50 protein-coding genes, 4 tRNA genes and 1 other RNA gene (2 of these 55 running past the window's edge) are annotated in these 57,671 nt (G+C 36.0%); 38 read left to right on the top strand and 17 right to left on the bottom strand.

What is annotated here, in order from left to right; all coding sequences use genetic code 11:
• Positions 1-456, bottom strand: the 5' end (the start) of a protein-coding gene (locus AC5YGD_RS07220; protein ID WP_496141281.1) for an MBL fold metallo-hydrolase. It extends 690 nt beyond the left edge of the window; the window shows 456 of its 1,146 coding nt (coding positions 1-456); it begins with the start codon at positions 454-456; its stop codon lies off the left edge, out of view.
• 176 nt (positions 457-632) lie between these two features.
• Between AC5YGD_RS07220 and AC5YGD_RS07215 the strand changes: the two genes are divergently transcribed.
• From AC5YGD_RS07215 to AC5YGD_RS07180, 8 genes are all read left to right on the top strand, one after another.
• On the top strand, positions 633-2,540 hold the full coding sequence (locus tag AC5YGD_RS07215) for a heme lyase CcmF/NrfE family subunit (RefSeq protein WP_496141280.1): 1,908 nt from the start codon (positions 633-635) through the stop codon (positions 2,538-2,540).
• Positions 2,537-3,349 (top strand): c-type cytochrome biogenesis protein CcmI, encoded by an 813-nt coding sequence (gene ccmI, locus AC5YGD_RS07210; RefSeq protein ID WP_496141279.1) that lies wholly within the window; start codon positions 2,537-2,539, stop codon positions 3,347-3,349. Before AC5YGD_RS07215 ends, ccmI begins: the two co-directional genes overlap by 4 nt.
• A gap of 5 nt (positions 3,350-3,354) precedes the next feature.
• On the top strand, positions 3,355-4,482 hold the full coding sequence (dapE, locus tag AC5YGD_RS07205) for a succinyl-diaminopimelate desuccinylase (RefSeq protein ID WP_496141278.1): 1,128 nt from the start codon (positions 3,355-3,357) through the stop codon (positions 4,480-4,482).
• A 31-nt stretch (positions 4,483-4,513) separates the two neighbouring features.
• On the top strand, positions 4,514-5,188 hold the full coding sequence (gene trmD / locus AC5YGD_RS07200) for a tRNA (guanosine(37)-N1)-methyltransferase TrmD (RefSeq protein WP_496141277.1): 675 nt from the start codon (positions 4,514-4,516) through the stop codon (positions 5,186-5,188).
• Positions 5,189-5,273: 85 nt separating this feature from the next.
• Positions 5,274-6,164 carry a 4-hydroxy-tetrahydrodipicolinate synthase gene (dapA, locus tag AC5YGD_RS07195; protein WP_496141276.1) on the top strand — a complete coding sequence of 297 codons (891 nt, stop codon included), beginning with the start codon at positions 5,274-5,276 and terminating at the stop codon, positions 6,162-6,164.
• Positions 6,161-7,222, top strand: a complete 1,062-nt coding sequence (bamC, locus tag AC5YGD_RS07190) for an NlpB/DapX family lipoprotein (RefSeq protein ID WP_496141275.1) — start codon at positions 6,161-6,163, stop codon at positions 7,220-7,222. The genes dapA and bamC overlap by 4 nt, the downstream gene beginning before the upstream one ends.
• Positions 7,223-7,256: 34 nt before the next feature.
• Positions 7,257-9,155, top strand: coding sequence for a BRCT domain-containing protein (locus AC5YGD_RS07185; protein WP_496141274.1), 1,899 nt, complete (start codon positions 7,257-7,259; stop codon positions 9,153-9,155).
• Between the two features lie 65 nt (positions 9,156-9,220).
• Positions 9,221-9,808 carry an ANTAR domain-containing response regulator gene (locus AC5YGD_RS07180; RefSeq protein WP_416677561.1) on the top strand — a complete coding sequence of 196 codons (588 nt, stop codon included), beginning with the start codon at positions 9,221-9,223 and terminating at the stop codon, positions 9,806-9,808.
• Position 9,809: 1 nt separating this feature from the next.
• On the opposite strand, the gene AC5YGD_RS07175 is transcribed toward AC5YGD_RS07180, so the two are convergent.
• The 5 genes from AC5YGD_RS07175 to lpxL all read right to left on the bottom strand — a co-directional run bounded on the left by AC5YGD_RS07175 (position 9,810) and on the right by lpxL (position 12,979).
• Entirely contained in the window at positions 9,810-10,127 is a 318-nt protein-coding gene (locus AC5YGD_RS07175) for a phosphoribosyl-ATP diphosphatase (RefSeq protein WP_496141273.1), read from the bottom strand.
• Positions 10,120-10,500, bottom strand: coding sequence for a phosphoribosyl-AMP cyclohydrolase (hisI, locus tag AC5YGD_RS07170; protein ID WP_496141272.1), 381 nt, complete (start codon positions 10,498-10,500; stop codon positions 10,120-10,122). Before hisI ends, AC5YGD_RS07175 begins: the two co-directional genes overlap by 8 nt.
• 65 nt (positions 10,501-10,565) lie before the next feature.
• Positions 10,566-11,660, bottom strand: coding sequence for a peptide chain release factor 2 (prfB, locus tag AC5YGD_RS07165; protein WP_496141271.1), 1,095 nt, complete (start codon positions 11,658-11,660; stop codon positions 10,566-10,568).
• Positions 11,661-11,731: 71 nt separating this feature from the next.
• Positions 11,732-11,992, bottom strand: a complete 261-nt coding sequence (gene rpsO, locus AC5YGD_RS07160) for a 30S ribosomal protein S15 (RefSeq protein WP_416688460.1) — start codon at positions 11,990-11,992, stop codon at positions 11,732-11,734.
• Positions 11,993-12,082: 90 nt separating this feature from the next.
• Positions 12,083-12,979 carry an LpxL/LpxP family Kdo(2)-lipid IV(A) lauroyl/palmitoleoyl acyltransferase gene (gene lpxL, locus AC5YGD_RS07155; protein WP_496141270.1) on the bottom strand — a complete coding sequence of 299 codons (897 nt, stop codon included), beginning with the start codon at positions 12,977-12,979 and terminating at the stop codon, positions 12,083-12,085.
• 42 nt (positions 12,980-13,021) lie between these two features.
• On the opposite strand from lpxL, the gene dnaG reads away from it, so the two are divergent.
• Complete coding sequence (gene dnaG / locus AC5YGD_RS07150; protein ID WP_496141269.1) at positions 13,022-14,848, top strand: DNA primase; 1,827 nt, start codon at positions 13,022-13,024, stop codon at positions 14,846-14,848.
• Here dnaG and AC5YGD_RS07145 read toward each other — a convergent pair.
• The 4 genes from AC5YGD_RS07145 to mraZ all read right to left on the bottom strand — a co-directional run bounded on the left by AC5YGD_RS07145 (position 14,845) and on the right by mraZ (position 18,370).
• Positions 14,845-16,695, bottom strand: coding sequence for a penicillin-binding transpeptidase domain-containing protein (locus tag AC5YGD_RS07145; RefSeq protein WP_496141268.1), 1,851 nt, complete (start codon positions 16,693-16,695; stop codon positions 14,845-14,847). The genes dnaG and AC5YGD_RS07145 overlap by 4 nt on opposite strands.
• Positions 16,692-16,871 (bottom strand): hypothetical protein, encoded by a 180-nt coding sequence (locus AC5YGD_RS07140; RefSeq protein WP_496141267.1) that lies wholly within the window; start codon positions 16,869-16,871, stop codon positions 16,692-16,694. Before AC5YGD_RS07140 ends, AC5YGD_RS07145 begins: the two co-directional genes overlap by 4 nt.
• An 89-nt stretch (positions 16,872-16,960) precedes the next feature.
• The gene (gene rsmH, locus AC5YGD_RS07135) at positions 16,961-17,887 is read right to left on the bottom strand and encodes a 16S rRNA (cytosine(1402)-N(4))-methyltransferase RsmH (RefSeq protein ID WP_496141266.1); all 927 of its coding nucleotides are present in this window, start codon (positions 17,885-17,887) and stop codon (positions 16,961-16,963) included.
• 30 nt (positions 17,888-17,917) lie between these two features.
• Positions 17,918-18,370 (bottom strand): division/cell wall cluster transcriptional repressor MraZ, encoded by a 453-nt coding sequence (gene mraZ / locus AC5YGD_RS07130; RefSeq protein ID WP_496141265.1) that lies wholly within the window; start codon positions 18,368-18,370, stop codon positions 17,918-17,920.
• A 133-nt stretch (positions 18,371-18,503) separates the two neighbouring features.
• On the opposite strand from mraZ, the gene AC5YGD_RS07125 reads away from it, so the two are divergent.
• The 21 genes from AC5YGD_RS07125 to dnaE all read left to right on the top strand — a co-directional run bounded on the left by AC5YGD_RS07125 (position 18,504) and on the right by dnaE (position 43,992).
• Complete coding sequence (locus AC5YGD_RS07125) at positions 18,504-19,844, top strand: trimethylamine monooxygenase (protein ID WP_496141264.1); 1,341 nt, start codon at positions 18,504-18,506, stop codon at positions 19,842-19,844.
• A 163-nt stretch (positions 19,845-20,007) separates the two neighbouring features.
• Positions 20,008-20,613, top strand: coding sequence for a succinate dehydrogenase/fumarate reductase transmembrane subunit (locus AC5YGD_RS07120; RefSeq protein WP_496141263.1), 606 nt, complete (start codon positions 20,008-20,010; stop codon positions 20,611-20,613).
• A complete protein-coding gene (locus AC5YGD_RS07115; protein WP_496141262.1) occupies positions 20,600-22,528 on the top strand; it encodes a fumarate reductase/succinate dehydrogenase flavoprotein subunit in 1,929 nt (642 codons plus the stop codon). The genes AC5YGD_RS07120 and AC5YGD_RS07115 overlap by 14 nt, the downstream gene beginning before the upstream one ends.
• Positions 22,525-23,253: a succinate dehydrogenase/fumarate reductase iron-sulfur subunit gene (locus tag AC5YGD_RS07110; protein ID WP_496141261.1), complete on the top strand. Its 729-nt coding sequence runs from the start codon at positions 22,525-22,527 to the stop codon at positions 23,251-23,253. Before AC5YGD_RS07115 ends, AC5YGD_RS07110 begins: the two co-directional genes overlap by 4 nt.
• A gap of 35 nt (positions 23,254-23,288) precedes the next feature.
• Complete coding sequence (gene mdh / locus AC5YGD_RS07105; RefSeq protein ID WP_496141260.1) at positions 23,289-24,227, top strand: malate dehydrogenase; 939 nt, start codon at positions 23,289-23,291, stop codon at positions 24,225-24,227.
• Between the two features lie 21 nt (positions 24,228-24,248).
• Positions 24,249-25,472, top strand: a complete 1,224-nt coding sequence (locus tag AC5YGD_RS07100) for a malic enzyme-like NAD(P)-binding protein (RefSeq protein ID WP_416686451.1) — start codon at positions 24,249-24,251, stop codon at positions 25,470-25,472.
• 80 nt (positions 25,473-25,552) lie between these two features.
• Positions 25,553-25,637, top strand: a tRNA-Tyr gene (locus AC5YGD_RS07095).
• A gap of 23 nt (positions 25,638-25,660) precedes the next feature.
• Positions 25,661-25,734, top strand: a tRNA-Gly gene (locus tag AC5YGD_RS07090).
• Positions 25,735-25,749: 15 nt separating this feature from the next.
• Positions 25,750-25,825, top strand: a tRNA-Thr gene (locus tag AC5YGD_RS07085).
• Positions 25,826-25,855: 30 nt separating this feature from the next.
• Complete coding sequence (gene tuf / locus AC5YGD_RS07080) at positions 25,856-27,046, top strand: elongation factor Tu (RefSeq protein WP_271537460.1); 1,191 nt, start codon at positions 25,856-25,858, stop codon at positions 27,044-27,046.
• Positions 27,047-27,106: 60 nt separating this feature from the next.
• Positions 27,107-27,182 (top strand) — tRNA-Trp (locus AC5YGD_RS07075).
• Positions 27,183-27,197: 15 nt separating this feature from the next.
• Positions 27,198-27,581 (top strand): preprotein translocase subunit SecE, encoded by a 384-nt coding sequence (gene secE, locus AC5YGD_RS07070; protein ID WP_416686449.1) that lies wholly within the window; start codon positions 27,198-27,200, stop codon positions 27,579-27,581.
• A 13-nt stretch (positions 27,582-27,594) separates the two neighbouring features.
• Positions 27,595-28,128, top strand: coding sequence for a transcription termination/antitermination protein NusG (gene nusG / locus AC5YGD_RS07065; protein WP_496141259.1), 534 nt, complete (start codon positions 27,595-27,597; stop codon positions 28,126-28,128).
• A 67-nt stretch (positions 28,129-28,195) separates the two neighbouring features.
• Positions 28,196-28,624, top strand: coding sequence for a 50S ribosomal protein L11 (rplK, locus tag AC5YGD_RS07060; protein ID WP_416686447.1), 429 nt, complete (start codon positions 28,196-28,198; stop codon positions 28,622-28,624).
• 2 nt (positions 28,625-28,626) lie between these two features.
• Positions 28,627-29,322, top strand: a complete 696-nt coding sequence (rplA, locus tag AC5YGD_RS07055) for a 50S ribosomal protein L1 (protein ID WP_496141258.1) — start codon at positions 28,627-28,629, stop codon at positions 29,320-29,322.
• A gap of 221 nt (positions 29,323-29,543) precedes the next feature.
• Positions 29,544-30,065, top strand: coding sequence for a 50S ribosomal protein L10 (gene rplJ / locus AC5YGD_RS07050; protein WP_496141257.1), 522 nt, complete (start codon positions 29,544-29,546; stop codon positions 30,063-30,065).
• A 24-nt stretch (positions 30,066-30,089) separates the two neighbouring features.
• Positions 30,090-30,470, top strand: a complete 381-nt coding sequence (gene rplL, locus AC5YGD_RS07045) for a 50S ribosomal protein L7/L12 (RefSeq protein WP_496141256.1) — start codon at positions 30,090-30,092, stop codon at positions 30,468-30,470.
• A gap of 95 nt (positions 30,471-30,565) precedes the next feature.
• Positions 30,566-34,648, top strand: a complete 4,083-nt coding sequence (gene rpoB / locus AC5YGD_RS07040; RefSeq protein ID WP_496141255.1) for a DNA-directed RNA polymerase subunit beta — start codon at positions 30,566-30,568, stop codon at positions 34,646-34,648.
• Positions 34,649-34,662: 14 nt separating this feature from the next.
• The gene (rpoC, locus tag AC5YGD_RS07035; protein ID WP_496141254.1) at positions 34,663-38,850 is read left to right on the top strand and encodes a DNA-directed RNA polymerase subunit beta'; all 4,188 of its coding nucleotides are present in this window, start codon (positions 34,663-34,665) and stop codon (positions 38,848-38,850) included.
• 158 nt (positions 38,851-39,008) lie between these two features.
• Complete coding sequence (gene trpE, locus AC5YGD_RS07030; RefSeq protein WP_496141253.1) at positions 39,009-40,463, top strand: anthranilate synthase component I; 1,455 nt, start codon at positions 39,009-39,011, stop codon at positions 40,461-40,463.
• A gap of 118 nt (positions 40,464-40,581) precedes the next feature.
• Entirely contained in the window at positions 40,582-43,992 is a 3,411-nt protein-coding gene (dnaE, locus tag AC5YGD_RS07025) for a DNA polymerase III subunit alpha (RefSeq protein WP_496141252.1), read from the top strand.
• A 442-nt stretch (positions 43,993-44,434) separates the two neighbouring features.
• On the opposite strand, the gene coaBC is transcribed toward dnaE, so the two are convergent.
• The gene (coaBC, locus tag AC5YGD_RS07020) at positions 44,435-45,628 is read right to left on the bottom strand and encodes a bifunctional phosphopantothenoylcysteine decarboxylase/phosphopantothenate--cysteine ligase CoaBC (RefSeq protein WP_496141251.1); all 1,194 of its coding nucleotides are present in this window, start codon (positions 45,626-45,628) and stop codon (positions 44,435-44,437) included.
• Positions 45,625-46,698: a bifunctional diaminohydroxyphosphoribosylaminopyrimidine deaminase/5-amino-6-(5-phosphoribosylamino)uracil reductase RibD gene (ribD, locus tag AC5YGD_RS07015; RefSeq protein WP_496141250.1), complete on the bottom strand. Its 1,074-nt coding sequence runs from the start codon at positions 46,696-46,698 to the stop codon at positions 45,625-45,627. Before ribD ends, coaBC begins: the two co-directional genes overlap by 4 nt.
• Before the next feature lie 18 nt (positions 46,699-46,716).
• Here ribD and recA point away from each other — a divergent pair, with 18 nt between their 5' ends.
• From recA to tgt, 3 genes are read left to right on the top strand one after another with little or no spacing between them, the layout of a single operon-like run.
• The gene (recA, locus tag AC5YGD_RS07010) at positions 46,717-47,766 is read left to right on the top strand and encodes a recombinase RecA (RefSeq protein WP_496141249.1); all 1,050 of its coding nucleotides are present in this window, start codon (positions 46,717-46,719) and stop codon (positions 47,764-47,766) included.
• Complete coding sequence (locus AC5YGD_RS07005) at positions 47,741-48,169, top strand: RecX family transcriptional regulator (RefSeq protein ID WP_496141248.1); 429 nt, start codon at positions 47,741-47,743, stop codon at positions 48,167-48,169. Before recA ends, AC5YGD_RS07005 begins: the two co-directional genes overlap by 26 nt.
• A gap of 33 nt (positions 48,170-48,202) precedes the next feature.
• Positions 48,203-49,303, top strand: coding sequence for a tRNA guanosine(34) transglycosylase Tgt (gene tgt / locus AC5YGD_RS07000; protein ID WP_496141247.1), 1,101 nt, complete (start codon positions 48,203-48,205; stop codon positions 49,301-49,303).
• 11 nt (positions 49,304-49,314) lie between these two features.
• Here the strand turns inward: tgt and mrdA are convergent, their stop codons facing one another.
• Genes mrdA through AC5YGD_RS06980 form a run of 4 tightly spaced genes read right to left on the bottom strand, consistent with a single transcriptional unit; the run spans position 49,315 to position 53,501 of the window.
• Positions 49,315-51,168 (bottom strand): penicillin-binding protein 2, encoded by a 1,854-nt coding sequence (gene mrdA / locus AC5YGD_RS06995; RefSeq protein ID WP_496141246.1) that lies wholly within the window; start codon positions 51,166-51,168, stop codon positions 49,315-49,317.
• Between the two features lie 12 nt (positions 51,169-51,180).
• Positions 51,181-51,648: a rod shape-determining protein MreD gene (gene mreD, locus AC5YGD_RS06990; RefSeq protein ID WP_496141245.1), complete on the bottom strand. Its 468-nt coding sequence runs from the start codon at positions 51,646-51,648 to the stop codon at positions 51,181-51,183.
• The gene (gene mreC / locus AC5YGD_RS06985; protein ID WP_496141244.1) at positions 51,641-52,444 is read right to left on the bottom strand and encodes a rod shape-determining protein MreC; all 804 of its coding nucleotides are present in this window, start codon (positions 52,442-52,444) and stop codon (positions 51,641-51,643) included. Before mreC ends, mreD begins: the two co-directional genes overlap by 8 nt.
• Positions 52,445-52,469: 25 nt before the next feature.
• Complete coding sequence (locus AC5YGD_RS06980; RefSeq protein ID WP_496141243.1) at positions 52,470-53,501, bottom strand: rod shape-determining protein MreB; 1,032 nt, start codon at positions 53,499-53,501, stop codon at positions 52,470-52,472.
• Positions 53,502-53,593: 92 nt separating this feature from the next.
• Between AC5YGD_RS06980 and AC5YGD_RS06975 the strand changes: the two genes are divergently transcribed.
• From AC5YGD_RS06975 to AC5YGD_RS06955, 5 genes are all read left to right on the top strand, one after another.
• Positions 53,594-55,090, top strand: a complete 1,497-nt coding sequence (locus tag AC5YGD_RS06975; RefSeq protein WP_496141242.1) for a FumA C-terminus/TtdB family hydratase beta subunit — start codon at positions 53,594-53,596, stop codon at positions 55,088-55,090.
• 65 nt (positions 55,091-55,155) lie between these two features.
• An RNA gene (rnpB, locus tag AC5YGD_RS06970) (RNase P RNA component class A) lies at positions 55,156-55,507 on the top strand.
• Positions 55,508-55,577: 70 nt separating this feature from the next.
• Positions 55,578-55,907 (top strand): DMT family transporter, encoded by a 330-nt coding sequence (locus AC5YGD_RS06965; protein WP_416694719.1) that lies wholly within the window; start codon positions 55,578-55,580, stop codon positions 55,905-55,907.
• Positions 55,908-55,913: 6 nt separating this feature from the next.
• Positions 55,914-56,645, top strand: a complete 732-nt coding sequence (locus AC5YGD_RS06960; RefSeq protein WP_496141241.1) for an aspartate racemase/maleate isomerase family protein — start codon at positions 55,914-55,916, stop codon at positions 56,643-56,645.
• Positions 56,646-56,754: 109 nt separating this feature from the next.
• Complete coding sequence (locus AC5YGD_RS06955; RefSeq protein ID WP_271558748.1) at positions 56,755-57,258, top strand: Lrp/AsnC family transcriptional regulator; 504 nt, start codon at positions 56,755-56,757, stop codon at positions 57,256-57,258.
• On the opposite strand, the gene AC5YGD_RS06950 is transcribed toward AC5YGD_RS06955, so the two are convergent.
• Positions 57,251-57,671, bottom strand: partial view of a M24 family metallopeptidase gene (locus tag AC5YGD_RS06950; RefSeq protein ID WP_496141240.1) — the 3' end only. The gene runs 758 nt beyond the window's last position; 421 of the gene's 1,179 nt are visible here — the last part of the coding sequence; the start codon falls outside the window, past its right edge; its stop codon occupies positions 57,251-57,253. The two genes, AC5YGD_RS06955 and AC5YGD_RS06950, sit on opposite strands and share 8 nt — an antisense overlap.

Genomic DNA, 57,671 nt, shown 5'->3' with positions numbered 1-57,671 from the left:
TTTCCCATTAAAAAAACTACTTTTACTTTTTGAGCTGAACGACGGTAATGGTGATGCTCTATTAAAGACTGGATCAGTCATAACAACCAAATCTTCAGTTTTCATAAGAAGCGTGGAGTGACCAAACCAAACAAATTTACCCTCTGTTAAATCTTGACCTTGAAATTTTATTGTTGGAAGAGGGCCCAAAGGGTTTTTATCTTTTGGCGGAAAGAACCATTCCTTTAGGGTCGACTTTCTTTCTAAAGTTCGAAAGTTTGTGTATGTTGTTTTAATGTTGCGAAATTTACCCTCAAAAAAGTTTTCTGAATTAACAATTATTTCCTTGGTATTTTTGTCAGGAGAGGCGCCAAAGACAGGGGAGACATTAAGAAAAATAAAAATAACAAAAGCAATGATAAGTAGCGCATAGATTAAATATTTGATTACATTTAATATATTAAAAAGAATTTCCATAATTAAGTGTCTGTATTTTTTCAAAAAATAAATTATATACTACTAAATGAGTGACTAGTCAGTCATTATGTAATCTTATTTCTTAGTTACTTTAATTTAAGTGATGTCTATTAAGAATAAACATAAGAAATACTGTAAAATATTAGCTCTTAAAAACATAATAAAAACTTGGACTTATGTTGATTGAAATTGGACACTTTTCCCTCGTTCTTGCATTGATATTTTCTGTGTTATTGATGGTATTGCCATCAATAGGCCTTTATCAGAATAAATCTAGTCTTGCGCAACTTGCAAAGCCATTGGTTTGGGCGCAAGGTTTTTGGATTTTTATTGCTTTTATTATTCTAATGAGTGCATTTCTAACGAATGACTTTTCAGTGAAGTATGTAGCTGATAATTCAAATACTCAGCTCCCAGTTTTATTCAAGGCATCTGCAGTCTGGGGAGCTCATGAAGGCTCATTACTTTTATGGGTCTTTGTGCTTTCAATATGGACTATCTCGGTTAGTATTTTTTCTAAGCGTATTCCATCGGATTTATTAAATCAAATTCTCATAATTCTAGGCGCTATAAGTTTTGGATTTCTACTTTTTCTACTTTTTACATCGAATCCATTTGAGCGTTTACTAGTTCCTCCATTAGAAGGCCGAGAGCTAAATCCGCTCCTCCAGGATTTTGGTTTGGCAGTTCATCCGCCAATGTTATATATGGGGTATGTTGGATTAGCAGTTCCGTTTGCCTTTGTATTGGCCGCATTAATAAGAGGCCAGTTAGACAGTACTTGGCTAAGATGGACAAGGCCTTGGGCATTAATTTCATGGGCTTTTTTAACGGTTGGAATAACGCTTGGAAGTTGGTGGGCGTATTACGAGCTCGGCTGGGGAGGATGGTGGTTCTGGGATCCTGTAGAGAATGCATCGTTTATGCCATGGCTTGTTGCGACCGCGCTTGTGCACTCATTAAGTGTTAGTGAAAAACGCGGCGCATTTAGGCAGTGGACAGTTCTTTTAGCTATTGGCGGCTTCTCATTAAGTTTGTTAGGAACCTTTTTAGTTCGCTCTGGAGTTTTAACTTCTGTTCATGCTTTTGCAACAGACCCAACAAGAGGGCTGTTTATTTTGCTATTTTTATTTATTGTTATTGGTGGCTCTTTGGTTTTATTTACATGGCGCTCTCATTTACTACAAAAAAGTAATCAATTTGCACTACTTTCAAGAGAAACTGGACTGTTAATAAATAATATACTACTTATTACGGCAATGTTTACAGTTCTTTTGGGGACGCTTTATCCATTAATTCTTGATACATTAAATCTTGGAAAAATATCAGTGGGTGCCCCTTATTTCAATGCAGTTTTTGTGCCAATTATGCTCCCAGGAGTTTTAGCATTAGCTGTCTTCCCTTTTGTACGCTGGAAGAAAGATAGCATATCTAGATTAACTTCATTACTGCGCCTAAACTGGATTGGCATCGCTTTATTAATCTTGCTTGCAAGGGTTGTAATTACCGACAATATTTATGTGTTAATTGCAATTGGCCTGTTTATCTGGGTGACTTTTCATGTCATTATCTTATTAACGAAAAGAATAAGGACAAAATCAAAATTTTCATTTGCATTTATAGGGATGATAATTGCCCATCTTGGAATTGCAGTATTTGTTCTTGGGGCTACAGTAACAACACAACTAGGAATTGAAAAAGATATAAAAATGAATGTTGGAGAGTCTCAAAATATTGCAGGATATGACTTTGTCTTTAATGGGGTAAGTCCTCATACGAAAGATAATTATTCAGGCTTTATTGGTGATATTAGTGTTTATAGTGAAGGAGAAAAAATTGCACAGCTTGCTCCTGAGAAAAGATATTACCAAAGCGGGATGCCGATGACGGAAGCATCAATTGATCCATCAATTACTAGAGATCTTTATGTAGCTTTAGGTGAAGGTTTGCAAGGCGGCGCCTGGAGCGTAAGAATTTATTATAAGCCACTGGTGAGGTGGATATGGTTAGGCGGACTGATGATTGCGCTTGGAGCTCTCTTTGCAGCAATTGACCGGCGGTATTTTGTGAGAGCTAAGTCATGATATTAAGCTGGCAATTTATTTTGATGATTGTTTTATCTAGCTTATTTTTAGCATGGTTTCTGTATCGGCCAGTGAAGTTAAGCCTTAGTGATGATGATTCAAATATAGCTATTAATAAACAGAGGCAGGCAGAGCTTGAAATAGATTTTAACCAAGGACATATTGAGAGCGCTCAATATCAACAAGCTGAGTCAGAAATTATTAGCACTTTAGCATCAGAGCTAAAAACCAGTCCTACAAAAAATATAACCATTGAGCCATTAAAATGGCTAGCTCTGATAGTTTTATCCATTGGAATTTTATCTTTATTAGTTTATTCTCAGCTGGCTCCAAAAATAATTCCAAATTCTGATGCTGCTTTAACTGAGCCTTTGACTATGAGTGAAAGTATTGAAAAATTACAGGATTATTTAATTGAAAATCCAAATGATTTTCAAGCATTAAAAATGCTAGGTCTGGCGCAAGTTGGTATTGGTAATGTCGATGATTCAATTGAGACGTTTGAGAGTGCATTTGAATTGAATCCAAATGATATTGATTTACTTCTTCAGTATGCTAGTGCTATAGCTACCAATCAAGACGGCATGTTTTATGGCAAGTCTAAAACTTTAATTGAAAAGGCTTTAAGTCTTGATCCTCAATCAATTCAGGTACTGTATTTTTCTGGCATTGTTTCAGCTCATCAATCTGACCTAGATGGGGCAATAGGTTACTGGCAAAAAGCTTTATATATTATGCCAGACAATCATCCTGACAGAAATATTATCGAAGAGGCTCTTAATACGGTATTAAATTTACAAGTAAAATAGCTATCATGAGTCAAACATTAGAATTAGCAAAATCACTTATAAGTAGGCCTTCTGTAACTCCTGATGATAAGGGCTGTCAAGCCATTATGATTGATCGTCTTGAAAAAATTGGATTTAAGATTCACCCTCTTAAATTTGGAGATGTTGATAATTTTTGGGCTACTCATGGAAATGCTAGTCCAATCTTTTCTTTTGCGGGCCATACTGATGTCGTTCCTGCTGGAGATGATGAGGCATGGAAAACACCTCCTTTCGAGCCAACAGTAAAAGATGGACTCTTATTTGGTAGGGGCGCAGCTGACATGAAAGGGGGTTTGGCTTCGATGCTTGTGGCAACAGAAAACTTTATTGAAAAAAACCCTAATCACAAAGGGACTCTTGCATTTTTAATTACCTCTGATGAGGAGGGAGTGGCTGTTAATGGAACGGTTAAAGTGATGGATTATCTTAAAAGCCTTGATCAGAAGATAGATTATTGTTTGCTTGGTGAGCCATCATCTACTTCAGTGCTTGGAGATGTTATAAAAAATGGAAGAAGGGGATCGTTAAATGGCCTTTTAACTATAAAAGGAAAGCAAGGGCATATTGCATATCCACATCTTGCAGAGAATCCTAATCATCTTATGACTTCAGCGCTGAATGATTTATGTCAGCAGCAATGGGACAATGGTAATGATTACTTCCCAGCCACTTCATTTCAAATTTCAAATATCCATTCTGGCTCGAGAGTAACAAATGTTATACCCGGTGAAGTAGAAATAATGTTTAACTTTAGGTATTCAACAGAAACTACAAAAGAAGAGCTTCAGAAAAAAGTAAATGATATTTTAGATAGTCATAAACTTAATTATTCTATTGATTGGTCACATTCAGGCTATCCATTTTTAACTCCACAAGGAGTCTTAGTCTCTGCATGTATCGATGCAATTGAAAAAATAAAGTTAATTAAGCCAGAACTTTCAACATCTGGCGGTACTTCTGATGGTCGTTTTATTGCACAAGAAGGAACGCAGGTGGTTGAACTTGGTCCTATTAACGCAACAATTCATCAGATTAATGAATCAGTTTTGGTCCAAGATTTAGATGATCTGACTAAAATTTACTCACAAATTTTAACTAATCTATTGGTCTAGGCTTGTTATTAATAACGCTACAGGTTAATAAATGAAATTCGAAATTATCACTCTTTTCCCTGAAATGTTTTCTGCGATTACAGAGGAGGGCGTTGTTGCAAGAGCAATAAAGAAGTCGATTATCTCAATTAGAGAATGGCAACTTAGAGACTTCAGCTCTAATAAATACAAAAATATTGATGATAAGCCTTATGGCGGTGGTGGTGGAATGGTAATGCAAGTAAAACCAATCAGGGATTGTATTGCAAAGATTAAAGAGCAGACTCCAGAAACCAAAGTTATTTACCTGTCACCTCAAGGCCAAGCATTAAACCAGAGTTTAGTAGAAAAACTAGCATCCTTTGATTCATTAACTTTGCTTTGTGGTCGTTATGAAGGTGTGGATGAGAGAATTATAGAAAATGATATTGACTATGAGGTTTCTATTGGAGACTACGTTATTAGTGGCGGTGAATTAGCGGCTATGGTGTTAATTGATTCAGTGAGTCGTCGCTTACCCAATGTTTTGGGAAATGAGGATTCTTTAAAAGACTCATTTACTAATAATTTACTTGATTATCCTCACTATACTAGGCCAGAGACTATTGACGGCCAAACTGTTCCAGAGGTTTTATTAAGTGGAAATCAAGCTAAAATAGATTCGTGGCGTAATGAGCAATCAATTGAAAAAACTAATCAAAAAAGACCCGACCTTATAACCAAGTAAATCTATTATGATAAAGTCTCTAGTAGAATTGTTATTACTAGGCCAATCGTATATAATTTCAGCTATATTTTGAATCAATCTCTAAATGAATACAAATCACTCTTTTATAGGCTCAAATGTTGCATTAATTACCCCAATGTTTATTGATGGAGCTGTTGACTATGAGGCACTTAATCATTTAATTGATTTCCATATTGATTCAGGAACAAGTTCAATTGTCGCTGTCGGAACTACTGGTGAGTCTGCGACTGTAGGAATAAAGGAGCATCTAAAAATAATAGACCATACAGTAAAGTATGCTGCGAAAAGAATTCCAATTATTGCAGGTACAGGTGCTAATTCAACATCTGAAGCTATTGAGCTTACTCAAGAAGCAAAAAACCTAGGTGCTGATGCTTGTTTATTAGTTACTCCATATTATAATAAGCCAACTCAAGAAGGATTATTTCAGCACTTTAAATTAATAGCAGAAAGTGTTAATATCGATCAAATTCTTTACAATGTCCCTGGCAGAACTGCAGTTGATATGTCTGTGGATGTAACTTGTAGGTTATCTGAAATTCCTAATATTATTGGAATTAAAGATGCAACTGGAGATCTTTCAATCATAAAGCAGTTAGTTGCAAAGTGTCCCAATGACTTCTTGTTATTAACTGGAGATGATGCTACAGCTGTTGATTTTATAATTGCGGGTGGGCATGGCGGTATTTCTGTAACCGCTAATATTGTTCCAAAAGAGCTTCAGAAAGTTTATTTATCTGCAATTGCGGGGAATGAAGAGCTGGCTAAAAAATTAAACTTGCAACTAATAAATTTCCATAAAAATTTATTTATAGAGGCAAATCCAATTCCTGTTAAATGGGCTCTTCATAAGATGGGAAAGTGTGATAAAGGCATTAGACTTCCATTACTGGAATTATCTAATGAGTTCAAATCAACTATTGAGCATGACCTAAAGGAGCTAAATTTAGTATGAAAAATATCAACTATTTAACCATTATTCTAATTAGCTTTTTAGCTGTAAGCTGTTCAAAGATTTCAGATCCTATTAAGAAAGTAAATATAGGAAATCGTGTCGTCAACTATCAAGCTGATGAAAAAGTTGATTCTTTAATAATTCCTCCAGATCTTACTGCGCCAAGTTCTCAGGGCGCATTTACTGAAGTTACTGAAGTAAGTGATAAAGAAATTGTTGTAAAAAGAGTTCAAAATGTTGAAGTTATGCGTGATAAGTATCGCCGCTGGCTTGTTGTAGACCTGCCTCCAAGTGAAGTATGGAAGCTCTCTAAAGAATTTTTTAGATCTTATAATTTTAAGATTAACAAAGAAAATCAAAAAATTGGTATTTTAGAGACTGATTATCTTGAGATAGAAACTGTAGTCCCTGATAAATCGCTTGGTGCAATAAGAGCTGCATTAGCAAGAGCTTTAAAAACCCAATATGGGCTCCCAATTGCTGATAAGTACCGCATTCGAATAGAGCCTGTTGAAGGTCAAAATAAATCTGAAGTTTACTTAACTCTTTCATCAATTGGTGAAGTTGTAAGCGGGGCAATGAGAGTTTGGCAGCCAAGAGAAAAAGATGTTGAGCTTGAGACAGAGATGCTACTAACTCTAATGGTATTTTTAGGCAATGATAGGGCAGAAGCTATTGATAAAATACAATCAAATGAAACTAGTAAAGAGGCAACTGCTTTAGTTGAAACTTCTGAAAATGGGTATGCTAGCTTAATTTACCCTTATGATAAAGAGCAGTCATGGAGCTATCTTGGGTGGGCCCTTGATGAGCTTAATATTGACATAGATGACAGAGACCCAATTGAAGGTAGTTACTTTATAAATGTAAAGCCATATAAGGGATATTTCTCTAGACTCCTTAATACGGCTAATTCAACCAAAACATATCAGTTAATTGTTAGAGAGGTTGATGAGCTTTCAACCTATGTTTATTTTGTCGATTTATCTGAGGAAGATGAGGACGATACCTTAGCTTATAGTTTTGAACTTTTTAATCAAATTGCGTCAAAGTTTTAATCTTTTTAAATACTAGCTAGATTTTATTTAAATCATGCTCACTAATATAAAAATTCAAGATATCGCTGATCAGAAAATTTTGATTAGCGATTTAACGGATGATGATTTACTTGAATTCTGTCAAATTGCAAATCAAAGATACCGAGATGGAAATCCTATCATTAGTGACGAGGACTATGACTTTGTATTTAATCCTGAGTTGTCAAAAAGACTTCCAGATCACTCTTTTTTGCAAAAAATTGAGGCTGAAAATGAAGGTTTTTCAGAAGAGAAAATTAAACTTCCTCAAAAAATGCTATCTACAGATAAGGCCTATAGCTGGGAAGAGATAAATAAGTGGCTAGATAGAGTTTCTAAGTTTTCAAGTGAAATTGATTATCCACTTGCTGATATTCAAATAAAAGGAACAGCTAAGTTAGATGGCTTTGCTGGGTACGATGATGGCTATAAACTCTATACAAGGGGAGATGGTAATAAAGGAAGTGATATAAGTAGAGTATTCGCAAGGGGGCTTGGAATTTTTAATAATAGTGAAAGAGGACAAGGTCCTGGAGAAATAGTTGTTAAACGTAGTTATTTTGAAAAGCATCTTAGTAATCATTTCGAATATCCAAGAAACTTCCAGGCTAGCCTTATTAAAGAAAAAGAGTTAGATTCATTAGCAATTGAAGCAATTAGTAATAAAGCTGCTTTATTTGTTCCATTTACGCAACTACCTCAATGGCTTGGCAGTATTGAAGAATTTAGTAATCAATTTTTAGATATAGTTGGTCAATTGGAGAGCGGGGTTGATTTTGATATTGATGGTGTGGTATTCGAAATAGTAAATCCCGAGCTTAAAGATTATATGGGTTCTAACAGAAAGTTTCACCGCTGGCAAATTGCATTCAAAGAGAATAAAGAAAAAGCTCAAGTTAAAGTTATATCAGTCACAGCTCAGGTTGGCAGAACTGGAAAGATAACACCTGTTGCCGAGTTAGAGCCAACGCAGCTTAGTGGAGCAACAATTTATCGTGCTTCTGGTCATCATTATGGCCTTGTAAAAGAACAAGGTTTAGGTGCTGGAAGTGTTATTGAATTGACTCGAAGTGGCTTAGTTATTCCTAAAATTAATAAAGTTTTGAAAACTGCAGAAGTAGATATCCCTTCTAATTGCCCAAGTTGTGGATATAAACTAAGCTGGGATTCTGATTTTTTAATGTGTTTTAACCATGAAAAATGCCCAGAACAAATTATGGGAAAAATAATATATTTTTTTCGAATTCTTGCAAATAATGACGGGTTTGGACAAGCTACAATTCAAAAACTATACGCTGAAGGTATTCACCGAGTAAGTGATATTTATCTTCTAAATGAAGCTAAATTAATGTCTATGGGTTTTGGTGAAAAAACCTCCCATAATCTAATTAATCAGCTCATTAGATCAAGAAAAGAAAGTATTGAAGACTGGAGGTTTTTGGCTGCTTTTGGGGTGCAAAGACTTGGAATGGGAAACTGTGAGAATTTACTAAGAAATTATTCAGTCGAAAAAATTTTTGATTTATCCATCAAAGACATTTCAAATATTAATGGCTTTGCTGAAATAACTGCAGAGTTAATTTTTGATGGCTTAACCTTAATTAAGCCTCAATATGAGGTTTTAATTTCAGGAGGTTTTAAATTAGAACAAACACTCTTAAATACTGAATTAAATCAAAGTAATAGTCCTTTTAATAGTAAGACAATTGTTTTTACTGGAACAATGAGTGAATCTAGGGCTAAGCTTCAAAAACAAGCCAAAGCTTTCGGTGCGAATGTTGGAAAGAGCGTTAGTTCAAAAACTGATTTTTTAATTATTGGTGAAAATGTTGGTCAATCAAAAATTAAAGATGCCAAAACTCATCAGGTTGACCTTATTACCGAAGCAGAATATTTAATACTATTAAAACTCTAATTAAATATGAAAGATGAGTTCAATGAGGTATATTACCAGCCAACAAAAATAAACTTAAAATTATAATGAAACAAACAGCGTTAAAAATTATACTAGTTGATGAGAATATGGGGCGATCTGCGATTCTTAGACGTGCACTTCAAGATAAAGGTCATGAAGTTATCTCTCGTTTAGAGGGGAGTGTTAATCTTGCAACCAGTAACGAAATTACCCATGCTGATGTTGTCATTGTCAATGCAGATATTCCAGATGAAGCTGTTTTCGCTAACTTGAGGGATGTTAACAAAACTAAACCTAAGCCTATTGTTATGTTTACAGAAAGCTCAGAAGATCATATGGCTGGTACTGCTATTAAGTCAGGAGTTAATGCATATATTGTTGATGGTCTTGAGGAAAAACGAGTTCAGCCGATTATTGATGTTGCAATTGCCCGTTTTAGAGAGTTTCAAGCACTCAAAGATGAGTTAGATGCTACAAGAAATCAGTTAGCTGAGAGAAAAGCAGTTGAAAAAGCTAAAGGTTTACTGATGAAGCATAAAAAAATAACTGAAGATGAAGCCTATCAATCTATTCGGAAGATGGCTATGGACAAAAATAAAAGAATTACTGACGTAGCTGATGGAATTATAAGTGCTTTTGAGTTGATACAATAATCTATTTATTTCTAGAAGCCTTTTCTTGATGGCCAGATATGCCAAAACGAGAGGCTAACTCTAATTCAACTTCTTCAAGTGAAATATTTTCATGACGCAGTAAAACTAACAAGTGAAACCAAAGGTCAGCTACCTCATGAATAACTTCTTCCCTTCCCTCTTCTTTAGTTGCTTTAATAACTTCATCTGACTCTTCGCTAATCTTTTCTAGGATTTTATTTGTTCCTTGACGATATAAAGAAGAAACATAAGATTTATCTCCTGAGGATAATTTTCGCTCTTCAAGTATTTTTTCGAGAGCTAAAAGTATGTTATCCATAGATTTCCTTTGGATCTTTTATGACCTCTGAGATACTTTGCCATTCATTATTTTCAAGTTTATTAAAAAAACAATTAGCACGGCCTGTATGACAAGCAATACCACCATGCTGACTTACCTTAAGCAAAATAACATCTTGATCACAGTCTGTATAAATCTCAACTATATCTTGACAATGACCAGACTCTTCGCCTTTAAACCAAAGTTTTTTTCTAGACCTTGAAAAATATACTGCTTTTTTTGTTTTCACACTTAAAGATAGTGCTTCTTTATTCATCCACGCCATCATTAAAATTTCAGAAGATAAAAAGTCCTGAGTAATTACGGGAACTAGTCCATTTTCATTAAACTGAATTTTATCTAGGGGTTTCATTATTTAGCTTTAATTTGTTTAACAACAATTTTACCAATGCAATGTAAATCGATGAAGGTTTATTTTTATAGGCCTGCTTTTAGGCTTGCTACTATAAATTGATCTAAATTACCATCAAGTACATCCTGAGTATTACTACTTTCAACCCCTGTCCTTAAATCCTTAATACGTGACTGGTCAAGAACGTATGAGCGTATTTGATGTCCCCAGCCAATATCTGACTTTAAATCTTCAACATCCTGCTTCTCACTGTTTCTTTTTTGCATTTCAAGCTCATATAGTTTAGATTTTAATTGTTTCATTGCCTGATCTTTATTAGCATGTTGAGACCTTCCGTCTTGACATTGAACAACTGTTGTAGTTGGTAAATGCGTAATTCTAACTGCAGATTCAGTTTTATTAACATGCTGACCACCTGCGCCAGAGGCGCGATAAGTATCAATTCGAAGATCAGAAGGGTTTATATCTATTTCAATATTGTCATCAATTTCTGGGGACACGAAAACTGAAGAAAATGAGGTATGCCTTTTTCCATTTGCATTATATGGGGATTTTCTAACTAACCTATGGATGCCTATTTCACTTCTTAGCCAGCCAAATGCATAGTCACCATCAAAGTGAATAGTTGCAGATTTAATTCCAGCAACATCTCCAGCTGAAACCTCCATTAGCTTAACTTTAAAATTATGTTTATCACCCCACCTTAAATACATTCTTAAAATCATTTCAGCCCAGTCTTGGGCCTCAGTTCCTCCAGATCCTGATTGAATATCTAGAAATGCAGAATTTTGATCCATATTGCCACTAAACATTCTTCTAAATTCATATGATGCAATTGATTCTTCTATTTCATTTAAATCTGAAATGATTCCATTAACTGTGTTTGTGTCATTTTCAGCTTCAGCCATCTCAAGGAGTTCTTTAGCATCATTTAAAATACTTGATGAGTAAGAAAATGCTTCGCAAAGGCTTTCAAGGTCGACTTTTTCTTTACCTAAAGACTGCGCCTTTTCAGGATCTGACCATATTTCAGGATTCTCTAATTCCAATCTTACTTCTTCTAAGCGTTCAATCTTTTCATCAATCACCAGATGCTTAGCTAAAGCAGTTGAGCGCTCAATTAGTTCAGATATTTTTTGATAGTTAGCAGACAGTTCCATAACCCTATTTTAATACGACAAGTAATAAAAAAGCCCCAAAATAGGGGCTTTAATTTATTTCACGCTAATATTTATTTTCTAAGGCCTAGTCGTGAAATTAAATTTGAGTAAGTAGTGACATCATTAATCCTAGCATAAGCTAATAATTTTTTACGCTGAGAGACCAAACGTAAAAGCCCTCTTCTTGAGTGATGGTCTTTCTTATGTGTTTTAAAATGCTCAGTCAAATGTTTGATTCTTGCAGTTAGAAGAGCAACTTGCACGTTAACAGACCCAGTATCAGCCGCGTCATTTTGGTATTCTTTAATAATAGCTTGTGTATCGATTGACATAATTAACAGTGTATGTGACAAAATTTAAGAACGGAATTATACTCTATTTTTTTGAATTGTTGTATTTCTAATAAAATATTATTAATTATTTTAATAGAAGTTTTCTGCACCATCTGGCCTTGTTTTAAAACGACGATGAATCCATAAGTACTGCTCTGGAGTTTTATTTATTTGTTTTTCAAGAATTTTGTTTGTAGTTGTTGCATCAATAATTGGATCACTAGATGGAAAGCCTGAAAGAGGCTTTTCAAAAGACATTTCATACCCTTTACCTGTTCTAACAAAGCTATATGGTATGACTCTAGTGTTATTGTTTTTAGCAAGTCTTGCAGTTGCAGAGGCAGTTGCAGTTTGAATTCCAAATAATGGAGCAAATACACTATTATTTTTTCCTAAGTCCTGATCAGGCGCATACCAAATAGGTAGGCTATTATTTATGGCTTTTATGATTGACCTTGTATCTTTACTTTTAATCATTACAGCACCATTTTTTTTATAACCTTTGACCATTGCCTGGTCAAAAAGCTTATTATTTTGTGGTCTATAGATATTAGCAATTGTGTGATTAATCAATAAAGCGCGACTTCCTAACATGAGCGGCATAAAGTGAGCACATAAAATAATAACCCCACCTTCCTGTTTGAGAGCATCTGTAAAGTAGTGCTCTTGATTAATTGTTAATAGCTTATTAATTTTTTTATCACTTGCATAATAAGCATTTGCAGTTTCAAAAAGACTAATTCCAATCGCTTCAAAGTGTTGCTTAACTAAAGTAATGACTTGAGTTTGTTTTTTTTCAGGAAAGCAGTGCGATATGTTGGCGTAAGCTGTTGAGCGCCATTTTGTCATAAATGGATAAATTACCTTACCAATAAATTTACCTATAATTACTTGTGTACTAAAAGGAATAAGCACTCCAATTCGCATTAGCAAAATTAAAATCCAAGTTGGAAAAAATTTAGGGTGAATAAATTTGATGTTTAACATTAAAATAAAAATAAAATGAAACTAAAGATTAACATATAAATTATGCCTTTTATTGACAGAGATTTTATCAATGATTTGCCCAATAGGGTAGATATTGTCGGCCTAATTAATAAGAGAGTCGCTTTAAAAAAGGCTGGAAAGGATTTTAAGGCATGCTGTCCCTTCCATGAAGAAAAAACTCCATCATTCACGGTCGTTCCAAATAAACAAATATACCACTGTTTTGGCTGCGGAGAAAGTGGTGGTGTAATAGATTTTATAATGAAGTATGATCATTTAGCCTTTGTTGAGGCTATTGAAACAGTGGCAGGAGAGTCTGGAGTTTCAGTTGTATATGACCAGGCTGCTAAGCCTGTTGATAAGAGGTTTGAGCGGTACAATAAATTGATGTCAGAGCTTAGCGAATTTTATCAAAATCAATTAAAACAATCTGCAGCTAAAAAAAAGGTGGTTGACTATGCCAAAAATAGAGGCATTAGCGGCACTATAGCTAAAAGATTTGAGCTTGGCTTTGCGCCTCCCGGTTGGACCAATCTTTACGATGCGTTTAAAGATAATGATGAAGCAATTCAGGATCTCCTGACAATGGGGATGTTAGTTCCAAAAAAAGATAAGAAAGATGATTTCTATGATCGGTTTCGCGATCGATTAATGTTTCCAATACATAACACCAAAGGTAATGTTATAGGTTTTGGTGGAAGGGTCCTTTCAAACAAGGATAATCCAAAGTATCTAAATTCACCTGAAACCCCTTTATTCTCAAAATCAAAAGAACTCTATGGCCTCTATCACTGCAGAAAGCATAGTAGACGTATTGATTATATAATAGTTGTAGAGGGTTACATGGACGTGATTGCTCTTCATCAACAAGGCATAACGAACGTTGTTGCTACTCTTGGAACTGCTACTACCCCGGCTCATTTGCAAGTTTTATCTCGCTCAGCGGAGACAATTATTTTTTGTTTCGATGGTGATAAAGCTGGAAGAAATGCAGCTTGGAAAGCTTTAAAAACCTCTTTGCCAGTAATAACTTCAGGACTCCTTATTAAGTTTTTATTGTTGCCTGATGGAGAGGATCCAGATACATTAATAAAAAGTGAGTCAGTAAAATCTTTTACCAAAAGGGTAGAGGAGTCTCAGACTTTATCTAGTTTTTTATTTGATCATATAAAATCAGAAGTTCCCTTTAATACAATTGAAGGCAAAACCTTGTTTTTAGAAAAATCTGCAGCTTTAATTAACTTAGTGACTTATCCAATATACCGCCAGCAATTAATTGAAGGTGTCGCCCAAACCATTGGGCAGAATGTTGTTCAGGTTGAAAAGGCTATTGAGCAAAGTGTTGTTGATGAGATGCCATCGTTTAATGCAGATGATTATGATGAAATTGAGCCACCATATAGGCCAATTCAAAAAAATATAGTTGCCGTTCGCTCTTCGAGCATGAAAAGCCTTATGTCAAGAATGATTTCGTGCGTCATTAATTATCCAATAATTGTAAATAATCTTGAATCCTCAAGTGTTATCGAAGAGAGGGTAAGAAATCTACCAAAGTCAGAAGTACTGGTTGAATTGATAAGATATGCTCAGGTTGAGTCTGACCTTTCAAAGGACGGTTTCTTGGCTCCCTTCAAGTCCAAAGAAAGAGTATATTCTCGGCTTCAAGAGCTAAGTGTAATGGAGCCATTTTTAAGTGAATATGAAGCCAAGGAAGAATTTGGCTACACTTTGACGGCAGCAGAAAAATACTACGAAAGAAAATCAACAAAAGCCTCTATTCTTTCAGCTAAAACTCATGACGATGAAAAGCTTGTTATGGAAAATATTATGAAAAGCAAGGCTAACCCAGCATCTAAAAAGTTAACTTAGCCTTCAAACTTTGATTTAATATCTGGATCATTAATTAGTATTCTTTTCATCGCTTTTTGAAATGCCATAGAGGCTGAATTAGAGCCTTCACATCGATTTCTCATAGTTGGATCCCAAGATACAAAGCATTTTTTAGGGTAATCAAGCCTAACTGCCATAATATATTTTGGATTTTCAGCAGGAGAGAACCCAATGAAATAAGTTCTTTTAGCGCCATCTTTGCTGTACTTTCCATCAATAACCATTTCTGCTGTGCCTGTTTTTCCGGCAACTGAGTATCCATCAATTACCGCTCGATAGCCCGATCCATTATCTGAAGCAACCGAGTCGAGTATTTGAGCTATTCTTTTAGTTGATTCTGGAGAAAAGACTTGCTCTAAATTATCAGGAGTACTATTGTTTTTAAAAAGTTTTAATGAAGGTATTGCGCCTTCATTGGCAAACACAAGATAAGCTCTTGCTAGTTGTGCAAGATTTGTATTCATGGGACCATGCCCAAATGAAAGTGAGCGTTTATCAGCTAAGCCCCAATTGCTATAATGTCTTAAAACTCCAGGATTTTCAGTTCCAGGCATTAATCCAAGGGAGCTTCCAAAACCTAGCATTTTCCATGTGTTATAGAACTCTTCATTTTCAATATTTTCTGCAACTACTACTGTGCCTAAATTATGTGACTTTTCAAGAATTCTTTGAATCGTCATCTCTGTATATTTATTGTCAGGCAGTATGTTTCCAACTCGACTTGTCACATCAATTAATTCATCTTCTGTTGCAGTTATTACACCTTTATCTAAAGCAAGAAGCATTGTAAAGGGCTTCATGGTAGATCCTGGCTCAGTTTTATCAGAGAAAACACGATTACGATAATCATCAGCACTATAGTTTTGATGATTGTTTGGGTCTGTTGATGGGTAATTTGTAAGGGCTAATATTTCACCATTAGGTGATAGCACAATCGCAGCGGCAGAGTCTGCCTCATGGAATTCAGCCTGCTCTTTGATTGAATTGTAGACATGAAATTGAATATCTGAGTCAATAGTTAAATTTAAATCAGAACCTTCTTTAAATTTTTTAATTAACTCTGCATCATAGTAGATATTAGAGCCATTTTTGTTATCTGCTAATCGCTTAACACCATCAAATCCAGCTAAATATTGGTCATATTCTGATTCAATGCCAAATACCCCAATATTATTAATATTAGTTTTTCCAATTAATGGCGCTACAGAGTCTTTTTTAGGATAATAGCGAAAACCACTAGATTCGATTGCTACCCCAGCTATTGATTGTCTAGTACACTTCTCCTCTTCTATTTTTTCTTTTACTGCTAACTTTAAGCCTACAAGTAATTTAACTTTATCTGCCAAATTATTAGATGGTAATTTAAGTTCTTTCAAGCAAATGTTAATGCGTTTATTTTTGAGTTCAGCAATATTGTTTAGAATAGGGTCATTTACTCTTAATTTTTCTTTAACAATAAAGTACTTTCTTTTATTTTCTCTCTTTTTACTTATTTTTTCCCTAAATTCATCTGTTGGAATATTCAAGGCTTCAGCCAAAAGATCAATATATTCATCTTGAAGGATCATTGGGTCAAGATTAATTTTCTTGTGTATGAGGTTTATAGCAAGAAGATTATTATTCCTGTCCAGAATATTACCCCTTATGGATTTTTCAATAATTGTAAACTCAGAATTATTTGAGGCCTTAAGTTTTAATGACAAGTCATTTGCAATAATATCGTTAATACTAAAAACCCTATAGATAAAAAAGAACACAATGATAATAAAACTAATTTTAATTAATGCTTGTCTGTTTCTGTAACCCTGTACCCTTGCAATCTTCATATAGAGATCTCTTCAGTTTCAATTGGAACGAACATCAATAACTCTTCTTTTGATTTTTGATAAATCGTTATGCCACTTTCAAGTTCTGAATATTCCATCTTTAGCTGCCTGTTAAGAGCATTTATACCCTCATGATTAGACTTAACAACCTTTTCGTTTTTATGTAGCAAATACATTTGATGATGCCAATGAATGCTTAATATTGAAATTGAAACGATCGAAATTATTAATAAAATATTAATAATAAATTTTTTTTTAAGTATCGTTAACACTTTTCAACCAAACGGAGGATTGCACTTCGTGATCTTCTATTCACTTTGATCTCTTCATCAGAAGGCTTAATTTTTCCTAAATCTTTCAGTAAGCATTCAGACTCATCATTGGCAATAACTGGTAATCCTTTTGGGAGTTGCTTAGGTCGAGAATGTTTACGAATGAATTGTTTAACTATTCTATCTTCAATTGAGTGAAAAGTAATAATTACAAGCCTTCCTTTAGGAGATAATGCGCCAATAGTCTGCTCAAGAGCTTCTGAAAGTTTTTTTAATTCATCATTAATTGCAATTCTAATAGCTTGAAATGAGCGGGTTGCTGGGTGCTTTTTTTTGCCAGGTCTTACAACACTAGAGATAATATTTGCAAGCTCAAGCGTTGAGTTCAGATCATTATTTTTTTGATATGCTTTAATGGTTGAGGCAATAATTCTACTTCTTTTTTCTTCACCATACTGAAAAAGAGTATTAGCAATTTCGGTTTCGCTACTATCTCTTAACCAGCTTGCTGCAGTAGTAGTTTGGGTTTGATCCATCCTCATGTCAAGAGCACCATCTTTCATAAAGCTAAACCCTCTTTCAGCATTATCAATTTGAGGTGAAGAGATACCAAGATCCATTAATATGCCATCTACTTTTCCTAATAAATTCAATTGACTAAGAGTATCTTGAAGGTTTGAAAAATTGCAATGAATTGGGGTTAGGCGTGAGTCTGGAAAATTTATTTGTGCATAATTAATTGCCTCCATATCTTGATCAAGGCCAATAACCTTTCCAGAATTTCCAAGATTATTTAGTATCCCTTTGGTATGTCCACACCTACCTAGAGTGGCATCAACATAGACACCATTAGGCTTAATATTAAGGCCTTTAATAGACTCATTGAAAAGGACTGATTCATGATGATTTGATTCTATCATTGAGTTATTACACTTAATTGATTCATCACTTTAAAGTGAAAGTTTTGAAATCTCTTCAGGAGCATCATCTTGAGAACTTAATCTTTCAAGCTTTTCAATTTGCTGATACCATGCCTTTTCATCCCAAATTTCAAAACTTGTGCCTTGGCCACTTAGAATCGCTTTATCTGTTAAATTTGCATAACTCTTGTGAGAGCTTGGTAATAAAATTCTGCCAATTTTATCCAAGTCACAATCACATGCATGGCCTATAAGTTTTCTGGATATTTTCTTAGAATGAACATTCAGCGAAGGGAGTTCAGCAATCTTCCGTTCAAGTTGTTGCCAATTAGGAAGTGGGTATAAAACTAAACAAGGGTCATCAGGATGAATACTAAGGACCATTTCCCCAGAGCAGATTTTGGCTACTTGATGTTGATGGCGAACAGGTATCTTTACCCTTCCTTTCGAATCAATTGATAATAGGTGAATTCCACGAAACATAAAACCATTTTATACCATTAAATACCATTTATTACCACAAATATTTAAGATTAAATTGATATTTATGTGTGTAACATAATAAATAATATTTAAAATTTTTTTTACAAAAAATTAACTAATTTAGGCAAAAATAATGAATAAAAAAGTAGCAATTATTGGTGCTGGTCCATCTGGTCTGGCCCAGCTTAGAGCCTTTAAATCAGCGGAAGAAAATGGTGAAATTGTCCCAGAGATTGTTTGTTTCGAGAAGCAAGATAACTGGGGAGGACTCTGGAATTACAGCTGGAGGACGGGACTTGATGAACATGGCGAAATTGCACACAGCAGTATGTACCGTTATCTTTGGTCAAATGGCCCTAAAGAGTGCTTAGAATTTGCAGACTATTACTTTGAAGAGCACTTTGGTCATCCTATAGCCTCCTTTCCACCAAGAGAGGTTTTGTTTGATTATATTCAGGGAAGGGTTAAAAAAGCTAATGTTCGAGATAAGATAAGATTTAATACCGCCATAAGAAATGTTGAATACAGTGAGCAAAGTGGTCTATTTACTTTATCTATAAGTAACCTAGTTGATGATGAGACGTATTCTGAAGAATTTGATTACGTTATTGTTGCTTCTGGACATTTTTCCACCCCTAATGTCCCTAGTTATGAAGGATTTAGTCATTTTAATGGCAGAATACTTCATGCCCATGACTTTAGAGATGCTTTAGAGTTTGAAGGCCAAGATATCTTAATAATTGGAAGTAGTTACTCTGCTGAAGATATTGGCTCTCAATGCTACAAATATGGAGCCAAGTCAATTATAAGTAGTTATCGAACGGCTCCAATGGGATTTGGCTGGCCTGATAATTGGGAGGAGAAGCCTGCATTAATTAAAGTCTCAGGAAATACTGCTCATTTTGCCGATGGGAGCTCAAAAGATGTTGATTCAATTATTCTATGTACAGGCTATATTCACCATTTCCCATTCTTGCCAGATTCACTTCGCTTAAAAACGAATAATATTCTTTATCCATTAGGTTTATTTAAAGGCGTTGTCTGGGAGAAAAATCCAAAGCTGATGTATTTAGGTATGCAAGATCAATGGTATACCTTTAATATGTTTGATGCCCAAGCTTGGTATGCAAGAGACGTTATTCTTGAAAAAATAGAGCTGCCTTTATTTGATGATATGCAGGCGCATACACTTGAATGGCATAAGCGAGAAACAGCACAAGAGGATGTTGCTTATGCAATTGACTTTCAAGGCGCCTACACTCAAATGTTAATTGATGAAACTGATTATCCCAATTTTGATATCAAAGGAGTGAATAAGACATTTATGGATTGGAAGCATGATAAAAAAGATGGAATTATGACTTTTAGAGATAAATCTCATGCATCTTTGATGACAGGAACCCAGTCACCACCTCACCATACGCCATGGCTGAAGGCGTTAGATGATTCTCTAGAGACTTATTTAGATATTTGATTTAAATGAGCTAGTAAATATTACTTTTGTATAATGACAAGTAGTTAACTAAAAAAATCGAATTAACCATATAAAAAACACCTTTACATAGATTAATTAAGACTAAAATTCCATCTTTTTTAAAATATAATAAATAGCTGTTAATTAGCTAAATTGCTGTTAAATGAATTCTACTAAAAATAACACTGTACGACAGAAAAAATTGATGGCATTAGCTGGATTATTCTGGTTTTTTTTCCTAATATTTTATCTTTTAGGAGCTTTGACTTTTCATGCTGGTGAGCTTGCCTTTACAGCACTTTATGTTTGGTTTAATAGCTCAATCTTCTCTCCAATATTAATCGCCTTATTGAGCATAACAATTGTCTTTCATGTTGTGACTGCAGTGACTAGGCAATTATCAAATAATGTTAGTTCTGGTGATAGATATAAGAAGCCTTATCCTAAAGCCATACCTCGATTAGTTGCATGGTCTGGTGCTTCTATTATTCTTATTTTTATAGTTACCCATAGTGTTCAAATGTTTTCAATCGACTCTACTGATTTATATTCAGAAATCCAGTTAATTTTTCAAAGACCAATGATGTGGGCTATTTATGGTCTTGGAATGATTGCAATATCAACACACTTGCATCATGGATTGATAAACGTACTTCAAACATTCGGTATTTCCAGTAAACAACCCAAGGGTTTAGCATTTGGGATTGTCTTTGTAATCATGGCTGGCTATGCTTCAATTCCACTAGGTATTTTGTATGCAAAAATTTAATCCAAACGTGCCGACTGGGCCCTTAGAGGGTAGATGGGAGAAACATAAATTTGATTTAGCTCTTATCGCGCCGCAAAATAGAAAAAAATATAATATTATTGTTATTGGAACTGGTCTTGCAGGCGCATCTTTATGCGCAACACTAGGAGAGGCGGGTTACAATGTCCAGTCTTTTTGTTACAACGACAGCCCAAGAAGAGCGCATTCAATCGCTGCTCAGGGAGGCGTTAATGCTAGTAAAAATTATCAAAATGATGGTGATAGTACCTGGAGGCTCTTCTATGACACAATCAAGGGTGGTGATTTCCGCGCAAGGGAGTCCAATATATATCGCTTAGCTCAATTAAGTTGCAATATTATTGATCAGGCAGTTTCTCAAGGTGTTCCTTTTGCAAGAGAATATAGTGGTTATTTGGCAAATAGGTCATTTGGTGGTACTCAGGTCTCTCGAACTTTTTATGCTCGTGGACAAACTGGACAGCAACTCTTATTAGGGGCATATAGCTCAATGAGTAAAGAAATAGCATCTGGAAAAGTAAAACATACTTCTAGATCTGAAATGTTAGAAATAATAATAATTGATGGAAAGGCCCGAGGAGTTGTAGTGCGAGATTTAATCACGGGTGAAATTTCTTCACACGTTGCTGATTGTGTTGTAATGTGCACTGGTGGTTATAGTAATGCCTACTTCCTGTCAACTAATGCGAAGGGTTGTAATACTTCTGCAACATGGAGAGCACATAAAAATGGTGCTTATTTTGCAAATCCGAGTTTCACCCAGATTCACCCAACTTGTGTTCCACCAACTGGTGACAGTCAGTCTAAATTAACACTAATGAGTGAATCTTTAAGAAATGATGGTCGAATATGGGCCCCAAAAAATATTGAAGATTGCGATAAAAATCCAAATGAGATTTTAGAAGAAAATAGAGATTATTTTCTGGAGCGAATGTACCCTGCATTTGCAAACTTAGTGCCAAGAGATATTGCATCAAGAGCACTTAAAGGTATATGCGATGAAGGGCGAGGTGTTGGTTCAATCATTAATGATCAAAGGCTTGGCGTTTATCTTGATTTTTCTTCGGTCATTGAAAAAATGGGCATTGATAAAGTTAAAGAGAAATACGGTAACTTGTTTGATATGTATAAAAATATTACAGGTGAAAATCCTTATGAAGTGCCAATGAAGATTTATCCTGCGCCGCATTACACAATGGGTGGATTATGGGTTGATTACAACCTAATGACAACGATTGATGGGTTGTTTGCGTGTGGTGAAGCTAATTTTTCTGATCATGGGGCAAATCGATTAGGTGCCTCTGCGTTGATGCAAGGATTAGCAGATGGCTATTTCATTGCGCCACAAACTGTTGCTAACTATCTAGCGCGCGGAACATTTGAAAAGGTAAGTAATGATCACCCTGATGTCATAGCCTCTATCGATGCAGTTAAAAGTCGTATAGATAAGCTAATGAATGCGCCTATGCCAGAACATTCTCCCGACTATTTTCATAGAAAAGTAGGTGGTATCTTATGGGCTGCATGCGGAATGGCAAGAGATAAGAATGCGCTTGAAGAGGCGGTGAAATCAATTGAAAAACTAAAGTCTGATTTCTGGAAAAGTATTAAAGTAACTGGCTCAGATACTGACTTTAATCAAACCCTAGAAAAGGCTGGTAGGGTTGCAGATTTTATTGAGCTTGGCCATCTAATGTGTGTTGATGCTCTTGATCGTGAAGAGTCTTGTGGCGCACATGCGCGCCTTGAGTATCTCGCTGAAAGTGGTGATGCTATGAGAGATGATGAGAACTATGGTTATGTAGCTGCATGGGAATTTAACGAGAATGGCCCGGAGCTTCATAAAGAAGAGCTTAATTATGAATTTATTAAGCCAACATATAGGGACTATAAATGAATTTCACACTGCATATCTGGCGACAAAAAAATACGAGTAGTGATGGAAGCTTTGTAACTTACCATGTTGAAAATATTGATAGTGACACCTCATTTTTAGAGATGCTAGATCACTTAAATGAGAAGCTTATTGACAAAGGCGAAGATTGTGTAGTGTTCGATTATGATTGTAGAGAAGGAATTTGTGGCACCTGCTCATTGGTAATTAATGGCCACCCTCACGGTGAAAAGAAAGCAACGACTACTTGCCAGCTTTATATGAGGGATTATGCTAATCAGAGAGAGCTTTGGATCGAGCCATGGCGTGCTCAAAGTTTCCCAATTATGAAAGATTTAGCTGTTAAGCGAGAAGCGTTTGACCGAATTATTCAGTCTGGAGGGTTTATCTCTGTTTCTGTTGGCTCTGCCCCTGAAGCTAACTCTCAACTGATTAATAAAGACGATGCAGATTGTGCGTTTGACTCAGCAACTTGTATTGGATGCGGTGCATGTGTTGCAGTTTGTCCAAATGCTTCAGCAAGTTTATTTGTGGCTGCAAAGATTAATCATTTTGAGCAGTTGCCCCAAGGCAAAATTGAAAGCATGAAGCGAGCAGAAAGAATGATAAATCAAATGGAAGAAGAAGGCTTTGGAAGTTGTTCAAATCATCGGCATTGTGAGACTGTTTGTCCAAAAGAAATTTCAGTTAGTAATATTGCTACAATGAATAATTTGCTATTAGCATAATTGCATAGCTATTTTTATATTTTTAGGGAGATGTTATGAAAGTTGTTGTTTTAGGTGCTGCTGGCGGAATTGGTCAGGCGTTAGGATTATTATTGAAAACACAGTTACCAAATGGAACTGAATTGTCATTGTATGACATTGCTCCTGTGACACCAGGTGTTGCGGCAGATTTGAGTCATATACCAACGGCAGTTAAAGTTTCTGGTTTTGCAGGCGAAGACCCTTCACCTGCTCTATTAAATGCAGATATTGTATTAATTTCAGCTGGCGTTGCTCGTAAGCCAGGAATGGATCGGTCCGATCTTTTTAATATTAATGCAGGTATTGTTAAAAACCTCGTTTCAGTATGTGCAGATAATTGTCCAAAGGCTTTAATTGGAATTATTACAAATCCTGTAAACACAACGGTTGCAATTGCAGCAGATGTTCTAAAGAAAAAAGGAGTTTACGATCCAGCACGATTATTTGGCATTACGACTTTAGATATTATTCGTTCTAGTACATTTGTTGCTGAAGTTAATGGGGTTAATCCTGAAGATGTAAGTGTTCCTGTAATTGGTGGCCACTCAGGAATTACTATCCTTCCGTTGCTTTCACAGTCAGGTTTTGACTTTGATGAGGCTAGTGCATCTGCAATGACAAAACGTATTCAGAATGCAGGAACCGAAGTTGTTGAGGCAAAAGCTGGTGGTGGCTCAGCTACTTTATCAATGGGTCAGGCAGCAGCAAAATTTGGTTTGTCTCTAGTTCGCGCTCTTAATGGTGAAGAAGGCGTAATAGAGTGTACTTATGTTGAAGGCTCTGGAGACAGGGCTCGCTTTTTTGCACAACCAGTCCTGTTGGGTAAAAATGGTGTTGATAAAATATTAGGTTTTGGAGATCTTTCAGCATTTGAAGAAAAAACACTTAATGCAGCACTTGAAACCCTTAGATCTGATATCAAAATTGGTGAAGAGTTTGTTTCACAAGCTTAAAAATCATTAAATAAGGCGAAAATGTCACAAACTCTGCATGATAAGGCTTTAGCTTATCACCAGGAAGGAAGACCTGGAAAGATTAATGTTACTTCTCACAAGAAATTAGATAACGATCAGGATCTGAGTTTAGCTTATAGTCCAGGCGTTGCAGCTCCTGTAAGAGAAATTGTAAAAGATCCTGGTGCTGTTAATAAATATACTATTAAAGGTAATTTGGTGGCAGTAATTACTGATGGTTCAGCTGTACTTGGCTTAGGAAATGTTGGGCCTTTGGCGGCAAAACCAGTAATGGAAGGTAAGGCTGTATTATTCAAGCGTTTTGCAGGTATCGATGTTTTTAATATTGAGCTTGATACTCAAGATGTTGAAGAAATTATCAGTACAATTAAAAACATTGCGCCAACATTTGGTGGGATTAATTTAGAGGATATTTCTGCGCCGCGCTGCTTTGAAATTGAAAAGAGATTAATTGATGAGTTAGATATACCTGTTTTTCATGATGATCAACATGGGACTGCTATTATTGTCGCAGCTGGTCTTTTAAATGCGCTCGAAATTCAAGAAAAAAACTTCAAGGAAGCCAAAATTGTATGCGCAGGTGCTGGATCTGCTGGAATTGCAACATTAAATTTATTACTTGAACTTGGTTTTAGTAAAGACAATATTTTGCTGGTTGATCGAAATGGAGTAGTTTCAACAAAAAGTGAAAACTTAAGTAAGGAAAAACTTGCTTTTGCAGTAGATACTGATAAAAAAACTTTAAGTGATGCTATCGATGGCTCTGACGTTTTTATAGGTGTTGCTAGAGGAAATCTTGTAACTCAAGAGATGGTGAAATCGATGGCTAAAAGACCAATAATTTTTGCATTATCTAATCCTGATCCAGAAATCTCACCAGTAGATGTTTATGCCTGTAGAGATGACGTGTTAATGGCTACAGGAAGAAGTGATTATCCAAATCAGGTAAATAATGTTCTTGGCTTTCCTTATATTTTTAGAGGAGCACTTGATGCCAACTCTAAAATTATTAATACTGAAATGAAGGTTGCAGCAGTTCATGCACTTAAAGACTTAGTTAAGCTTCCAGCTCCTAAAGAATTAATAGAGATTTATAAAGATACTAGTTTGACTTTTGGAAAAGACTATTTTATTCCTAAACCGTTTGATCCTAGGCTAATCAAAGTTGTTCCAAAAGCAATATTTGAAGCAGCAGTTGCTAGTGGTGCTTCAAGGCAAAAATAATCAACGAATAACCTTTTAATTACTACATTTAAACCTTGCTAAGCTAAATTAGTTATGGGATAATGTCCGATTGTTTTTTTGGAGGGGTGGCCGAGTGGTTAAAGGCGACGGACTGTAAATCCGTTCTCTCTGAGTACGTTGGTTCGAATCCAACTCCCTCCACCAGAAGAACATGAGAATAAGAAATTGCGGGTGTCGTATATTGGTATTACCTTAGCCTTCCAAGCTAATGAGGTGGGTTCGATTCCCATCACCCGCTCCACGTGGTTAGGGCTGTGCTCACCTAGCTCAGTTGGTAGAGCACTTCCTTGGTAAGGAAGAGGTCGCCGGTTCAAATCCGGTGGTGAGCTCCATATAAATTGAATGAATATAGGGGATTAGAAATGGCAAAAGAGAAATTTGAAAGAACCAAACCACACGTAAATGTGGGAACAATTGGTCACGTTGACCATGGAAAAACTACCTTAACTGCAGCCCTTACTAAGGTTATGGCTGAAATGAACGGCGGTGAATTTAAGGATTATGCAAATATTGATAATGCTCCTGAAGAAAGAGAGCGTGGTATCACGATTTCAACAGCGCACGTAGAATACGAGTCAGCGGCTCGTCACTACGCTCACGTTGATTGTCCGGGACACGCCGACTACGTTAAGAACATGATTACAGGTGCTGCGCAAATGGACGGCGCAATTATTGTAATCGCTGCAACTGATGGACCAATGGCTCAAACGCGTGAGCACATTCTATTGTCTCGTCAAGTTGGTGTTCCTTACATCGTTGTTTACATGAACAAAGCCGATATGGTTGATGATGAAGAATTAGTAGAGCTTGTTGAAATGGAAATCCGTGAACTCTTAACAGAGTACGAATTCCCAGGTGATGACACTCCAGTGATCTTTGGTTCAGCTTTGAAAGCATTAGAAGGCGATACATCAGATATTGGTGTCCCTTCAATTATGAAGTTAGTTGAAGCATTAGATACATACATCCCAACTCCAGAGCGTGATACAGATAAGACATTCCTAATGCCAATTGAGGACGTGTTCTCAATCTCAGGTCGTGGAACGGTTGTAACGGGTCGTATCGAGCGTGGTGTTGTTAATGTTGGTGATGAAATTGAAATCGTTGGTATTAAAGATACGCAGCTGACTACTTGTACAGGTGTTGAAATGTTTAGAAAATTGCTTGACTCAGGTGAAGCAGGTGATAACGTTGGTGTTCTTCTTCGCGGAACGAAGCGTGAAGACGTTGAGCGTGGTCAAGTACTTGCTAAGAAAGGTACGATTAACCCGCACACTAAGTTTGAAGCAGAGATTTATGTTTTAAGTAAAGAAGAAGGTGGACGTCATACTCCATTCTTTAACAATTATCGTCCACAGTTCTACTTCAGAACAACAGACGTTACTGGTGCATGCGAACTGCCAAAAGGCGTTGAAATGGTTATGCCAGGTGACAATGTGAAGATGACAATTGAGTTACTAGCTCCGATTGCAATGGAAGAAGGATTAAGATTTGCAATTAGAGAAGGTGGACGCACGGTAGGTGCTGGAGTCGTCTCGAAAATTACGAGTTAAAAGATAGATTAGTAGGTGGTTGCTTTTTATGAGTAGCCACTTTTATAGGGTTTGATATTTAGGCAAGTGGCTCAATTGGTAGAGTAGTGGTCTCCAAAACCATTGGTTGGGGGTTCGAGTCCCTCCTTGCCTGCCAAATTAAAGGATATGTGTGGCTAAACAAATAGAAAATTTAAAGAGTGGTTCTGATCAGTGGAAAACTATCTTAGCAATTTTAATTGTAGTTGCTGGACTTGCTTTATATTATGTCAATCCTTTAGGATTTAATGCGCTTACAAAAGTTTTAGTGACGCTTGTAGTTTTTGCTTTAGCGGTAACTGTTTTTGTAAAATCTGATCAAGGTGATCGATTTGTTCATTTTTTGAAAGAAACCCGAATTGAATTACGAAAGGTTGTTTGGCCGACTCGTCCAGAAACAATAAAAACAACTGGAATCATTATGGTTGCAGTAGTTATAGTTGCAATTTTCCTTTGGATTATTGATGCATTCTTTACTTGGGGTGTTCAATCAATTTCGTCAATTAACATTTTTTAAGTAAAGGATTATCATGTCTAAGAATTGGTTTGTAATCCACGCTAGAAGCGGCTATGAAGCGAAAGTTAAAATAGCTATTGAAGAAGCTGTGACTAGAGAAGGTATTGAGGATTTGGTTGATGAGATTCTTATTCCAACTGAACAGGTAGTTGAGCTAAAAGCTGGAAAGAAAAAAGAAACTGAGCGTAAATTCTTCCCAGGCTATATGTTGATTAAGATGGAGCTCACTGAGCCTAGCTGGTTACTAGTTAAAAACACTAATAACGTTATAGGGTTTATAGGTGGGTCATCTGGAAAACCTTCTCCAATAACTCAGAGAGAAGTAGATAGAATTTTTGCACGCGTTCAAGAAGGTGCTGATAAACCTAAGCCTAAAGTTGCATTTCAACCAGGCGAAGAAGTTTTGGTTGTTGATGGTCCATTTAATGAATTTAATGGAACTGTTGAAAGTGTTAATTATGAAAAGAGTTTGCTGACAGTGGAGGTCTTAATTTTTGGACGAACTACTGCAGTTGAATTAGAGTTTTCTCAAGTAGAGAAAACATAAGTCAGTCGCAAGCGACTGAAAATGTTAACGGGGAGCTTAAAAGCGATTGAACCCATAGGAGATAAAAATGGCAAAAAAAATTGAGTCATATATTAAGTTGCAGGTTCCTGCAGCAGAAGCAAATCCTTCGCCACCAGTTGGTCCAGCATTGGGTCAGCATGGTGTAAATATTATGGATTTTTGTAAAGCATTCAATGCTCAAACACAAGAGCTCGACAAGGGTATGCCCGTTCCAGTAATTATTACTGTTTATAGTGATCGTAGTTTTACATTTGTAACTAAAACACCGCCAGCTGCAGTTCTACTTCTTAAAGTGACAGGTATTGAAAAAGGAAGTGGTGAGCCACATCTTAATAAGGTTGGTAAAGTAACTCGTGCTCAATTAGAAGAAGTTGCGAATATAAAAATGAAAGACTTAAACGCAAATGATTTAGATGCAGCAGTTCAAATTGTAGCGGGCACTGCTCGATCAATGGGCATTGTGGTGGAGGGTTAAAGATGGCTAATTTATCAAAAAATCAAAAAGTAAGCGCTTTTAAAATTAAAGAGGGTTCTAAATATGCAATTACTGAGGCTCTAGCATTAGTAAAGGATTGTGCGTCAGCCAAGTTCGATGAGTCGGTTGATGTAAGTATTAACCTAGGTATTGATACAAAGAAATCAGATCAAAATGTACGTGGGGCAGTTGTCCTTCCTAATGGAACTGGAAAAGTTGTTCGTGTTGCAGTTTTTACTCAGGGTGATAATGTTCAAAAAGCAACTGATGCAGGCGCAGATATTGTTGGTATGGATGATCTAATGAAAAGCATGCAAGATGGAGATTTAAATTACGATGTTGTTATTGCATCTCCTGATGCAATGGGCGTTGTTGGTAGATTAGGTCAAGTTCTTGGGCCTCGTGGATTGATGCCAAACCCTAAAGTTGGAACCGTAACACCTGACGTTGCTACTGCAGTTAAAAATGCAAAAGCGGGCCAAGTTCGTTACCGTGCTGATAAAGCTGGAATTGTTCATGCTGGTATTGGGAAAGCTTCTTTTGACGTAAAAGCGTTGGAAGAGAATATTGTTGCACTTATTGATGCGATTAAGAAAGCTAAACCAAGTTCAACGAAAGGTATTTATATCAAAAAAGTAAGCGTTTCATCAACTATGGGTCCAGGCCTTAGTGTTGATGGTGCAAGTGTAGATATTTAAGTAGATTTAAAAAGCTGTTAATTAAATAATTATCAGCTAAAAAATTCTTTGGGCGACAAGGTGACTTGTTCTGCCTCAAAGACCATAGGTGTGACAGGTTGATTATGACTTGTTGCTTAATAAATTGATCCTTCAATTTGCCTATGTAGAGGGTATGGAAATACCTTGTGGCGAAAGTTATAATTTTATAGCTTTCATTTTTTAATTGTTCAGGAGAGATTATGGCTCTAAGTCTTGAAGCAAAAAAAGCAGTCGTCGAACAGGTAAATGCAGTAGCTAATGGTGCTGTGTCTGTTGGTGTTGCTGAGTATCGTGGATTGAATGTTGGACAAATGACTAATTTGCGGAATGCTGCTATGGACGCAGATGTTTCTTTGCGTGTTGTAAAAAATACGCTGGCAAAGAGAGCATTAGCTGAGACAGGATGTGAGTGTATTACTCCAGTCTTAAGTGGACCGGTTATCTTGGGTTTTTCCCAAGAAGATCCGGGCGCTGTAGCTCGTGTTTTCCGTGACTTCATTAAAGATAATGAAGCATTAGTTGTTAAAGGTTTGGGGGTATCCGGTGAATTTATTGATGCAGATCAACTAAAAAGAATCGCGAGCTTACCAACTAAAGATCAAGCAATCAGTATGTTGATGGCGTTGATGCTTGCACCAACTGAGAAGTTAGTTAGAACTTTAAACGAAGTTCCAACTAAGTTGACTCGTGTTGTAGCAGCTATTCGTGATCAAAAACAATAATAATTATATAGAGGAGTAAATATCATGGCGAAATTAAGCAATGAAGATATTTTAGGTGCAATTGCAGATATGTCTGTAATGGATGTTGTTGAACTAGTATCAGCAATGGAAGAGAAGTTTGGAGTTTCTGCAGCAGCGGTTGCAGCGGCCCCAGTTGCAGCAGCAGCGGATGCTGGTGCAGCGGTTGAAGAGAAGACTGAGTTTAACGTAATGTTAATAAGTTTTGGTGAAAAGAAAGTTGCAGTTATTAAGGCTGTTCGTACTATTACAGGATTGGGTCTTAAAGAGGCTAAAGATCTTGTTGAAAGTGCACCTGCAGCAGTTAAAGAAGGCGCATCAAAAGCGGAAGCTGATGATATTCAAAAGCAGCTTGAAGAAGCTGGCGCTAGCGTAGAACTTAAGTAATTTGTTCAATGCTACAAACCAAAATCCCCACAGGGGATTTTGGTGCTTTTTTAGAAGTATTTTGAAAACCATTTATTGATTATTGCGAGGCATCCATGACTTATTCATTTACAGAAAAAAAACGTATCAGAAATAATTTTGGAACAAGAGAGTCTATTCTTAAAGAGCCAGATTTATTATCTATTCAGATTAATTCATTTAATAGCTTTATTCAAAAAGGGGCTACTGAAAAGGAAAATATTGGTCTTCACTCTGTTTTTCAATCTGTATTTCCAATTACAGCCTTAAATGGTTATGCCGAAATTGAATATTTGGATTATGAGCTTCAAGAGCCTAAGTATAATGTTAAAGAATGTAAGCTTCGTGGAGTAACGTATGCTGCAACCTTGCAAGTTAAACTTAACTTGGTCCTTTTTGACAAAAATGGTTCTAATTTAAAGAAGAAGCGTCGCGTTAAGCAAATTATCGAAGAAAGTGTCTATTTAGGACAGCTTCCATTGATGACTGATACTGGAACATTTGTAATTAATGGAACTGAGCGTGTTGTGGTTTCTCAGCTTCATCGTTCTCCAGGAGTTATTTTTGAGCATGATAAGGGGAAAACTCACTCTTCTGGGAAAATATTATTCTCATCACGTATTATTCCTTACCGTGGCTCATGGTTAGACTTTGAGTTTGATCATCACGAGCACTTGTTTGTAAGAATAGATAGAAGAAGAAAATTACCTGTGACTGCCTTGCTAAGAGCTATGGGACAGTCAACAAATGACATTATTGATACTTTCTTTGATCATATTGTTGTTAAATTAAAATCTAAATCGTGTGATCTAGTCATTAAACCTGAGCGTTTGAAAGGAATTATTGCAGAGTTTGATATTAAGGTTGGAAAGGATATTGTTGTTGAACAAGGACGTCGAATTACTGCTAAGCACGCAAAAATTCTTCAGGACGCAAAAGTAGACTCAATTAATGCTCCACTTGAATATCTTATTGGAAAAGTCATTTCTGCAGATATAGTTGATACTGATACTGGTGAAATCTTATTAGCCGCAAACTCATTAATAACTGAAGAGTCTATTGAAGTATTAACTGCTACTAAGATTAAGAAGATTAATATTATCTATCTTAATGATGCTGAAAATGGAATCTATATTTCTGACACTTTGCGACTAGATGAGTTGCAAACAGAAATTGAAGCTCGCATGTCAATCTACCATGTAATGAGACCGGGTGAGCCTGCTACTGAAGATGCAGTTAACACACTTTTTTCTAATCTGTTTTTTAATAATGATCGTTATGACCTTTCTCGTGTTGGTCGAATGAAGCTAAATAGAAGATTAGGTGTTGCTAGTGAGACTGGTGAGCATGTGCTAACTCATGATGATATTATTAATGTAATTAAGCAGTTAATTGATATTAAAAATGGACATGATGTTGTAGATGATGTCGATACGTTAGCCAATAGAAGAGTAAGAGCTATTGGTGAAATGATTGAAAACCAATTTAGAATCGGCCTAATTCGTGTAGAAAAAGCTGTGAAAGAAGGATTGAATCTTGCAGAAACAGACGAGCTAACTCCGCAAGATCTTATTAACTCTAAGCCGGTTTCGGCGGCAGTGAGGGAGTTTTTTGGCTCCTCACAGTTATCTCAATTTATGGATCAAGTAAATCCGTTGTCTGGAGTGACTCATAAGCGACGCATATCAGCACTAGGGCCTGGTGGCTTGACAAGAGAACGTGCTGGTTTTGAAGTTCGTGATGTTCATCCATCTCATTATGGTCGATTGTGTCCAATTGAAACACCCGAAGGTCCGAATATTGGATTAATTAATACTTTAGCAGTTTATGCAAGAACGAATGATTATGGTTTTTTAGAGACTCCTTATCAAATAGTTAAGAAAGGACAAGTCACTAAAGAAATTGTGTATGTGTCAGCAATTGATGAGATTGACCACACTATTGCTCAAGCAAACTCTAAAGTAGATAGCAAGGGTTATTTGGTAGACGACCTTGTTTCAGGACGCCATAAAAATGAATTTGTACTGGTAGGTAAGTCAGAAGTAACACTTATTGATATTGACTCAAAACAAATATCATCTGTCGCTGCATCACTTATACCTTTTCTAGAACATGATGATGCTAACCGCGCATTAATGGGATCAAATATGCAGCGTCAAGCAGTACCTGTGCTTAGAGCTGAAAAGCCACTTGTTGGAACTGGGATTGAGCGAGTTGTTGCAACTGATTCACGTGTCTGTGTTGTTGCAAATCATGATGGAGTTGTTGAAACAGTAGATGCTTCAAGAATCGTAATTCGTGTCGACGCTAAGCAAGCAAAGGCTGGAGAGCTTGGTGTTGATATTTATAGTTTAGTGAAATATTCTCGTTCAAATCAAAATACTTGTATCAATCAAAAACCACTTGTTCAGCCAGGTGATAAGGTTGTTGCTGGTGATGTCTTGGCAGATGGCCCATCAACTGACTTAGGTGAGTTAGCATTAGGTCAAAATATGATGATTGCCTTTATGCCTTGGAATGGATATAACTTTGAAGATTCAATACTCATATCAGAAAAAGTAGTCCAGGAAGATCGCTATACTTCAATCCATATTGAAGAATTGACAGCTTATGCTAGAGATACAAAACTTGGAGCTGAAGAAGTTACTGCAGATATACCTAATGTAAGTGAGTCTGCACTATCAAAACTTGATGATGTTGGTATTGTATATGTTGGTGCTCGAGTAAAAGGCGGTGATATTCTTGTTGGAAAGGTAACCCCTAAAAGCGAAACAGTTCTTTCTCCAGAAGAGAAATTATTGCGTGCTATCTTTGGAGAAAAAGCTAACAATGTTAAAGATACCTCTTTAAGAATGGGAGCCTCAAAATCTGGTGTTGTCATTGATGTTCAGATATTTACTAAAGATCGAGTGGCAAAAGATTCTCGTGCACTGGTTATTGATGAAGAACGTTTAGAGACTATTAAAAAAGATATTGATGATGAATTTGGAATAATTGATGGGGACATCTTTCGCCGAATTCGTTTAAAACTCTCTGGAAACCTCTCAACTAGTAATATTGGTAATATTAAGAGTGGAGATAAACTAGCCTCTAAGGATTTAAAGTCTCTAGAAAATAGTGAATTAGCAAAATTAAAAGTTAAAGATGCAGCTGTAAATAAAGAAGTTGCTTCACTTGTTAAGCAGTCAAAAGCTAAACAAGAGGAATTTGAACTTTTTTATGAGCAAGAGAGTGCAAAAATTAAAGAAGGTGCAGAATTACCTCCAGGCGTTCAAAAGATGGTCAAGGTTTATGTAGCAACACGTAAAACACTTCAGGTTGGTGACAAGATGGCTGGACGACATGGAAACAAAGGTGTCATCTCTCGTGTATCTCCAGTTGAAGATATGCCCCATTTGGCAGATGGTACTCCAGTAGATGTTGTCCTTAATCCACTTGGTGTTCCGTCACGTATGAATGTTGGTCAGGTGCTTGAGGTTCACTTAGGTTGGGCTGCTAAAGGCCTAGGTTATAAGATTGGTAATTTGCTAGATGAGCATCGTAAAGATACAATTAAGCAAATCCGCTCAATGCTAGATTCTATTTACAATAGTTATGGAAAAACTGAAGATTTAAAGTCATTTAGTGATGATGAGATACTTGAGTTAGCTAATAATTTACGATCTGGCGTCCCAATGGCAACCCCAGTATTTGATGGAATTAAAGAAGAGGATATTAAATCTTTACTTAAGATGGCTGATTTACCAGAAAGTGGTCAAATTCAATTATTTGATGGACGAACTGGAGATTCATTTGACCGTGATATAACGGTTGGTTATATGCACATGCTTAAGCTTAACCACTTAGTTGACGATAAGATGCATGCTCGCTCAACAGGTCCATACTCTTTAGTTACTCAACAACCACTTAGCGGTAAAGCTCAATTTGGTGGTCAAAGGTTTGGTGAAATGGAAGTTTGGGCGTTAGAAGCATATGGCGCAGCATATACTCTTCGAGAAATGTTAACGGTTAAGTCTGATGATGTTACTGGAAGGGCAAAAATGTATAAAAATATAGTAGATGGTGAAAATCGTACTGAGTCAGTAATGCCAGAGTCGTTTAATGTTCTTGTAAAAGAAATTCGATCTCTAGGTATTGATACTGAACTTGAACAACATTAAATTAGGAGAATCACTTGAAAGATTTATTACAAATTTTAAAACAGCAAAATAAAGAACAAGATTTTGATGCAATAAGAGTTGGTTTAGCTTCTCCTGAGAAAATTCGTTCATGGTCATTTGGTGAAGTAAAAAAACCTGAAACTATTAACTATAGAACTTTCAAACCTGAAAGAGAAGGGTTATTTTGTGCTAAGATTTTTGGCCCAATGAAAGACTTTGAGTGCTTATGTGGTAAATATAAACGCATGAAATTTAGAAATGTGGTTTGTGAAAAATGTGGTGTTGAAGTTACTCTTTCTAAAGTAAGACGGGAAAGAATGGGTCATATAGAACTTGCTGCTCCTGTAGCACATATTTGGTATTTGAAGTCACTCCCATCTAGATTAGGGTTGCTTATGGATATGACCTTAAAAGATATTGAAAGAGTTCTTTATTTTGAAGCATTTTTAGTTACTGATCCTGGTAGTACGCCTTTAATCAAAAAGCAACTCCTTACGGAAGAGATGTATTTTGATGCTTTAGACCAGTATGGAGATGATGAGTTTGTTGCTAAGATGGGCGCAGAAGCTATGCAGGATGTTCTTGCAGAGATGCAACTTGAAAAAGAAGCTGCAAATTTGAGAGAAGATGCTCTAAATACTAAATCACAAACTAAACTTAAGAAAATCAATAAACGACTTAAGCTAGTTGATTCATTAATAAAGTCTGGAAATAAACCTGAGTGGATGGTTTTAAATGTGCTTCCTATTCTGCCGCCAGATTTAAGGCCTTTGGTTCCTTTAGATGGAGGCCGGTTTGCAACATCTGATTTAAATGACTTATATCGCAGAGTAATTAATAGAAATAATCGTCTTGGAAGGTTGTTAGAACTTGATGCGCCAGAAATTATTGTTAGAAATGAAAAACGTATGCTTCAAGAAGCTGTCGACTCACTAATTGATAATGGGCGTCGTGGACGTGCTGTTATGGGCAATAATAGACGCCCTCTTAAGTCAATTGCGGATATGATAAAAGGTAAGCAAGGACGATTCCGTCAAAACTTACTTGGAAAACGAGTTGACTATTCTGGACGTTCAGTTATTGTTTGTGGTCCATATTTAAAGCTTCATCAGTGTGGATTGCCTAAAAAAATGGCATTAGAGCTTTTTAAGCCCTTTATTTATAATCGCCTTCAAGCAAATGGTTTAGCTTCTACTATAAAAGCTGCAAAAAAAATGGTTGAAAGTGAAATTCCTGAAGTTTGGGATATCTTGGAAAGAGTTGTTCATCAGCATCCAGTTTTATTAAACCGTGCACCTACTCTTCATAGGCTTGGCATTCAAGCATTTGAGCCGCTTCTAATTGAAGGCAAGGCAATTCAACTTCATCCTCTAGTATGTACTGCATTTAATGCAGACTTTGATGGTGATCAGATGGCTGTGCACGTTCCTCTCTCTGAGGAAGCTCAATTAGAGGCAAGAACTCTAATGTTGGCATCAAACAATATTCTTCATTTGGCTAGTGGCGACCCAATTATTATTCCATCTCAAGATGTAATCTTAGGTCTTTACTATATGACTAGAGAAATGGTTAATCAACAGGGTGAAGGGATGATCTTTGCCAATACCAATGAGGCGCTTTCTGCCTATGATGCTAAACTTGTAAGTCTGCATGCAAAAATTAAATTAAGAGTGCAGGATTATGAAAAAGCAGAGTCTGGCTTTAAATCTACAAATACTCGTATAGTTAATACTACAATCGGTAGAGCTATTTTTTCTAGAATTCTACCTAAAGGCTTGTCATTTGATTTAATTAATGAGGCATTAACTAAAAAAGTAGTTTCTAATTTAATTCATGTCTGTTACAGATCTCAGGAGCTTAAGGAGACTGTAATTTTTGCTGATCAAATGATGTATATGGGTTTTGAATATTCAACTAAATCTGGTATATCATTTTGTTCAAATGACATGATTATTCCTAGTGAAAAAGCTGAGATGATTGAAAAGGCTTCTGCTCAAGTAAAAGATGTTCAGCAGCAATTTGCTTCTGGTGTTGTTACAAATGGTGAGCGCTATAACAAGGTTATTGATATTTGGTCAAGAACCTCAGAAGAAGTTGCTAAAGCAATGATGGACAAAGTAGGTTATGAAGATATAACTGATGCTGAAGGAAATACAGAAAAGAAACCATCATTTAATTCAATCTATATGATGGCAGATTCAGGTGCTCGAGGCTCTCCTGCACAAATACGTCAGTTAGCAGGAATGCGTGGTCTAATGGCAAAGCCAGATGGATCAATTATTGAGACTCCAATTACAAGTAACTTCCGTGAAGGTCTTAATAATATGCAGTACTTTATTTCTACTCATGGAGCAAGAAAAGGTTTGGCTGATACGGCACTAAAAACGGCTAACTCAGGCTATTTAACTCGAAGACTTGTTGATGTAGGCCAAGATTTAGTGGTAACTGAAGAAGATTGTGGAACTAAAAATGGTTTGGTTATGAAATCAGTTATTGATGGGGGAAATGTTGTTCAAACTCTAGGAACTGCAGTACTCGGTCGGGTTGTCTCCGATGACATATTGCTGCCAAATACAAAAGAAGTATTTTTAGAAAAAGATCATTTAATTACACTAGATGATTCAGATAAGATCAATGAACTGGGTATTGAGTTCATTAAAGTACGTTCGGCAATTACATGTGAATTATCATATGGTGTTTGTGCATCTTGTTATGGAAATGATATGGCAAGAGGTCATAAGATTGGAGTGGGTGAAGCTGTTGGTGTTATTGCTGCTCAATCAATTGGTGAGCCAGGAACTCAGCTAACAATGCGTACTTTCCATATTGGTGGAGCTGCAAGCTCATCTACGGCTGTTAATAGTATTAATATTAATACTAATGGTATTGTTCATTTTGAAAATATGAAGTCTATTAAAAATGCTAATGGTGATTTTGTTGTTGTATCAAGATCTTCTGAAGCCTCAATTAGAAATGAATTAGGCCAAGTAAAAGAGCGTTATAAGTTGCCTTATGGTGCTATAGTTCACTTTAAAGATGGCGGTAAAGTTAAAGCTAAAGATAAGATTGCTGATTGGGACCCACATACACATCCAATCATAGCTGAAAATTCTGGAAGAGTTTCATTCATCGATTTTGTTGAAGGATTAACAGTTATAAAAAATTCAGATCCATTGACTGGTTTAATCTTTTTTGAAATAATTGAAGAGGCAGAAAGAACTTCGGCAGCAAAAGATATGAAGCCAATGCTTCAATTAGTTGATAAAAAGGATAAAAAATCTATATTGTCGACGCATTATTTACCATCAGGAGTCAAAATAAATTTAGAGGACGGTCAGCTTATTACAGCAGGTGAAATACTCGCTAAGATTCCTAAAGCTGTTTCAAAGACAAGTGATATTACTGGTGGGTTACCGCGAGTTGCTGATTTATTTGAAGCTCGTAAAGCTAAAGATCATGCTATTCTAGCTGAAACTTTGGGTGTTATCAGTTTTGGAAGTCCTACAAAATCAAAGGTTCGTATGCTTATTACGGGCCCTGAAGGTGAGGTAACTGAAATGATGATTCATCATTGGAGGTCAATAAATGTGTTTGATGGCGAAACTGTTGAAAAAGGTGATGTGATTTCAGATGGACCTTATAATCCTCATGATATTCTTCGCTTGTTAGGTGTTGAAGCTTTGGCTAACTATATGGTTAGAGAGGTTCAAAACGTTTATAGGCTTCAGGGAGTTAAGATTTCTGACAAGCATATTGAAGTAGTTGTTAAGCAAATGCTTAGAAAAGTTGAAATTATTGATAATGGAGACTCTCATTATGTGAATGGTGAAACTGCTGAGTTTGTTCATGTTGTAGAGAAAAATAAACAGTTAAAGGCTCAAAAGAAAGATGAGATTGTATTCCAAAGATTATTAATGGGTATTACAAAAGCATCATTGTCTACAGAGTCGTTTATCTCTGCTGCCTCTTTCCAAGAGACTACAAGGGTTCTTACTGAAGCTTCAATAACAGGAAGAGTAGATGATCTTAGAGGACTTAAAGAAAATGTAATTGTAGGCCGACTTATTCCTGCAGGAACAGGCTTTAAGCACCATCAGGAAAAGAGAAGGAAGCGCATAGATGCTTCTTTTATGCAAACCAATGAAGCTGAGCAAGAACTATCTACTCAGTTGAGTGAAGTTGAAGCTGAAGCTGAAGAGTAATAAGGCTTAGTTTAAAATAAAGGTATTTCAATTTAGTTTACTAAAATGGAATGCCTTTTTTATTTATAAAAATAGTGCTACATCTCATGATTCTAGAAGTCATCTGAAGGATAAATAATCTTAAGGATTAACAATCTGGGTAATGATAAAATATACCCATGCAAAAGTCACATTTCAATCGTCTTATTAAGAAAGGCTTTAATCACATCCCTCTTTCTAGGGAGGTTGTTGTTGATACATTAACGCCTTTAGCTTTATATCTTAAGCTTGCCAATAATCCCTATAGCTATTTTTTAGAATCTGTTCAAGGTGGAGAAAAGTGGGGGCGATATTCTTTTATTGGGTTGGCTGCTGAAACAGTAATTAAAGTAAATAACTATCAGGTTCAAGTTGAAAGAAATGGAAAGTTAGCTGAAGAGATCTCAGTAGAGGATCCACTAGCGTGGATTGAAGAATACCAAAAGCAATTTAAAGTTCCACAGTTAGCCAGCCTTCCAGATTTTAATGGTGGTTTAGTTGGTTACTTTGGGTATGAAATAGTTCGTTACATAGAGCCAAAGCTGGCGCATATAGATAAAACTGACGAACTAAATGTTCCAGATATTTTATTAATGGTTTCAAATGATCTTCTTGTAGTTGATAATTTAAGTAGTAAGGTGCACATAATTACTCATGTCAATCCTAATGAAGAAAAATTTGAAGATGGGCTAGCAAGGCTTAGCTTAATTGAAGCAAATATTAACAAATCATTTGAACAGTCATCTATTCCTTCTGAAAATATAAAGGCAGAAGATTTTGTGTCAAGTTTTGGAAGGGAAAATTATATAAGTGCAGTTGAAAAAGTTCAAAAATACATTAAAGCTGGTGATGTTATGCAAGTTGTACCTTCACAGCGATTAAGCTGTTCTTTTAAATCAAATCCTGTTGACTTATATCGACAATTAAGAATACTTAATCCTTCTCCATATATGTATTTTCTCAATTTAAATGACTTTGCAATAGTCGGCTCATCTCCTGAAATATTAACTCGAGTCGATAACAATAATATTGCAACTATAAGGCCTATAGCAGGAACTCGGGCAAGAGGAAAAACAGAGCAAGAGGACCTTGATCTAGAGAAAGATCTCTTGTCAGATGAAAAAGAAATTGCCGAGCATTTAATGCTAATTGATCTTGGCAGGAATGATTTAGGCAGAATTGCTAAAACAGGAAGCGTTACTCTCACAGATAAAATGTTTATAGAGCGCTATTCACATGTTATGCATATTGTTTCAAATGTGGAGTGTGAGTTAAAAGAAAATATGAGTTCAATTGATGTATTGAAGGCTACTTTTCCAGCAGGTACATTAAGCGGTGCACCAAAAGTAAGAGCAATGGAGATTATTGATGAAGTTGAAGATTTAAAGCGTAATATTTATTCTGGCGCTATTGGCAATTTATCCTGGCATGGTGGAATGGACCTAGCAATTGCTATTCGGACTGCTGTTGTTAAAAACCAGAGACTATATATCCAAGCTGGAGCAGGAATTGTATATGATTCTTTACCTGAAATGGAGTGGCAAGAAACTATGGATAAAGCACAAGCACTAATTAAGGCTGCTCAAAATATCTAACCTTTAAATTAGTTTATTTTTTATAATTAAATTTCAATACTAATTTTAAAAAGCTAAAAGTTAGTATTGAAATTGTTTGTAAAATAGATCAGTAAATTTCATATTTTTTTTCGGATTAATGAGTTCTGTGGATTTTGTTCATCTTCAATGTCAAAGTGAGTATTCTGTAAAGAATAGCTTAGTTCGCGTTTCAAAACTAATAGAAAGTGTTAAAGAAGCGGGTATGAATAGCATTGCTCTGACTGATGATATGAGTCTTTTTTCTGCGATTAAATTTTATCAAAAAGCAACTAGTGCTGGTATAAAGCCTATTATTGGTGCAAAAGTATCTATAGATTTTGATTTAGGCCATTATGATGTTCTCTTACTTTGTCAAAACCATGAGGGCTATTTAAATCTTTCAGAGCTTATTTCAAAGGCTTACTTAAATGAGCAAGGAATTTCAATTGTTAGTGTTACAGAAGAACAATTAATTTCTCACCAAGAGGGCTTGCTTATGATTGCAACTCCAATAAGCTCAGACATATCTCAATTTCTTTTGACAAATGAGTTGGAACTTGCTCATTCTAAAGCTAAACACTGGCAAGCTATTTTTAAAGACCGATATTATATATCGGCACAAAGAACTGATAGACATTCAGATGAAAATCTTCTTAATCTTACTATTGAATTAGGATTGAAGTTAGACATTCCAGTGGTTGCTACTAATGATGTGCAGTTTATTAGTAAAACTGATTTTGATGCCCACGAAGCTAGAATCTGCATAGCTGAGGGAGGGCTGCTTGATGATTCCAGGCGTTTAAAATTTTTTAGTGATAGTCAATATCTAAAGACTCCTGATGAAATGTCTGAATTATTTAAAGACTATCCTCAGTTAATAGAAAATGCTTCTGAAGTAGCCAAAAGATGCAACTTACACTTTAAATTATTCGAAAAGAATTACCTTCCAGCTTTTCCAACACCAAAAGGAAAGTCTATAGCTGAATTTTTTAGTGAAGAATCAAATAAAGGTCTCCAAGTAAGACTTAAAGACCTTAATGTAAATCAAAAGAGTTATTTTGAAAGGCTTAATTTTGAATTATCAGTAATTCTTGAAATGGATTTTCCAGGCTATTTTTTAATTGTCTCCGATTTCATAAGGTGGGCAAAAGAAAATGGAATTCCAGTTGGCCCAGGTAGAGGTTCAGGTGCTGGCTCTCTTGTCGCTTGGGCACTTTCTATTACAAATGTTGATCCTATTCAGCATGATCTTTTATTTGAGCGTTTTTTGAATCCAGAGCGAATCTCTATGCCAGATTTTGATATTGATTTTTGTACAGATCGTCGTGATGAAGTTATTGCCTATGTTTCTAACAAGTATGGCTCAGAGAAAGTGTCACAGATCATTACTTATGGAACCATGGCGGCTAAGGGCGTGGTAAGAGATGTAGGAAGGGTGTTAGGGCATCCTTATGGTTTTAGTGACCAGATCTCTAAAATGATACCAAATGAATTAAAAATGACATTAGGTAAGGCTTTAGAAGACTCTAATGAATTGAAAGCAAGATATGATTCTGAAGAAAGTGTTTCAACGCTGATTGATTTATCTCAGGATCTAGAGGGACTTATTAGAAATGTCGGCACCCATGCTGGTGGAGTGGTTATTGCGCCAAGTAAAATTAGTGATTTCTGCCCAATTTATAAAGGATCTGATGAATCAGATGTTGTTGTGTCACAGTTTGATAAAGATGATGTTGAGGCTGTAGGACTTGTTAAATTTGACTTTTTGGGATTATCAAACCTAACAGTAATAGATAAAGCGGTAAAAATCATAGCCAAAAAGGGCTTAAGTGAAGGTTTGATTGATATTGATAAGCTTAAGCTTGACGACCCAAAAGTATTTAAGTTACTTCAAGATTGCGATACTACTGGAGTCTTTCAGCTTGAATCAGATGGTATGCGCGGCTATTTAAAAAAGCTTAAACCTGACTCTTTTGAAGATATTGTTGCTATGCTGGCACTTTATAGACCAGGCCCACTGGATGCAGGTATGGTAGATGATTATATCCAGGTAAAACATGGCGCAAAAGTAAGATATCCACATGAGATGTTAGAGGAAATTTTAAAGCCAACAAATGGGGTATTTTTATACCAAGAGCAAGTAATGAAATCTGCTCAAGTTATGGCTGGTTACTCATTAGGTGGCGCAGATATTTTACGTCGCGCAATGGGTAAGAAAAAAGTTGAAGAAATGGCAGAGCAGCGTGAAGTATTTGTAAAGGGAGCAGCTGAAAAAAGTATTAATGAGAGTAAGGCAAATGAAATTTTTGATCTTATTGATAAGTTTTCAGGTTACGGGTTTAACAAATCTCACTCAGTTGCTTACGCTTATATTTCATATCAAACAGCTTGGCTAAAGGCACATTATCCAGCTCCATTTATGGCGGCTGTTTTATCAGGTGTTATGGACGATACTGATCGAGTTGCGTTTACAGTTGGAGAGTCTAAGAAAAACGGAGTTATAGTTATAGCGCCTGATATTAACCAATCTGAATATGAGTTTAGTATTACTGATAATAAAACAATTGTATATGGACTAGGTGCTATTAAAGGTGTTGGTGAGGCTCTTGTAAAGGAGATAGTTTTAGAGAGAGAGAAAAATGGAGAATACTCTGATATTTTTGATTTATGTTTTCGAATAGAAAAAAAATTCTTAAATCGCAGAGCTATAGAAGCTCTTATATACAGTGGAGCATTTGATTTATTTGATATTAAAAGGGCAACATTAATTGCGACGTATCCAAGAGCAGTGAGGCAAGCAGAGCAGAGTCAAAGTGATTCATCAAAAGGACAAAACAGCCTTTTTACAGAAGTGGATAGCCATACTGAGTATGAAAAAAATTACATAAAAGGAGAGTTTATGTCTTTTAAAAATGTGATGAAATTTGAAAAAAATGTAATGGGATACTATTTAGAACGCCACCCTACGGATTGGTATAAATCAGATTTGAAATCAATAGTTTGTACGCTCCCGAAAGATTTAGTATTCAGAAATAATCGTGAAGTGAGGATTCTTTCATTAATCTCTGACATTGTCTATAGAAATACACGACGAGGCCAAATGGCTAGCCTGACACTTGAAGATGGAGAGAGAAGAATAAATGCAGCGGTCTTCTCACAAAAACTTGCTGAAAATAGCGAATATATATTATTAGATGAAGTAGTAGTAGTTTCAGGAAAGGTAAATAAAGATTTTAGAGAACAATGGCAGATAGTTGTGGATCGGATAGATCCAGTGGATAGAGTTCAAATAAAATATGCTAAATATCTCAAAATTAAACTAACAAAAGAGAACAAAAATGAGTACCTAGAGCTGTGTGCATTATTGAAAGAATATCCAGGAAAGTGTCCAGTAATTATTGAGTATCAGTCGACTAATTCATCTGGAAGAATCCCTCTTCCTAAAGAATTTGATGTTTCATTAAATCGAGACTTTTTAGATTTAATTGAGAAAAAATTTGGTCATCAAAAATATCAAATTCAATATTAAATAAAATACAAAATTACCTTCAATTAGTGGCTTAAAGAGCTATATTAAGGCCTTTAACTACGTTAAATTTATTGGAAGTTTTATAAGCATTATTTAATTTAGTTTAACCCGAAAATTAACCTTTTATTATCGAGCATTAATAGGGATTTAATTTCACCAATTTAGCCTTTAAACCCCAGTCTATAAGGGCAAAACTAAAAAAGTTATCCGCGAATTGATAATTTAGTAGTTTGCCTTCTGAAGTAGAAATAAATTCGTAAATTTATATAAATATAAGTCATTGATTTATAACAAAAAAATTGATATGATTATTTATTAACCAAAACCATAGAAATTGTTAGTCTAACGCTTAATTTAAGTCTGAATTTTGAGATATTAACAGAGTTATCCACAGTATTGTGGGTAAGTCGATTAACCCTTGATTTATAAGCATTTACGGCGTTTAGAAAAAATATTTTGTAACTTTTTTTATTATCTTTTCTGCAATAATTTGCTTACTACTTCTATCTATTTTCTCAGTTTTTTCTTGCGATATAAAGTGAACTTCATTCTCATCTGAGTTTAGCCCAATTTCACTACTTGAAATGTCATTTAAAATAATTGCATCACACCTCTTGTTCTTTAATTTAGCTTTTGCATTGGCAAGAAAATTTTCAGTTTCAGCTGCAAATCCAATGCAGATAGGTTTATTTCTAAGCTTACAAACACTTTCTAAAATATCTTTATTTTTTGTAAGCTCAATTACTGCTAAATTCCCATCTTTTTTAATCTTATTATGACTTATTTTTGTGGGCCTGAAATCTGCAACTGCAGCACAGCTTATAAATAAATCTTGAGTTTTTATTTTTTTCATTACTTCATCGTACATTTCATTAGCACTTGTTATGTAAGTTACTGTAGCTCTTTTTTCCACTTCAACTGATATTGATCCAACTATCAGTGTAGTTTCTGCTCCAGCTTGGATGCATGCATTTGCTAGCGCCATCCCCATTTTTCCACTACTATGATTTGATATATACCTAACTGGATCAATTGCTTCTATAGTCCCCCCTATTGTTATTAGAACTTTTTTTCCACTAAGAGCGCTATTTGAAAATATAGTTGCTACTTGTCTTGCAATTTCTTCTGGCTCTGCAAGTCTTCCCTCACCCACATCTCCACAAGCTTGCTCTCCAAATCCTGGATCTATTGTTATCACGCCTCTATTATTAAGTATCTTGAGATTTTCCTTAATTGCTTTTGATGCAAACATTTGTTGATTCATTGACGGGGCAATTAGTATAGAAGCATTCGTTGCAAGAATTACTGTTGATAGAAGGTCATCAGCCTTGCCATGACAAAGTCTGGCTATGGTATTTGCTGATGCTGGAGCAATGATTACTGCATCAGCCCATTTTGCGAGTTCAATGTGGCCCATTGCTAGTTCTGCTTCTTTATCCCAGAGGTTGTCATGAACTTTATTTTTTGAAACCGTTTGAAGTGATAGTTCACTAACAAACTCTCTGCCTCCACTAGTAATAATGACTCTAATTTCTGCACCTAAATCTTGCAACCTTCTAACAATGTCAGGTGATTTATAGGCAGCAATCGAGCCACTAACTCCTAATATAATCCTTTTATTTGTCAAGTTATTCATTTGATAGTGGCTCTAATTTTAATATCACAATCTATTTGACTAACCTCAATAATATTAAGTTTAATTTTGTCAGACATTTTTTTTAAAGGAATTTCTATCATCGGATTGGCATCACTTCCAAGTATTAATGGAGCAGTGTAGATAATAAACTCATCAATTAGCCCAGCTTCAGTCATAGCGCCATTAAGACCGCTGCCAGCTTCTAAAAGTAAATTATTAATACCCATTGCTCCTAGTTTTATAAGCGCAGATTTAAGATCTAATTTACCATTAGCAAGCATTTCTGAATTATTGTTATTTAAAATGAGAGTTTCAGCATCAGATGAAAAAATGTTAAGAGATTTATCAGTAATAATATTATTACTGTCAATAACAACACGAAGTGGGTTTGAATCTGCACTCTCAGTCCTAATAGTCATCATCGGGTTATCGCTTTTGATTGTGCCTGAGCCTGTCAAAATGGCCTGATTTAAGCTTCGCAGCATTTGTACATCCTCTCGAGAAGCTTTAGAAGTAATCCATTTGCTCTCCCCATTTTTCATTGCTGTTCTTCCATCAAGGCTCATTGCAATTTTTGATGTTACAAAAGGCAAACCACTTGTCATTCTTTTGACAAAACCGCGATTAATTTCATTAGCTTCCACTTCAAATAGCCCAACTTCAACCTCGATCCCATTATCTTGAAGCGCCCTAACTCCACTTCCAGAAACTAATGGATTTGGGTCAAGCATTGCAATAAATACTTTCTTAACTCCAGCCCTAATTAGTGCGTCAGCACAAGGCGGCGTCTTACCAAAATGAGTACATGGTTCAAGAGTAATATATACGTTAGTATTTCCACCTTTGTAATTAATTTTTTCTAAGGCATTCACCTCTGCATGGCCCTCTCCATATAGGCGATGGTAGTCTTGAGCAATAATTTTATCATCACGAGAAATCACACATCCCACCATTGGATTTGCACCAACAGCTTTGCGACCAAACTGAGAAAGTTTTAGTGCAAGAGCCATACATTCTGTATCTTGATGAGTGAAAGCCATTATAATAATTGCATATAAATTTATTATCATTTTACGCGGGAGAACGGAGTGGATGAAAAGAAAAAACAAGCACTACAAGTAGCACTTGGACAAATTGAAAAACAGTACGGAAAAGGGTCTGTTATGTTTTTGGGTGATGAAGAGGCGAGAAGTGATATTGAAGCTGTATCAACGGGAAGTTTAAGCCTTGATATTGCTTTAGGAATTGGTGGCTTACCTCGAGGTAGAGTTGTTGAAATTTATGGTCCTGAGTCTTCAGGAAAAACAACTATGACTCTTCATGTTATTGCCGAAATGCAAAAATTGGGTGGAACAGCGGCATTTATTGATGCAGAACATGCTCTAGATCCCTCTTATGCTAGAAAATTGGGCGTAAATACAGACGACCTTCTAATTTCCCAACCTGATACTGGTGAGCAAGCTTTAGAAATTACAGATATGCTAGTTCGCTCCGGAGGTGTTGATATTGTTGTTATTGACTCAGTTGCTGCGTTAACTCCTAAAGCTGAAATTGAAGGCGAAATGGGTGCTTCGCATATGGGCTTACAAGCTAGGCTAATGTCTCAGGCATTAAGAAAGCTTACATCCAATATAAAGCGAACTAATACCATGGTAATCTTTATTAATCAACTTAGAATGAAGATTGGTGTGATGTTTGGTAACCCTGAAACTACAACTGGTGGAAATGCTCTTAAGTTTTATGCCTCCGTAAGACTTGATATTCGAAGAATTGGAGCTATTAAAAAAGGTGATGAAATTCTTGGTAATGAGACGCGTGTTAAGGTTCTCAAAAATAAGGTAGCTCCTCCATTTAAAAAGGCTGAGTTTCAAATTTTATATAATCAAGGCATCTCTAGGGAGAGTGAGATAATTGATTTAGGAGTTGAGCATGGTTTTGTTGAAAAGGCAGGAGCTTGGTATAGTGTTGAAGGTGAAAGAATTGGTCAAGGTAAGGATAATTCTCGCGACTTCTTAAAAGAGAATACTAAAATGAGTCAAATGCTTGAGGCTAAAATTCGTGAGAAATTAATGAGTAAGGATAATGACGAAATACAGCCTGTAAAGAACGATAATGACGAAACAGAGTCAGCAGAGTAAATGCTACGCAGCCGCTTTAAAGATGTTAATGAGGCGAGAGCACTCCAAATTAGAATTAAGACAAAAATTAAATCTTAAAGATTTTGATGATGCTGTCATTAATGACAGCATCTCTTTATTAGCTGAGCAAAAATACCAGAGCGATGAAAGGTTTTCTGAAGCTTTTATACTTATGCGCTTTAATCAAGGCAAAGGGCCTATAAAAATTTCTATGGAGCTTAAATCAAGAGGTATTACTGAGTTTGATTTAACTTTATTTAATTGGTTTGAGCTTGCAAAAGACGTTAAGTATAAAAAATTTGGAGATAGCAAATTTTTAGACTATAAAGAAAAGTCTAAGCAAAAACGTTTTTTACAATCAAGAGGTTTTGGGTTTGATGAAATAAATCAAGCATTCCAATAAAGCTAAAAAACAAATATTTTTTATAACCCTACTATGAAATTTGAACTTAAAAATACAGATAATAAAGCTCGATTAGGTAAGCTCACTTTTGAGCGTGGTGAGGTTAATACCCCAGCTTTTATGCCTGTTGGAACATACGGAACAGTTAAGGCAATGACTGTTGACGAGGTGAGGAATTTAGGCGCTGAAATTATCCTAGGGAATACATTTCATTTATCAATAACACCTACAACTGATGTGATTGAGGCTCATGGTGATCTCCATGATTTTATGAGTTGGCCGGGCCCAATTCTAACTGATTCTGGTGGGTTCCAAGTCTTTAGCTTGGGTAAGATGCGGAAAATAACTGAGCAAGGCGTTAAATTCAGATCACCAAAGGATGGATCAGCAATCTTTATGGGTCCCGAGGAATCTATGCAAATTCAGTATAAATTAGGTTCAGATATTGTTATGATATTTGATGATTGTACTGCTTATCCCTCTGAAAAAAATGTTGTTGATCAATCTATGCAGCTTTCACTTCGATGGGCTAAAAGATCTTTAGAAGAGCATAAAAGACTCAACAATAAGAATGCTCTTTTTGGAATTATTCAGGGAGGAATGCATAAAGAGCTTCGTCTTCATTCAGCTGAGTCGTTAGTTGAGATGAATTTTGATGGTTATGCTATTGGCGGTTTGTCGGTTGGAGAGCCAAAAGAAGAAATGATGGAGGTTCTCAGCTACTTACCTGATCATATGCCTTCTAACAAGCCAAGGTATCTTATGGGTGTTGGAACTCCTTCAGACCTAGTTGAAGGTGTCGCAGCTGGAGTTGATATGTTCGACTGCGTAATGCCATCTCGTAATGCAAGAAATGGGTACTTATTTACTTCAGAGGGCGTTGTAAAAATTCGCAATGCAAAATATAAGAAAGATATTAGCCCTCTAGATCCTAATTGTCATTGCTCAACTTGTCAAAATTATTCAAGGGCATATCTTCACCACTTACAAAAATCAAATGAAATTCTAGGATCCCGCCTAAACACCCTTCATAATCTTTTCTACTATCAGTATTTGATGAAGTCAATTAGAGTGGCAATCAAGAGTAATACATTTTCTGACTTTAGAAAAAAATTCTATGCTGAAAAGCTATAATGAGATTTAATCTAATTTAGTGTATTTAGTTCAACTGGATTTTTAATAAAGTATTCGTCTAAAAGCTCTCTTGCCAAAGGTGCTGCTTTTGAGCTACCACTTCCTGCATTTTCAACAATAATAGCAATTGCCACTTGAGGGTCTTCTATAGGTGCAAATCCAGTAAATAGAGCATGATCCCTTAATTTTTCTTCAATATTTTCAGCAATGTATTCTTCTTCTGGGTCAAGACCAAAAACCTGTGCGGTTCCAGTTTTACCCGCTAGGCTATATTTAAGCTTATTGTTAAGTCTTTTGGCTGTCCCAAATTTACCATATACTGTTTGTTTCATTGCTTCAATAATTAATTCCCAATTATTGATATCCTTTATAGGTATTTGATTTGATTTTAGGTTTTGTTCTTCAAATAAATCACCATTTTTTGATTGAGAATGCATCATTACTTGAGGTATTAATAACTGACCTTTGTTTGCTATAGCTGCTGTTGCTAAAGCGAGTTGAAGAGGGCTTGTAGTCATAAAACCTTGGCCAATTCCTGTTATAAGAGTTTCTCCTCTATACCAAGGCTCGTCCTTATTAATCTTTTTCCACTCTCTAGAGGGAAGGATACCGCCAAGTTCTCCTGGTAAGTCAATTCCTGTTTTTTTGCCAAATTGAAAATATGAAAGGCTATCATGAATTTGATCAATACCCATATTGAAAGCTAAATCATAGAAAAATACATCACATGATTGAGCTATAGCCTCAATTACATCTACTTTCCCATGACCAGTTCGTTTCCAGTCATTAAACTTTCTAGAGTAATTATTTAATTTGTAGTATCCAGGACAAAAGGTACTATCTTTAATAGTTATATTATTAAGCTCTAAACCAGCAAGAGCAACCATTGGCTTGATAGTCGATCCAGGAGGGTATAGTCCTTTAATGCTTCTATCAAAAAGTGGTAAGTCTTCGTTACTACTGAGTTCATTATATTTTTCGACTGAAATTCCATTAACAAACCAATTTGGATTATATGAAGGGGTGCTGACTAAACTGAGTATTGACCCATCTTTAACATTTATAAGTGCGATAACACCTCTACTATCTCCGAGAAGTGATTCAGCTTTAAGTTGTAGGTCTATATCAATATTTAAGTAGATGTCTTGGCCAGCGATAGAGGGCGTTATAATTTTGGTATCCACAATTCGGCCAGCTACATTTCGCTCAATTTGTTTAATACCAGATTGCCCATGAAGTAGCTTCTCATATTGTTTTTCAATACCTGTTTTGCCAACAAAATTTGTACCATTATAATTTTTTTTATCATAAATACCTTTTTCTGCTTTACTCATTGAAGAGACGTATCCAATGAGATGAGCACTCGATTCTCCATAAGGATAAACTCGATGAAAATACGGCTCAACCTCAACACCAGGGAGTTGGTTTTCTACTAAAAATGAAGCAACGGATGACTCGGAGAGATTAAATTTTAAGGGTATGTTATGAAATTTTTTAAAACGACTTAATTTTTTATTAAATTTTTTAATATCGTCATAAGTAATTAAATCACTTATTTCTAATCCTATCAATGTTTTGTTTAAATTAGTTACTTTTTCTGGAGTGATCGTCAATATGTATGAAAATTCATTAGTGGCTAATATTTTCCCATTTCGATCTAGAATATCACCTCTAATTGGTGTTATAGGAAGATTTTGCATTTGATTACCAAGCGCTTCTTCTAAATAGTAATCATGCTTAGTTACTTGAAGATTAAAGAGTTTTATTATTAAGATCAGAGTTATCAAAAGCATTATGATTGCGGAAAAAATTACTCTTGATTTGAATACTACTTTTTCGCGCTTAATATTTCCAATTTTTTCCATATCTTTAAATAATTATTGTTTAAGCTTTGCTAATAAGTATCGAATTAAGGGCCATAATATTGCACTAGTAAATGGAGAAAGTAATATTAGCCACTCAAAATTTAGGCCTTGAGTTAATTGCTGAACCAATAAAAATATAATCAAATAAATTATAGATCCTAAAAAAACATAAACTTGTTGAGTCGTTAAATTTGAAACAAAAAAAGATTTTTTTACATTTAAAATAAAAGCAGAGCTAAGTACTAGGGCAACAGCGTTTTGACCTAGAGTTCCTCCCTCAATAATATCAAGTAATATTCCAAGAATAAATGCAGAAGCAAAAATATTCTTGCCATTTGAATAAATAACCCAGTAGCTAAAAAAAGGTAATAACCAAAAAGGAGAGGCAAGCTCTAGAGAAAACGGCAGTGAAATTGCACCAGTAATGAATGCAATAATAGATATTTTAACTAGAAGAAAGAAGTGATTAGAATTAGTCATTTTTTCCTTTAATAATAAGGACCATTTCTAATTTATTCATATTTTGAGACGGCTGAAGCGTAATAGATAAGAATGAAGCATCTAAAGAATCATCAATTGAAGTGACCCTTCCCACAAGATAGCCAGATGGGTATGAATTACCAATTCCGCTAGTAAGGAATAAATCTCCAACTTTAACATCTGAATCTAATGGTACATACTCAACTATCATGCCTTCTTCATGTGATGCCACTCCTTTGGAGATACCTCGAATTCCATTTCTTGAATTTTTAACGGGCATAAATTGGGTGGGGTCGGTTAGAAGACGAACCGTTGAGAACATAGGAGTAACTTGCGAAACTTGACCCACAACGCCGTCTGAGCCAATAATAAGTTGAGATAAAGATACTTGATCATTTGAACCCTTATCAATAACTATTTTTTTGGACAGTCTGGACTGTGAGATTGACTTAACACTTGCAAGCAAAACATCATGATTTGGTATTTCATAGCTTGAATCTAAAAGCTCTGAAATTTTTTGATTTTCTAAAGCTAGATTATTGAACGTCTGAAGTCTTGCTTTAAGTTCAATTAATTGACTTTTTAGATAATCATTTTCACCAATTAGAATCTCATTATCAGCACCCTTATCGTTGACCCAATTAATGACTTGGCTGGGTAAATCAACAATTACATAAATTGGGCTAAGAAGAGTTAAGGTGAATTTTTTAAAATTATCTAAATAAGAAAAGCGAGTATCTAATACAATTAAGATAATTGAAAGAAGTACTGGTACGAAAAGTTTGACAAGCCGCATTATTAATTCCTCGACTTATTTTTTTTCACTCAGCAGCTAAAAATCCCATATCATGCTGATTAATCATTTCTAGGGCAATTCCTCCGCCTCTTGCGACACAGGTAAGTGGATCATCTGCAATACTAACAGGCAAGTTTGTTTGATTATGAATTAGCTTATCAAGTCCCTCTAAAAGTGCACCACCACCAGTAATAACTAGGCCATTTTGTGCAATATCTGAAGATAATTCAGGAGGCGTTTGCTCAAGTGCAGTTCTTAGTGCACTGATTATCATTCCAAGAGGCTCACTCAAAGCTTCTAATATCTCAGAATTAGTGACTTCAAAAGCAACAGGAAGACCAGTAGAAACTGCGCGTCCTCTGAACTCGTTTTTTCGTATAATTTTTGATTCAAAAGCACTTCCAACTTCTTCTTTAATTTGCTCAGCAGTTGCCTCGCCGATAATAATGCCGTGGACCCTTCTTACAAATTTAACAATAGTGTCATCAAAAACATCTCCTCCAACTCTAAGGGAGTCAGAATAAACAATTCCATTTAAAGATAGTATGGCAATCTCAGAGGTTCCACCGCCAATATCAAGAACCATTGCACCTGAAGCCTCTTCAATGGCCATTCCAGCGCCAAGCGCTGCCGCCATTGGCTCCTCAATAAGGTAAACGTCTCTTGCTCCAGCGCCTACAGCACTTTCTTTGATCGCGCGCCTTTCAACTTGAGTGGCGCCGCATGGGACACAAATTAATACCTTAGGACTTGGGGAGAAAAAGCCTGCTTTTAAAACTTTTTTCATAAAGTATTGAAGCATTTTTTCAGTGACCTTAAAGTCAGCAATTACACCATCTTTCATTGGTCTAATAGCTTCAATTGAGCCAGGAGTTCTTCCAAGCATATTTTTTGCTTCTTGACCTACAGCTATGACTGTTGACTCTAAAGCACCTTTTTCATGCCTTAATGCAACAACTGAAGGCTCATTGAGGACTACTTTACCGTCCATATAAATAAGTGTATTGGCTGTTCCAAGATCGATTGATAGATTTTGGCCGTTGAATAAATTGAACATAAGGGAATCCTAGCAAAAAAATGATTAAAATGAAAAGAGATTATAATATATCTTGCTTTAATATACTAGACAATAGGTGAATCCAAATAAATATGATAATTAAACAAGACCATTTAGTACAGAGTATTCATTCTGCATTGCAGTATATTTCTTATTATCATTCACCTGATTTTATTAGTGCAATGGTTTCGGCTTATGAAAGAGAGGCCAATCAAAGTGCAAAAAATGCGATATCTCAGATTTTAATTAACTCTAAGATGTGCGCTCTGGGTAAGAGGCCAATTTGTCAAGACACTGGGATTGTTAATGTTTTTGTTGAAGTTGGAATGGACATTCAGTGGGAGTCTAAGCTTACCCTCGAAGAGATGATCAATGAAGGAGTAAGGAGGGCCTACAATGAGCCTGATAACCGCTTAAGGGCTTCAATCGTTAGTGATCCATTATTTAGTAGAAAAAATACTCAAGACAATACTCCTGCAGTTATCCACACCAAGTTAGTTAAAGGAAATAAATTAGATATTACGGTTGCTGCAAAAGGAGGTGGCTCTGAAAACAAATCAAAGTTTACAGTTTTAAATCCTGATGATAATCTGACGGACTGGGTTCTGAAAACAATTCCAACGATGGGTGCGGGTTGGTGCCCTCCAGGAATGATAGGTATTGGAGTTGGCGGAACTGCTGAAAAAGCCATGCTAATGGCTAAATCAGCGCTCATGGATCCAATTGATATCAATCAAATTAAAGATAAAAGTGATCCCACTGAAATAGAAGCGCTAAGAATTGATTTATTTAATAAGATCAATGAGCTCGGTATTGGCGCTCAGGGATTGGGCGGCTTAACAACGGTTCTGGACGTTAAGATTCAAGACTATCCAACGCATGCAGCTTCACTGCCAGTTGCAATGATCCCAAACTGCGCGGCTACGAGGCATGTCCACTTTACTCTAGATGGATCGGGAGTTGCTGAACTCCCTGAGGTTGATTTAAGTCTCTATCCAGATTTAGAGATGGACGTTTCTAAGTATACAAAAGTTGATTTAAATAATCTAAATCAGTCTCAAATGGAGCATTGGAATATTGGTGATACACTGCTACTATCTGGAACAATTATTACTGGAAGGGATGCTGCCCATAAGCGCCTTAAATCAATGATTGATAGCGGCGAGGGACTTCCTAAAGGCGTTAATTTTGATAACAAATTTATATATTATGTTGGACCAGTAGATGCTGTGGGTAATGAAGTGATAGGTCCAGCAGGTCCAACAACTGCGAGTAGGATGGATAAATTTACTGACATGATGCTAGAGAACACAGGAATTTTGGGCATGATTGGTAAGGCTGAGCGCGGCGAATCAACTATTAAAAGTATTAAAAAACATAAGGCAAGTTATTTGATTGCTGTTGGCGGCGCTGCTTACTTGATTTCTAAGTCCATTAAGAAGGCAAAAGTTTTAGCCTTTGAAGAGATGGGAATGGAGGCGATCTATGAACTTGAAGTTAAAGATATGCCAGTAACTGTTGCAGTTGATACTGATGGTGAAAATATCCATAATGTGCTAAACAATATCCCTTTAGCTTTTCAGAGTTAGATAAAGTTTTTAGTTGGCCATAGTGCGCCTTTAAATAGAACATTCCTAGCGTATAATTTTTTCTTGAAGTTGGCCGGATGGTCGCCGAGTGCAATTGCACTAGGAGGAAAGTCCGGGCTCCAAAGAGTAAAGTGCTAGTTAACGGCTAGGCGCAGTGATGCGACGGAAAGTGCAGCAGAAAATAAACCGCCTGTTTCGATAGGTAAGGGTGAAATGGTGAGGTAAGAGCTCACCGCGTACTTAGTGATAAGTGTGGCATGGTAAACCCCACTTGGAGCAAGCTCAAATAGGAAGGCATTGGCGCTGCTCGCGTTGTCTTCGGGTAGAGTGCTAAAGATGCTTGGTGACAAGTATCGTAGATGAATGACTATCATGACTTTGGTCATACAGAACCCGGCTTATAGGCCAACTTCAATTATTTTTTATAGTTCTTGTAAAGTTTATTTCTTAAGGTTATACTGTGATTTTTACAGTCAATTTAATCTTTATGACGTACGTTTACTTAGCGCTTGCTATTGTAGCTGAAGTAGCTGGAACAACGCTTTTAAAGGCTACAGAAGAGTTCACTAGACTCGTACCAACCACATTTTTGGTTATCTTCTACCTTATTTCTTTTTGGCTAATGACTCTTGCTTTAAGAGAATTGCCGTTAGGCGTGGTGTATGCTGTTTGGTCTGGTTTAGGTATTGTTTTGGTTGCATGTTCTGGGGCAATTATTTATAAGGAGATGCCAGATCTTGCATCATTTATTGGTATGGCGTTAATTATTTCAGGTGTGGTTGTGATGCACCTATTCTCAACATCAATTAAACATTAATTTATTATGACTATAGAATCAAAAAAATATCAAGTATCTGACGTTTTGAGCGAGAGAAGGGATAGGCCATCAGTAGGACTGATAGTTTTAAATACAGATTTTACCTTTGAGCGTGACTTTGTAAGAATGTACACAGAGCAAAAACCAGACTATGACTTTTATTTCAACCGAATTCATTTTGCAAACCCTATGACCCCAGAGTCTTTAGCGGCAATTGGTGATGATTTGACTGAAGCTGCAGCACTAATACTTCCTAATTATGATCTCGATCTAGTTGTATTTAATTGCACCTCTTCATCATCCATAGTTGGCGATGAGGCAATAGAGTCAGCAATTCATGAAAGTAAGCCAACTGCAAAAGTTCTTTCTACCTCTCAAGCGGTTGTTGCAAATTTTAAGGCGCGAGGCTTTAAAAAAATCAGCGTTTTAACACCTTACAGTGAAGAAGTTTCCTCTCTTTTGAGGGGTTATTTAGAGCTCAATGGTGTTGAAATGGTGTCTTCAATGCATATGGATATGGATGATGATAGAGATGTTGCTATGCTCCCTGCCGATGAAATCATTGCAGCAGCAAAAGCAGCAATTCATGAGGATGCGGATGCGATTTTTATATCGTGTACAGCAATGAGATCAGCAGAAATAATTTCTGAAATTGAAGCGGCTATTGGTAAACCAGTTTTTACTTCAAACCAGGCTACTTTTGATCAAATTTCTCAAATTATAGGTAGTCATACTTAGCTAGACTAAAGCATCTCTAAGGTCTGTAAAGTACTGATTAATATCATAAATTCACACAGAAGTGAATTTTTTTGGTAAATTAAATACCATTTAGAGTCATAATAGTTCCATGCATAAGCTTGATGAAAGAGACATTCAAATACTGGTTATTCTTCAGAAAGAAGGAAGAATAACTAAAACTGCTCTTGCAGAAAAACTTAATTTATCACTTACCCCTTCCTGGGATCGACTTCAAAGATTAGAGGAAGCTGGAATTATTGAAAGCTACGGCGCAAGACTGTCCTCTTCATTTTTAGACAATTTTCATCTAGTAATTACTGAGGTTGAACTTGAGAGTCATAAGCAAGGCCAGTTTGCACGATTTGAAGAAGCTATACTGGGCTTTGATGAAGTACTCTCATGTTGGTCTGTGGGCGGAGGCCTAGACTACATATTAAAAGTCCTTGTTAAAGACGTTACTGGTTACCAAGAATTCATTAAGAGAGTCTTAAAGGCAGATATTGGCATGAGGCGTTATTTCAGTTATGCAGTCTTGAATAAAATTAAAGATACTGATGTTATTCCTGAAGGCTTAATCAAAAAGTCAGACTTAGTGAAGAGAAACCTTACTTAACTAATAGTTTCCTGGGAACATTAGATAGGCATTCACCGCCATTACTTCCAACACGAATACTCTCAGTCATTTCAAAACCCCAGTTATCAAACCAGATCGCGGGCATAAAATGAAATGTCATGTTTTCTTCTAAAACTGTCTGATCAGTTCCTCGAAGACTCATTGTGCGCTCGCCCCAGTCAGGTGGGTAACTGCAACCAATAGGGTAGCCACATCGGTTATTTTTTTCATAGCCATATTTTTTCAGAGTCGCTGTAAAGTTGTCTGAAATCTGAGCGCAGGTATTGCCCGGCTTGAACATCTCGATAGCATTTATAATGCATTCATTAATAACCTTTTCAATGTCTAAGTACTGCTGAGGGGGCATTCCTAAAAATAAAGTTCTTGAGCAAGGGCAGTGATATCTTGCGTAC

The organism is Candidatus Pseudothioglobus sp. uisw_070, from assembly GCF_059512545.2.
This window is presented reverse-complemented; position numbering and strand designations above follow the sequence as displayed.

Coding starts and splice junctions, on each gene's coding strand:
- AC5YGD_RS07215 (WP_496141280.1), top strand. CDS start 633: ATGTTGATTGAAATTGGACACTTTTCCCTCGTTCTTGCATTGATATTT.
- ccmI (WP_496141279.1), top strand. CDS start 2,537: ATGATATTAAGCTGGCAATTTATTTTGATGATTGTTTTATCTAGCTTA.
- dapE (WP_496141278.1), top strand. CDS start 3,355: ATGAGTCAAACATTAGAATTAGCAAAATCACTTATAAGTAGGCCTTCT.
- trmD (WP_496141277.1), top strand. CDS start 4,514: ATGAAATTCGAAATTATCACTCTTTTCCCTGAAATGTTTTCTGCGATT.
- dapA (WP_496141276.1), top strand. CDS start 5,274: ATGAATACAAATCACTCTTTTATAGGCTCAAATGTTGCATTAATTACC.
- bamC (WP_496141275.1), top strand. CDS start 6,161: ATGAAAAATATCAACTATTTAACCATTATTCTAATTAGCTTTTTAGCT.
- AC5YGD_RS07185 (WP_496141274.1), top strand. CDS start 7,257: ATGCTCACTAATATAAAAATTCAAGATATCGCTGATCAGAAAATTTTG.
- AC5YGD_RS07180 (WP_416677561.1), top strand. CDS start 9,221: ATGAAACAAACAGCGTTAAAAATTATACTAGTTGATGAGAATATGGGG.
- AC5YGD_RS07175 (WP_496141273.1), bottom strand. CDS start 10,127: ATGGATAACATACTTTTAGCTCTCGAAAAAATACTTGAAGAGCGAAAA.
- hisI (WP_496141272.1), bottom strand. CDS start 10,500: ATGAAACCCCTAGATAAAATTCAGTTTAATGAAAATGGACTAGTTCCC.
- prfB (WP_496141271.1), bottom strand. CDS start 11,660: ATGGAACTGTCTGCTAACTATCAAAAAATATCTGAACTAATTGAGCGC.
- rpsO (WP_416688460.1), bottom strand. CDS start 11,992: ATGTCAATCGATACACAAGCTATTATTAAAGAATACCAAAATGACGCG.
- lpxL (WP_496141270.1), bottom strand. CDS start 12,979: ATGTTAAACATCAAATTTATTCACCCTAAATTTTTTCCAACTTGGATT.
- dnaG (WP_496141269.1), top strand. CDS start 13,022: ATGCCTTTTATTGACAGAGATTTTATCAATGATTTGCCCAATAGGGTA.
- AC5YGD_RS07145 (WP_496141268.1), bottom strand. CDS start 16,695: ATGAAGATTGCAAGGGTACAGGGTTACAGAAACAGACAAGCATTAATT.
- AC5YGD_RS07140 (WP_496141267.1), bottom strand. CDS start 16,871: ATGTATTTGCTACATAAAAACGAAAAGGTTGTTAAGTCTAATCATGAG.
- rsmH (WP_496141266.1), bottom strand. CDS start 17,887: ATGATAGAATCAAATCATCATGAATCAGTCCTTTTCAATGAGTCTATT.
- mraZ (WP_496141265.1), bottom strand. CDS start 18,370: ATGTTTCGTGGAATTCACCTATTATCAATTGATTCGAAAGGAAGGGTA.
- AC5YGD_RS07125 (WP_496141264.1), top strand. CDS start 18,504: ATGAATAAAAAAGTAGCAATTATTGGTGCTGGTCCATCTGGTCTGGCC.
- AC5YGD_RS07120 (WP_496141263.1), top strand. CDS start 20,008: ATGAATTCTACTAAAAATAACACTGTACGACAGAAAAAATTGATGGCA.
- AC5YGD_RS07115 (WP_496141262.1), top strand. CDS start 20,600: ATGCAAAAATTTAATCCAAACGTGCCGACTGGGCCCTTAGAGGGTAGA.
- AC5YGD_RS07110 (WP_496141261.1), top strand. CDS start 22,525: ATGAATTTCACACTGCATATCTGGCGACAAAAAAATACGAGTAGTGAT.
- mdh (WP_496141260.1), top strand. CDS start 23,289: ATGAAAGTTGTTGTTTTAGGTGCTGCTGGCGGAATTGGTCAGGCGTTA.
- AC5YGD_RS07100 (WP_416686451.1), top strand. CDS start 24,249: ATGTCACAAACTCTGCATGATAAGGCTTTAGCTTATCACCAGGAAGGA.
- tuf (WP_271537460.1), top strand. CDS start 25,856: ATGGCAAAAGAGAAATTTGAAAGAACCAAACCACACGTAAATGTGGGA.
- nusG (WP_496141259.1), top strand. CDS start 27,595: ATGTCTAAGAATTGGTTTGTAATCCACGCTAGAAGCGGCTATGAAGCG.
- rplK (WP_416686447.1), top strand. CDS start 28,196: ATGGCAAAAAAAATTGAGTCATATATTAAGTTGCAGGTTCCTGCAGCA.
- rplA (WP_496141258.1), top strand. CDS start 28,627: ATGGCTAATTTATCAAAAAATCAAAAAGTAAGCGCTTTTAAAATTAAA.
- rplJ (WP_496141257.1), top strand. CDS start 29,544: ATGGCTCTAAGTCTTGAAGCAAAAAAAGCAGTCGTCGAACAGGTAAAT.
- rplL (WP_496141256.1), top strand. CDS start 30,090: ATGGCGAAATTAAGCAATGAAGATATTTTAGGTGCAATTGCAGATATG.
- rpoB (WP_496141255.1), top strand. CDS start 30,566: ATGACTTATTCATTTACAGAAAAAAAACGTATCAGAAATAATTTTGGA.
- trpE (WP_496141253.1), top strand. CDS start 39,009: ATGCAAAAGTCACATTTCAATCGTCTTATTAAGAAAGGCTTTAATCAC.
- dnaE (WP_496141252.1), top strand. CDS start 40,582: ATGAGTTCTGTGGATTTTGTTCATCTTCAATGTCAAAGTGAGTATTCT.
- coaBC (WP_496141251.1), bottom strand. CDS start 45,628: ATGAATAACTTGACAAATAAAAGGATTATATTAGGAGTTAGTGGCTCG.
- ribD (WP_496141250.1), bottom strand. CDS start 46,698: ATGATAATAAATTTATATGCAATTATTATAATGGCTTTCACTCATCAA.
- AC5YGD_RS07005 (WP_496141248.1), top strand. CDS start 47,741: ATGACGAAACAGAGTCAGCAGAGTAAATGCTACGCAGCCGCTTTAAAG.
- tgt (WP_496141247.1), top strand. CDS start 48,203: ATGAAATTTGAACTTAAAAATACAGATAATAAAGCTCGATTAGGTAAG.
- mrdA (WP_496141246.1), bottom strand. CDS start 51,168: ATGGAAAAAATTGGAAATATTAAGCGCGAAAAAGTAGTATTCAAATCA.
- mreD (WP_496141245.1), bottom strand. CDS start 51,648: ATGACTAATTCTAATCACTTCTTTCTTCTAGTTAAAATATCTATTATT.
- mreC (WP_496141244.1), bottom strand. CDS start 52,444: ATGCGGCTTGTCAAACTTTTCGTACCAGTACTTCTTTCAATTATCTTA.
- AC5YGD_RS06980 (WP_496141243.1), bottom strand. CDS start 53,501: ATGTTCAATTTATTCAACGGCCAAAATCTATCAATCGATCTTGGAACA.
- AC5YGD_RS06975 (WP_496141242.1), top strand. CDS start 53,594: ATGATAATTAAACAAGACCATTTAGTACAGAGTATTCATTCTGCATTG.
- AC5YGD_RS06965 (WP_416694719.1), top strand. CDS start 55,578: ATGACGTACGTTTACTTAGCGCTTGCTATTGTAGCTGAAGTAGCTGGA.
- AC5YGD_RS06960 (WP_496141241.1), top strand. CDS start 55,914: ATGACTATAGAATCAAAAAAATATCAAGTATCTGACGTTTTGAGCGAG.
- AC5YGD_RS06955 (WP_271558748.1), top strand. CDS start 56,755: ATGCATAAGCTTGATGAAAGAGACATTCAAATACTGGTTATTCTTCAG.